A 45,194-nucleotide genomic window follows, 5' to 3' on the forward strand; every position below is an offset into this window, starting at 1 on the left:
TCCGCGCTCCCAGCAGCTCCCGACAAATCGCCGACAGCAAATGCTGTCCACTATGCTGCTGCATATGATCAAATCTGCGCTCCCAATCCAACGTACAAGCTACCTTCTCAGCCTCTGGCAAACGTTCGACCTGATGCCAAATATCGCCCTCTTCCAGAAAAACATCCACCACCGGAACGCCCTGAATCGTTCCCGTATCACATGGCTGACCCCCTCCATGCGGATAAAAAGCCGTTTCCTCCAGCATAACAAAATATCCGCCGTCTCTTTCCATGCTGCGTGTAATATGAGTCTCCCACTCCGTAAGGGTCGGAGAAGAGTAGTATAGTTTTGTCGTCATTCAAGGTTCCTCACTTTGGATTTCAATTTTTAAAAAACGTCTCCATTTTTTGAATAAAGGCTTTTGCGGCTGGACTTACATATTTATCTACACGATAAAACATTTCCAAATGTCGGGTAGGTGCATGCTTGATCGGAATTGCGCGAATCCCCAGTGACCCGAAGCTTTCAATCAGTTGGCTCGGCTGAATCGTAGCTCCTATGCCTTCTTTCACCAGTTGAAACAGGGACGTGGCTGATCCTGTTTCCATCAAAGGATGGATCAAAATGCCTTGATCTTCACACCAACGATCCACCAGGTCACGCCCGACAAATCCTTTGGGAAACATCACTAAAGGAACTTTTGCCAAGTCTTCTGATACAATTATATCTTTGTCTGCTAAATCATGTTCTGTATTTACATACAAGCTGTGCGTTTCCGTATAAAAAGGGATGCGGTGCAAACGGTGATCCGAATGAATCCCCAAGCCTACTCCAATATCCACTTTATTATCGAGCACTTCATTGTAAATATCAATCGAGGGAATGACCTGAACCTTCGTATGAGGAAACTCCTTGTGAAAGCTGATCAGTATAGGAGTCAGTCGATAATCCAGGTCAGAGGGCAGAACCGCAACACGCAAATGACCGGTATGGAGATGGGTCAGATCAGATATGGCGTTTTTTGCATTTTCCAATTGCTGAATGACTTGTGAAGCGTAGTGCTCCAGAAGCTCGCCTGCTTCCGTCTTTACGGTTTTCTTGCCAATACGGTCGAACAAAGGGACTCCCACCTCATCCTCTAATACCCGTATTTGCTGACTCAGCGTAGGTTGCGAAATCCCCAGCTTGTAGGCAGCCTCGGAAAAATGCAGCTCTTTGCACAATCGGAGAAAATATTGCAATTGCCGAATTTCCATGGAATCTCGCCTCCGAATCATAGTATATAACTATTGTTTATATAGAATAAATAGTATTGATCTATTATAGAGCGAAATCTACAATGAGTTCAACGTTAAAGAAAAGAGGTGTTTCGTATGCGTTTGGTTTATCTCATCCTGATTATATTTTTTATCTCCTTAAATTTAAGACCCTCTATTACTTCCGTCGGGCCTTTACTGGATATCATTCAAGCTCATTTGGGATTAAGCGGGGTGACCGCCAGTTTAATCACGGCGCTGCCTATTTTTTGTATGGGCCTCTTCTCTCTGTCATCTATCTGGCTCCAGCATCGCTTAGGCGTTGAAAGATCTTTGCTTGCAGCCATGCTGTTGATCCTCATAGCCACGTTCCTGCGCATGTTCGTTCATCATACTTCCTTCCTGCTCGCCACCGCTATATTCTCTGGAATAGGTATCGGAATCGCAGGCCCCTTGGTTGCGGGGTTTATCAAAAAATATTTTCCCGAGAAACCAGGGTTAACCGGGCTTTATTCCGTTTCCATGGTAATCGGAGCAGCCGTTGCATCCAGCTTTTCTGTCCCACTTTTCCGGCAAATGGACTCTTGGCAGCACGCTCTAAGCTTCTGGAGCATTTTAGCGGTTCCCGCTGTGTTACTCCTTCTCCCCCTGCTCCAAAAAAGAGAAGCTTCAACAAAAAACCTGCGGTTTTCATCTTTCTCGATCAGGAATAAACGGGTATATTTATTTACTTTATTTTTTGGCTGTATGGCGGGTATTTTTTACGCTGTGACTGCTTGGTTGGCCTCCATCGCGCAAGCTGCGGGTGTAGACCATGCTCAAGCCGGTATGGTGCTTACCCTATTTACCTTGATTCAAATCCCGGTAAGCTTCTTCATCCCTCTTCTTGCCGGTAAATCAGGAAACAGAACAACATGGCTGCTTCTATGTGGCTTATCTGAATTGATCGGCATTGTCCTGCTGATGATACACTCTTCTCCTTGGGTAGCTGCTATTTTCCTGGGCATTGGAGCTGGTGGACTGTTTCCTTTAGCGCTACTTATTCCAATCGAAGAAGCAGCGCATACAGAAGAAGCTACCTCATGGTCTGCCCTGATGCAATTTGGAGGATATTTGCTAGGCTCTCTGGGACCTGCCTTGATCGGACTGAGCTTCGACCTGTTTCAAACGTTTGTGCCAACCTTGTTCATACTGGCTATGATCATATGTACGATGATTTTGGTAGGCTTAAAAATAGGGGACAAAGATAAACTTTCGCTTTCCGATAAGAATTTATAAACTCCGTAAACAAAGAACCTCATCAAAATTTAGCTTGTAATTTAAATATTATTATATTATGATTAGCCAGCTAACAAAATTTCGAATTGTAATAAATTCCAGTCGAAAGGAGAACCCTATGGATTTTGATTTACGGGATTTGCCCACTCGTGAAGCACTTCAAGAATTTTCTATGCGTATTCCTGAGATTGATATCAGAGCCACAGAAGCCATGCTTTTCTTTATGCGCGTATCCTCCAGTACTTTTAAAGTCAGTTTTGAGGGCTTTGAGAAATTCGGTATTTCACACGGGAAGTTTTCAGTATTGATTCTCTTGTACCGAAACACAAATACAGGACTGATGGCTACAGAGCTTGCAGAGAAAGTGGGAATAAGCAAACCTACCGTTACCGGACTCATTGACCGCCTAGAGCGCGATGGTTTTGTCATTAGACAAAGTCACCCTTCTGACCGCCGTATGAGTATCGTCAAACTGACTGACCAAGGGACAGAATTGATGGAGCGGCTACTGCCTGTACATTTTACAAGTACCTCCAGGCTGATGAGCCACCTATCCAACGATGAAAAAGAGTTATTGCTGACGTTGCTGCAAAAAATAGAACTCGGCATTCCCCAAGCACAAGAAATATATAAAAAAGCGAAACTGAATCCATTTCATAAATGATTAAGCCAACGAAATGTATACTACATATAGACAAACTAAACCATTTTGATCTATATGTACTCTTCATTAAAGCTACTGAGGGTATTATGAAATGGATTCAACCATAATAACTTTAAAATTTGAATTTTAGTTAGCCGGGTTACTTTTTAATTTTAAAATAAATAATATCTACATACCCTATTATTTATTCTATGTCAGGCACTTTGCATCATTCGATTCCAACGCTCGAAAGTACAATATATAGACGAACTAAACCGTTTCGATCTATATATTGCTGATTTGAAATCGCTCTTGGGATTGTTGCAAAATGCTCATTTCCATGCCAAGCCAATTGATTAACTTAAAGGAGCGTATTTACTCAATGAATCGCACACAAGTCACCAGTCTCATCATTCCTCTAATTTCTATTGCCTGTCTTATTGGCGGAGGTTTTCTCCTTCAAACCAACGGACAAGACCAAGTCAATGCTTCACGATCTGTTAAAGGTACAACCCTGAACTCGGACAGCATTCATGTATCCTTTGAACAAGTAGGCGGAAAAGTCCTCAGCATTCCAGTAAAAGAGGAGACTCCCGTAAAAAAAGGTACTATCCTTATGACGCTGGACGCCAAAGATGTTGATTTGCAAATTGAACAACTACGAACGCAAATTGCCCAGTTCAATACACAGATCAGCCAACAGCAAAAATCAATTGACTTAGGTTATGCACGAGCTGCAACTCAGGAAAAGCAGGCACAGCTCGATATTGCACAATCTCAAGTAACTCAAAGCAAGAGTCAGGCAGCATTACAGCGGGCAGAAGCCGCTGAGCGTCAAGCCACGGCAGCGGAAAAGCACGTCAATGATGGTGCTCGACATGAGGACATTCAGCAACAGCGAATTGCAGTAGCCTCCGCAACCAAAAGCGTTCAGACGGACCAAACCAACTATAATCGTAACAAAGCACTATATGATGCAGGAAGTGTATCCAAAGCTGCATTGGATGATGCCGATTCATCATTGACTTTAGCTAAAAATCAGTTGAGTCAGCAACAAGAGTCTCTGCAAAAGCTGCTCAATGGCGCAACCGCGGAAGAACGAATGCAAGCCAAAGAGCAAACGACACAAGCATCTGTTGCTGTAAAACAAGCAGCGGAAGAAATTCGTGGTGCCCAATTGTCCGTGGATCGTTCCAAAACACAACTGGAAACCATTCAGCAAAGTCGTCAACAGCTAGCAGATCAGAAGCTGGCCGTTGATCTGCTACAGCAACAAAAGGAAACCCAAGAAGTCCAGCTTAAAACGCTATTACTCAAAAAAGAACGTCTGGTGTTGAAAGCACCGCAGGATGGCAAGATCACTGCTATCAGTACCAAAGTGGGCGAAAATGTGGGACAAGGGTCTCCCGTTATTACTTTAGAAACCAACGAGTTATATTACGATCTCTACGTGAACGAAGATCAAGTGGGGAAATTTAAAGCCAATAAAGAAGTTAAAACCCACATCTCGGCTCTAAATAAGGATTTGCAAGGTACTGTACGCTATGTTACATCTGCACCACAATTCGCTAATGTAAAAATGTCTCGTGAAAAAGGTGAGGCGGATACCGCTACATTCCAAGTACGTGTATATGTACCAAAAGAGTCTACTTTGCTACCGGGTATGACAGTTGAGGTGAATACTGATGAAATCTCTTCGTGATGAATGGACGTACCTGGTTCATTCCAAGTATCCGATCATAGCTATCATTTTCCCGCTGATTGCAGTGCTGGGATATTCACTGCTACTCCCAAGCAGCCAAATTAACGAAGCTAGCGTAGTCGTGGTGGATCAGGATAACACAGCCTATAGCCGTGAGTTCATCCAGAAAATAGATGCCTCCCCTAATATGAACGTGGCTGAGGTTGTTTCATACACTGACAACCCTGAACAATATTTTTATCACGAGAAATATTTGGCTGTTATTTCTCTGCCGAAGGGTTTGGAGGCCAATCACAATCGCTCCCTTTCCAGTCGTGTGGGGCTGATTCTGGATAACACCAATGTCCAATCTATTACTTTGATCCGCACGGCCATGCAGGAAATTAGCGTATCCGAGAATATGGAACTGTCCGTTCCAGCTATCATGAAAACCGGAATGAACGCGGAACAGGCCCAGGGAGCCCTTAATGGTATTGCTCTGGAAGTACGTTCTCTCTTTAATCCAACCAATGATTATCAGAATACATCAGTGCTTGCATTTACCTGTATGTTCTCTTTTATGATGCTTAATATTAACAGCTTGCCTCTGATCGCCAGACTAAGGGTTTCCCGAAGGCTGGCTGCAGAACTTCAAAATCCGTTCAATATATTGCTGCGTATTCTTCCTTACACGCTGTTTTCGACGGCAGGTTTAATCTTCTCTCTCGGAGTACTTAAAATGTTTGGGGGCAGTCGTTTCGAGGCCAATCCGGTTCTCTTTATCATTCCGGTTGTTCTGTATGTATTCGGTACAGTTTGTCTCAATATTCTGGTAGCATGGGGGGCCGCACATCCGGGAGTAGCCATCGGCAGAATGGTTATTGTACTCATGCCTGCTTTTGTGCTCTCGGGAGCCGTTCTTTCAAGATCGTTATTTCCGTCTTTAGCGATCCAAATCGGTGATTTCTTTCCATTTGCATGGCTGTACAAATTCGTGCGCTCGATGGGACTGCGTGGTGCGCCTTTACAAGAAATGCTTCCCGAACTTGGATCACTGTTACTATATGTCGGTGTACTCTCCATGCTGGTTATAGCCAGAGCGCTGTGGGAAAAGCAAAAGCTGGCCAAAAATGCTACAGGCGATGCTCCTGGAATGGGGGCAGCTCATTCCGCTGGTCCAACTAGCACGCCTGGCGGCGGGATCTCTGTTCAAGGAGGAGCTACAGTGCCTATACACGAGCCAATAAAAGGGTAGCTATCCCCAGTTCATACTTAAATAAAAAGCACCTTTGAAATCACTATAAAAGTGGTTTTGAAGGTGCTTTGGGATAGCTCTTTCAAGTTTACTTATATGCTCGACCTAATTGATAGGCGTGCTCCAGCAGACCTTCAATGTATTCTTTCGATTCGGACAAGGTATCGTAGAAGAACTCAACTCTGGACTCTCTTACTCTCGCGTAAACAGCAATCACTTTGTTCAAATAATTAGTAACTATATCGTGGTATTCATACTTGATCAAATGTTCTTTCGTTCCTCCCGCCAAGCACAGCCACAAGACCTGTTTTGTCTTGAACTCCTCAAGTAAACCTATGTTCCACACTTTATCCAGGTACCCTTTTAGCATGGAAGGAACACTGTACCACCATAGAGGAAACACAAAGACCAGAGCATCCGCAGCAGCAATTCTGTCCATCTCTCTCCGTGTTTCAGGAGCATATTGTTTATGAGGCGTATTCCAATCCAGCTCATCTGCCGCGCTATATACCGGATTAAACCCATCCCGATACAAGTCCAAAATATCTACCTCGTGCTTATTCTCCTTCAATCCCTCTACAAAACGATTCATGGCTGCAAGGGTAAGTGAATCTTCTCTAGGATGCGTAACGACCAATAGAACTTTCATGTTATCCGTAACCTTCTTTCTCCTCGTGATTGGTGTACCCTGTCTACAGATGCTATTATGGTTGATATATATGAAAGTGTGAAGTACGCACTTCAATGTACCGTAGGTACTTTAAGGTTCCTTAGTGCTTTTTTTGCACTACAGATCCGAGGGGAGAAAAACAAATGAAAGATAACGCCAAAACATATATGCACGGTATTGAAGCGACCTTGGAGGTCATCGGCGGGAAATGGAAAGCCACCATCCTGTATCATTTAACCAACGGCAGAAAACGTACATATGAACTCCGTCAGCTCATTCCAAAAATCACCCAAAAAGTGCTTACCCAACAGCTTAGAGAGCTGGAAAAGGACGAGATCATCCACCGCATTATCTATAACCAGGTTCCACCCAAAGTAGAGTATGAGCTTAGTGAATACGGATGGGATTTTAAAGATCTGCTTGATCGTTTTTGCTTATGGGGGGAAGAACACTTAGACAGGGTTTATGGTGATAAAACAACGGTGCTGGAGGAATTTTCTGTGGAAGAGCCTTGTGTAGAAAAAAAGTAAAGCAGACTGAACAGCCTTTTCGCCATCGCTTCATCTGCTGTCCGCAAAAATACAAAACAGTCCTAATGAAGATTTTCTTCCATTGGACTGTTTGTGTTACTTGTATGGAGTCAAATATCTACAAGAATCGAAACTGCACTATACACTAATAACAAAGCCATTATTATATTAAACTGACTTCTATATTTTGATAAGAACTTTTGAAAAACGGAGCCAAACACACTCCAACAGAATGTACTCATAAAACCAACAAAAGCTAGAAATAACGAATACAATATCAAGCTGAAATTTGAATGGTGATATGGAAGGATGAAGGTTGATATAGCAGTGATACCATATAAAATTCCTTTCGGATTGATAAATTGTAAAAGCATACCTGTTAGAAAACTGTTATTCTTGCCCTCATCATTATCTTTACCACTATCTTTACTCATAATTATTTTTACAGCCAGATATAGCATATAGGCTGCACCCAGGATCGTCATCACAAATTGAATTTTGGGAATGAAATTTTCAAGTAAAAGATTAAAATAACTACTCAATAACATGATTACAAAGAAACCTGCACCTACTCCTGAACAAAATCGAATTGTCTTTTTAAGCCCGAATTTATTAGCAAAGAGCATAGCCATAATGTTATTGGGGCCTGGCGTAAAGCTGGTAACAAAAACATATAACAAAAACGATAATAAAGGCACTTTGGAACCCCCTCTTTAATGTATGCTATAATGTCCAAAAAGAACAATATAACGTTTTACGTTTTATTGTACAATACAGACGTTATATTGTACACGGGTATAGGAGGTATTTATGGAGACGATCAATCTGATCATTGCCAAAAACTTAAAAGCCTTTAGAGAGAATAAGAAATTAAGTCTTGAAAGGGTCGCAGAACTCACGGGAGTAAGTAAAACGATGATCGGTCAAATTGAAAGAGGCGAATCCAGTCCTACGATTACAACGATTTGGAAAATAGCGAATGGATTAAAAATTTCTTTTTCTTCATTAATAAACAATCCGCAGCCAGATACAAAAGTGATTTTAGGAAGTGAAATTCAAATATTAACGGAAGACAACGGAAAATATCGAGTCTATCCCCACTTCCCCTTCGAAGATAATAGACGCTTTGAAGTTTATTCAATCGAGATAGAACAAAAGGGCTTCCTAAGTGCTGATTCTCACGGAGAGGGAACGGAGGAGTTCTTGACTGTTTTTGATGGAGAATTAACTGTCCGTGTAAATGACATCGAATATACAGTAAGTAGTGGGGATTCCATCCGATTCAAAGCGGACAGACCCCATACCTATCATAATTCAGGTGAAACATTAACTCGGTTAAGTATGGTCATATACTATCCAATTTAAAAAGCTCCGTTCTATAAGAACCGGGCTTTGCCTCTCGGTTTTTGCAACTTCAGACCAGTGTTCCCGTATCGCTTTGGAACAAGTATAATGAACATACTGATATATATACCAAATACTATTAATGTAAAATAATGGTTTATTTTTTACTAAATCTGAAGGAGTGTAAAATGGGTATGATAATGCGTATTAAAAATCTTTTCGTTATCCCTAACTACCCGCTATTCATGACCTGTATGTTATTGCAAGGTATGGCCATATCGATCAGCGCACCTTTTTTAGCTGTATATTTTACAACTACACTTGGCGTATCTGTTGGAACCTTTGGTGTTTTTACAGCTGTGACCTTGATTTGTGGTATATGGATAAGCTCTCTGATTGCCAAGCGTTCTGATACTGGATTGGATCGTAAACAAATTTTGGTTATTTGTATGTTATTTAATGCCGTAGCATTTGCAGGATATCTTGTCATTCAAAATTTTTATGTACTTTTTGTATATATGACTATCTTCACAGCAGTGGGAGCACCTGGAATGCCGCAGTTATTTGCTAGTGCACGTGAAGCGGTAGATCGCAGTAAATCAGCTGATCATGCCTTTGCCAATTCAACACTTCGTTCTATGTTTTCTCTTGGGTTTATCACTGGGCCTCTATTGGGCTCCTTCTTGATTGCACATACGGGTTTTCAAGGTATCTTTATGGGTACGACCTCCATTTTTGTACTTATCGCAGTTATACTATTCTGTTTTATTAAGCAGCCCCCTGCTCAACTCAAAAGTAAGGCTCAACTTTCACTTCATAACATTACATTGCATAAAAATATTGAGATTCTAATACCGTTCTCAGTTCTCACTTTGCTCTATGTGGCACACTGGATGAACAGTTTAAATATTTCCTTGTTTATCATTCACAACTTAAAAGGGGACACGAATGACGTTGCTTTAGTATCCAGCATTTGTGCAATATTGGAAATACCTTTAATGATCATGTTAGGTGTATTTGCCGCTAAATATTCCAACCGCCTGCTTGTATTTCTGGGTTCTTTAACAGGGGTTGCCTATTACCTTCTCGTCATTATGTCTACAGAAATGTGGCAGTTATTAGTGGGGCAGCTTCTTCTGGCCTTCTTTGTTGCAGTGATATCGGCCATTGGCATCAGTTACATGCAGGATTTGTTGCCTTCTCTTCCTGGTTATGCATCGACGCTGTATTCCAATGCGACAACCATCGGAAGACTGGTAGGCAGCTTAGCGGGTGGATTAACCGCTCAATGGATTGGCTATCGGAACTCCTATTGGGTATGTTTGTTCCTGATCCTCTGCTCCATCTGCCTTCTAGCGATATCAAAAAAATTAGATATTGCAAAAACGGTTGCTTTAAAACAAAAGGAACACAGTCTATAGAACCGTTTCATTGAAAAGTAGTAGACTGGACCTCATTAAAAGAAGCAGCGGCAACCTTGGACGAAAAAATAAAGCCCAAACTGCCGCTGTTTTATGGAGCGATCTGTGCCCCACTAGCTTAATGGATGATTCGCTATAGTCTCCCCTGAATAAAAATGATTTCTTTACTGTCATATTATTTTTCTATTGTGGAGAAATGGCTCATAATTGTATCTGCCGCATGTCTATACCTGCCAGCCTGACGTAATGATTCGCCAATCACATGGGCCTGCTGTTTATAGGTTGAATGATTCAAAACCTCTAATAAGGCAGCTTTTAAACTCGCGGGTGAAAGCTCATTTTTATTCACAGCAATACCCGCTCCCAGCTCTTGCACCCGATTGGCCACGATAGGCTGGTCTGATGTCATGGGAACCATAACCAGAGGTACATTGTAATACAAGGCTTCGCTTGTGCTGTTCATCCCCGCATGTGTAATAAATGCGTCTACATGCTGCAGCATTTCCAGTTGTGGAATATAGGGCTTGACAATAAAATTGTCAGGGATACAATCGGCCAATAGCTCCATATCTGTATATTTGCCTGATGAAAGTACAAACTGCACAGGTAAATCGTGAAATGCTGCAAAGCAAAGCTTATAAAACTCCAGGTCTTTATTCAAAATGGTTCCCATTGAGATGTAAACCGTCTGTGGATGCAGAGCACGAAGTTGTTCGAACGGGAAAGAGGGCGCATCTTTACGTGGTACAATAGAAGGACCTGTAAAAATATAACTGTTATCCAACTTTTCAGCTTGCGGTTGAAAATAACGGCTTGTATAAACAATTTTCAAGCGCCCGGCATGTGGAGCGATCTCATCCATAGCCGGGATGGCAACCTGAAGCTCATTAGCTAATTGATGCGTTACTTTCATCGTGGCCGTATACAGCTTTTTTACCTCTGGATCATTTTCATCCATGCCTTGGCCAGACCCCAAAGGTTCTACGAAAGCAAAAGAAGCAATAGAGCATATTGCAGGTATTCCCAGCTTCTCTGCTATAATCTTACCTCCCCAGCCCATCAAAGAGTCATAGATTAAATAATCATAGGTCCTGTTCTCTATAACTCTCAAAACCTCTGGAATAATTGGCTGAATCATACCTTTAACCATCATGTACACAAATTGATAATGATGTTTGTACTCCGCTGGCTTTAAATCAGCGTCTTTGGAAAAAGCATCATCAACAAAAGGATAGGTTATCAGTTTTGCTCCCGTTGGCTGAATTCTCGTACGAAATTCCTCCGTACATACATAATCCACTTCCTCACCACTGTCGACCAGCTGCTTAACTAATCCTAATGACGGATTAACATGGCCTTCAGCAGGCGTGATCACTACCAACACACGTGCCATCCCTACACCTCCGACATAATAAATTTATTAGAAATAAATGGGTGTATTTTCATGATGAACTACAAACAACATACAAGATGTAGTTTTTTTCTATTAAAAAATACATCTCACACTTAATATATCGAATATTTTCCATAAAAACAAATGTATTCAATTTTAAAGTTATGTATTTTCCGAATTCAAAATTGCTTGCAAACCACATCAATAGGCGAGGTAAACGCTTGAAGCGCATACCCCGCTTTTCTATTGAACTTCACCTTTGAAGAAGCTGATTTATTTATTCAACTGTGGATTCCAATGATCTGCCCCGCCCAGAACGGCTTTAACAGTGTACTGACTGGCTTCGTCAGCAGTAAGCTGCTTGGCCCAAGGTACACGTCCGGCACTCGCTGCACCTGGTCCATCATTATCAAACTCTACGAATCTTGCGGTCTGCTCATTGGATACCTTTCCCCAATTGTTCCAGCCGCCCGGCTTGATATGGTTATCCATGTAAGATTTTAGATAAGCAACATGGGCGTAAGGGCGCCATGGCCGTCCAAGATCTACCTTGCCTGTCAACCCATTTTCGGCTGTCAGACGACATTGAATAAATACCAAGCCCGGCATATTCTCTTCAGTTGAAGCTGCTGTTACATATCCGGCACGCAAGCTGTGTATCACCGAATTTTCAAATACGGCAGGTGAATTACCAAAAATAAAATCAACGCTGCCGCTGATATAGCTGTCCTTAAAATACTGTCTGCCACGATTCACAAGCAATGTATCCTGTAGTCCTGTAATTTTGACATTGCGATACTGTCCACGATCACCTTCCGCATATAACGCCACGGCCTGCACCTGCCCGGTCCCTTCTGTATTCGCAACCGTCACATTCTCCAGTATAAAATCTGGACTTTGCACACGCATTGTATAGCTGTTGCTTGTTCCTAATTCTTTTCCGTCCACCACAGTTTTGGCCGTATCGTTAAAGGAGATAATCGTTTTCTCCCTATCCTCTCCAATAATGCTCAGATTTTTTTTGGAGGAATTCACTTTTATTTTTTCACGATAGGTACCATTTTTGAGGCGAATAACTGTCCTGGTGTTGCTGTTGTCAGGGACTGCATCAATAGCTGCCTGTAGAGATGTAAAGCTGGCAGGGCCATAGGTCGCTACAACAACGCTATTCACCTCCCGGGCAGCAGCATATGGTTCTGTTTTAGCGGGAGCTGCTGCTGTTTCTGCCAGCTTGCGGATCGTAACATTGCTGAATTCCGACGTATTGTAATTCCATACATCGTTTTGTTGTTTGGATGCATCGGTAGCTAGCCCGAACAATAGCGGTTGATTATCCGGCAAATCCATAACCGTTTCACCAACTTTCTCCCAGTTCGTCACACCATCTACGGATATCCATCCGGTTAGCTTTTGCCCTTGTCGCACAAGACGGACCGAATATGGCGTTGTAATAAATGTCTTCATGGACGCTTGATTTGTGTTACCATCCGTTTGATTACGACTGATGAGAATACCCTGTTTACCATATTTAACAAATGCTAAAGCCATATAAGCCATTTTCGATCCAGGCTTCAGGGATTCACGAATCATGACCCCCGCTTCGGCATGATCATCCACCGGGGTAATCTTCTCCACGCGGGCTGTAATCTCGGTGTCTCCCTCCCATTTCTGATAAGCATAATGGAAAAAATCAGCCTTGCCGTCAACGTCTCCCGCCGCTTTCAGTCGTATACTGCTGCCGCTCTCGTCATCCTTTAATACTTGAGTATGCCCTTTGATATAACCGCTGAGGCCCTCAGAGCCAATGTCTTCACTCAGCCAGCTTCCCGACGGTGCAGTCGTGTTGACATGAATGGCAACAGGATTGGAAAATGTAGCAGTCCACTTGCGGTCGGTCACCCGTGAAACAATATAATGGGTACCGTCCGTTACCTGGTTCCAATCCAGACGATACGGCGCGGTTTCTACCTTACCAGCAAGTTCACCGTCAATGATAAATTCAACATGCGCAATACCATCTTTGTCCTTGGCCGTAGCTATTAATCTGGCATTACGGCCTGCCTCCAAAATATCGTTATGCTTCAATGAACGGCCGCTTTCGTCAGACACCTGAACGACGGCCTCCGGATTATCTACCTCATTTCCATCGGACAGCTTCACGATCAGATCATTTAAATAGACCTCCAGATTCGTGTAGCCCTTGGCAAAATGAGCATACACCCCTGAGCCGGCAAGCGTCTGACCGTTACGGTCGTCCGCATTATAGGGGTCCAGCCCGTTGGCACTTTCCCATTCATCGGGCATTCCATCGTGATCGCTGTCGACAAGCTTCGTCGTGATTACGTTATGATCATCGTAAATCCATCCTGCCTCACGCGAGGAGTTGATAAACGCACCCGTTCCATTCTTCACGTCATTCATAATACGGGCGTCCACTGCATCTCTTCTTGGCAGCGTGGCTCCCGAGCCTGCAAGCACCTCTGCATATGCTGTCTGTGCATCTGTCGCTTGGTAGGGACCATACGCATCGGGGGAAATTCCATTGTCGTACTCCCCTCTTACTTCAATCGGCTCCGCCAGCCGGGTGGAAGGGTCAATAATCGACCCAATGGATGTTCCAAGCTGCCAGTTATCTTGGGTAACCGATTCGTTGCCGTACATGTAGTTACCGCCAATGAACATGCGTGTTTTATATTTTTTACTACCCACGTCTACAAAGATTTGACTGCGAACATCCCGATAGGTGTTGGGACCATACTTATAATAGTTATTCAGCACATTATACGATCCTTCACCACCGCCGTATGAAGAGAAAAATCCCCAGTTATAAATTACATTATTGGTCATTTCCACTGCGTCAATTTCTCTTTTATCCGTTGGAAAACGCGGATTACGGCTTGCATTGTGAGCCAACAAATTATGATGATAGGTGGCGTTGCGTCCGCCCCAAATGCCGCCGTAGCCATGGCGCCCCTTTTGATGTGTAGTCATAAGCATACTCTCGGAGGCAATGGACCACTGTACGGTCGTATTTACGTTGTCATACAGGCTCAGCACCTCATCCACCGACCAGCTAAAGGAACAGTGATCAATCATAATGTTTTTATGGTATCTGGCTCCTAACGCGTCATCCTCACTGGGGTACCGGTCAGTCAATCGGAAACGCAGGTAACGAAGAATCACATTATCCGCATCAATCCCGGTCGTGTAATCGCTTACAGTAATTCCGTCGCCAGGGGCTGTCTGACCAGCAATCGTCAGGTTACTCCCCTTGATTTTGAGCGACTCCTTGAGATGAATAGTTCCACCAACCCGAAAAACGACCGTCCGGTTACCGGAACTGACCGCTGCACGAAGCGAACCAGGTATGGTCTGTTCATCTTTGCCGTAGTCCGCCAGCGTGGTAACCTCGTATACTTCCCCTCCACGCCCGCCAGTAACATATTTACCGCCACCCTCAGCACCCGGGAACGCCGGAATATCCGTCGCGACTTTTGCCACCTTTGCCATCTCTGTCCCAACCACCGCCTGACTCCCCACACCAGCTTCCGCTTGGATCAGTGGCGGACATAAGGTCAACAGCAATGAACCCACAACCACATTACATAACACCTTTTTCCATGTACGCTGCTTGTTCAAATCTATTTCCTCCCCTCAAATTTTCTTTCAAACCAGCCAGCAGTGTTTTTCACCTCCTTTCCTTGGCGAACAGACGAATTCTCCAACTTTCTTGTTGTAATAAACTGTTCACATTTCTACTCGCAACTGCTTGGTTCATCCATCTTTTCTGCTTTTACCGTTGGCAGGTGTCATATATACTGTTGATATATGAATGCGCTTACTTATCTTAACTTGTAAAGGAAGAAGCACATGACGGAAACGAACGACGACAAATATGTCATTGGGGAACAACAATTCTCCATTCATCACATCTACCGTACCGGATTCACAGTTATGCCAAAACCTCATGTCCACGATAGCTACGAGCTGTACTATTTACTACGAGGCGAACGCATCTACTTTATGAACGGTAAAGTATACATCGCCCGCAAGGGTGATCTGATATTTATCCTCCCTCATGATTTGCACTCTACCGCCAGTTCACAATTGGAGGAAACGGAGCGCATTTTGATTCATTTTTCACCGACTTTCCTTCCACAGCAGGATCGTGACATTCTTAACCTGCCGCCGTATCAGCAATCTGCACTACTGCGCCTACCGGTTAGAGAGCAGATCGATGTTGAACGCTTGTTCCTGCAAATGAATACCGAATGCCGAAATCAGCAACCCCTGCATGACCGTTGCGTACAGCATTTACTGCTGGAATTGCTCATCCTGGTGCACCGATCGGAAGCGGTTGAACGAAGTGAGCCTGTTTCCTCTCATCCGATGCATCAGAAAATAACGGAAATTTCCTCTTTTATTCAGGACCATTACCCTGAACCATTAACCCTTGAACAGGTGGCTGCCTACTACTTCATTAGTCCAGCCTACCTAAGCCGCATCTTTCCAAAATTGACCGGCTTTCATTTCAGCGAATACATCCGCGTGGTGAGGGTCAGGGCAGCCCAAACGAGACTGCGAACCACCAAAGACAAAATTCAGCATATTGCAGAGGATGTCGGATTCGGCCATGCTTCCCATTTTAATAAAATCTTCAAAAAAATAACCGGGCTCTCCCCTCTTCAGTACCGCAAGCAGATTCGTTAGATATTCAGTGTAAAGAATCTGCAGTAAATTTTATACAACTGCTCTTGTCTTGTTTTTCCATTTTTATATCCGCTTGCTCTTTCATGGAACTGAAGACAAACCGCTTTGGATTAAGTAAAATACACAACAAAAAAACCATACTTCGCTGCAATACATGCAACGAAGTATGGCCTATTACATAGTCATTCTACATCTTTAGGATTCTATGAACTGATTTTCACATTTAATTTACTGCAATGCTTTGATATCCTGAATCAGCATTTCAACATTGTCTTTCTTCGTAGCCCAACTGGTACAAAATCGAACGGCACTATGTGCAGCATCAACTTTTTCCCAAAAGGAAAAAGTATATTTTTCGTTCAATGCTTTTAAGATACGATCTGGTAAAATCGGGAACTGTTGATTCGTTGTAGAATGATATAGAAATTGAACTCCTTGTTTCGTTAACGAAGTTTGAATCAACATGGCCATATCTACAGCGTGCTTGGAAATCTCATAGTATAAACCATTTTCAAATAAAGCTTCAAACTGTATACCCAACATTCGTCCCTTCGCCAGCAGCCCCCCTTTTTGCTTGATCATGTATCGAAAATCTTTTTTCAAAGCATCATTGATAATGACTACTGCTTCTCCCATCAGCGCTCCAATTTTTGTACCGCCGATATAAAATACATCACACAGCTTTGCTATATCTGCTAAAGATGCATCGTTGTCCACTGCAACCAGGCCATACCCTAAGCGAGCGCCGTCGATAAACAAGGGTAAGCCACATTCCCGGCAGACTTGACTTAACGCTTCCAGCTCGGATTTAGTATAAAGCGTACCATTCTCGGTAGGCTGAGAAATATAAACCATACCAGGCTGTACCATATGCTCAAAAGTGCCATCATTCCAGTGAGCGTCATGCAGCTCTTTTACCTGTTCGGCCCGGATTTTCCCATCATCACTTGGCAAAGGAAGTACTTTATGTCCAGTAGCTTCAATCGCACCGGTCTCATGTACAGCAATATGTCCAGAATTTGCAGCAATAACACCTTGATGCGGACGCAAAATAGAAGAGATCACCGTTGTATTGGTCTGTGTACCTCCAACTAAAAAGTGTACGTCCGCATTTTCGGAGTCACATGCTTTTTTAATATAAGCTCTGGCTTTTTCACAGTGCTCGTCCACACCATAGCCTGGGGTTTGTTCATCATTCGTCTCCAATAGTCGCTTTAATATACGCTCATGGGCACCTTCGGTATAGTCGCATTCAAATCTAATCATTTTGTATTCTCTCCAATTTCTCTAGTTTGTTCTGAATGAACACCATAGAAGTATGTAATTCTTTAATCTCTTCTTCTGATAGACCTTGAACTAATTTTATGACTTGTTCGTCAGATCTTTCATCCAGTTGGTGATAAAACGCTTTTCCTTTAGGCGTCAAACGAATCAGATTTGTTCTATTATCCACCGAAGAATTTTCCTTAACAAGGAAGCCCTCTTTGCAAAGTTTAGCAATGATTCTACTCATATAACTGCGATCAATTTTAAGAGAATCGACTAACGTATTGGCTATACATGGCTCGATCATACCGATCTCTACAATGACCCGTGCCTCGGTAAAGGAATACCCGCTATCCAGCACATGTCTATCTAATAATCCAAGTATATTGGTATAAAATCGATTGAAATGTCTCATATCTGCGATGACCTTAGCATCTATATTGATTTATAACTCCCCCTATTTAGTGGACTTATGCAACAATTATATTAATGATTTTCGTGGACTCTGTCAACGAAATATGATGCAATTCAGTTTATTAATTAGCCCATAAAATAAAAAACAGTCCCGATCAAAAATGCTCATCAGGACTGTTGGGCGTAGCTATGGTAACTGATCTTCCCATTAAAAGCTATCATCATTTCGATATAAAAGCTTAATACTTACGGGCTTCTGCACACTGCCTACTTCATTTTCTTCCTTCATCACCTGCCACTGCCTGCCAATCAGCCCTTGCAAGGTATCAATTTCGATAGGATCAAGGTGCAGACCCTTCAACATGATTCCATCCTGCTCATAATCCTGATCTATGGTTCGATCAAAACGAAAATAAAGCAGCCTTTTCAGCCCATTGATGTGTAAAAACTTAAATTCATAACCGCTGCGGATCGCTTCTTCCCACTCGTCCCCTATGTCTTCTGCCGTTTGACAACGTTCATTGAAATCCATTGTTTTTTCTTTAACTTTGCCGAGCAAAGGAGAAAATTCCTGTTTTTTGATACACTCAATGATGACGTCTTTCGGTTCACCACTTGTACGTAAGTTCTCGATCAGAAAGGCCACTGGCATCGACAATTGCACTTTACTCATCGGAGTCAACTCCTTTACTCAAGTAGGAATTAAACCAGGACACCACTTGCTCAAAGTTATCTACACGAAGAGATGGTTTACCGCTCTTCAGCAAAGAATGATTGGACCCGGGATAGCGAATGAGGCGTGTTGTTTTGCCCAGCCGCTTCAGTGCTGTATATAACTCATCCCCTTGTCCAACCGGGCAACGCAGGTCTTCCTCGCCGTGTAAAATCAGCAGCGGAGTTTCGATGTTATTTACATGTGCCAGTGGGGACTTGGACCAGAGCAGCTCAGGATCTTCCCACGGGTTAGTCCCAACGATACCCTCCGTGTAGGAAATACCGATATCACTCAAACCATAGAAGGATAGCCAATTGGAGATGCATCGCTGCGTAACGGCGGCGCGGAATCGGTTCGTGTGAGAAATGATCCAGTTGGTCATCAAGCCTCCATAGCTGCCGCCAGCCACGCCGAGCCGGGTTTCGTCTATATAATCAAACTGGTTCAGCGCAAAGTCCAAGGCGTTCAGTACATCCTGATAATCTCCTCCTCCAAAGTCTCCCCGACAGGCTTGTGCAAAATCCTGTCCATAACCGAAGCTGCCGCGTGGATTGGTCATCAGCACGGCATACCCCTGTGCAAGGAGCGTCTGTATCTCATGGCTATATGTGCTGGTATACATCGCATGGGGTCCCCCATGAATTTGTAAAATCAAAGGAACCCGTTCTCCAGGGCCCAGTCCAGTCGGTTTGAAGATCCATCCTTGTACCTTGAATCCATCCGAAGCCTCGAACCAAAAAGACTCCGGTACACTCACCTGCAAGGAGGCCATGTAATCGTCGTTATGGCGTGTGAGCCGCTTCTCTTCCCCTGTCTCCAGATTCATTTGATACAGCTCTCCAGGCCGGTCCGCATCAAGTGCAGCGAAAACCAGATAGCGACCATCAGCAGATAGCGTGTACTGATAGATATCTCTATCACTTCCGGCAGTTACTGCTTGAACACTGCCGTCCATTGTGAATCGGTATATGTGAACAGCACCCTGCAGCGTCCCGATCACATACATTTCTGGCTTCATCCTCGCAGGAGCATATACCGGAGATGGAGACGGACCAAAGGATTTCATATCACTTAAGGCGAAGTTGCCGATTTGCATATCCAATTCAGGAAATAATAGCTGCGGGGCTCCCCCCATAACAGGCACGGTATACAGTCGATTCTGGCTACCACTGCCATAAATGCGATCGCTGGCGATCAGAGTCAATGATTTACCGTCCGGGGCATACGAAAATTGGCTAATCGCCAAGCTGGAATCCGTAACTTTCACCAGATGACTGCCGTCGCAATCGATCGTATACACATCCGAAAACGAAAGCAGGTCTGCATCCAGCTTGTCGTCTTCTACACGTTTGGACAAAAATGAAATTCGCTTGCTATCTATGGACCATACAGGGTAAGCAGCATTCCAAGGCCCGGAGGTGACTGGAGTTACCCGGCCGTTTTCAAGCTCCAGAACAAATAAATGACTAAATAGACCGTTCCACCAGCCCGATCCCTCAGCTTTGGGAGTGGTGCGATCCACGATACGCCCCCGCTCACCAGACTGCTTGCTATATTCCTCAAGCGCCAAGACTTCCCGCTCGGCGTTTATACTAACCATACTTGTAAATACAATATACTTCCCGTCCGGCGACCAGACGAATGTACCCACTCCACGTTTCACCTCGGTCAGTCGCTGTCCCTCTCTACCATCCGCTGGAACCATCCATAGCTGCTTGCTTCCATTCACCATACGTAAAAAGACAAGCTGTGATCCATCGGGTGACCAAGCAGGAGCTGAATCCTTATTGCCATCGGTCAACGGCTTATCGTCAGCCCCAAGAAGCGATACGACACGGATGTGCGTATGGTAGTCATTCTTTGAACGATCTATGCTTTTGTGGACGTAGGCAATCGTTCCATCGGAACTTACTGCCGGATCACTGATCCACTGATATCCGTATAAATCCTCCGGTACAATTGATCGTTTATTCATGAGTAGCCCCCTTGTCCGGTTAACTCCTACTTCCAAAGCTTATCTATTCGTGAGCCATCTGCTTATGCAGGGGAAAATGGCAGGCCACAATATGCCCTAGAGTATGCTCTTCGAGCAATGGTCCCTGTTGGCGGCATATTTCTTGTGCGTATGGGCAACGCGTGTGAAAAGCACAGCCCGAGGGCGGATTGGCAGGATTGGGGATTTCACCCGACAATGTTATCCGTTCTTTACGTAACCTCGGATCTGGAACAGGCACTGCATCAAGCAATGCTTTGGTATACGGATGCTGTGGCTGTGCAAACAACTCATCACGATCTGCAAGCTCCACGATTTTTCCCAAGTACATCACCGCGATGCGATCGCTAATATGCTTGACGGAGGGCAGACCGTGAGCGATAAAAATGTAGGTAAGTTGGAACTGCTGCTGAAGCTCTTTTAACAAATTCAAAATCTGAGCCTGAATCGACACATCCAGCGCAGATACAGGTTCATCGCAAACAATGAGCTTCGGTTTCATGGCAAGCGCTCTCGCTATGCCGATCCGCTGCCGCTGTCCACCACTGAATTCATGGGGATGCCGATCTGCTAAATGAGCACCTAATCCTACCGTCTGCAACAGTCGAAAAACTTCAGCTTTAAGCTCTTTCCCTTTAGCAATCCCGTGTACCCGAAGCGGTTCGGCGACGATATCAAAGACCTTCATCCTCGGATTTAAAGAAGAGTACGGATCTTGAAATACAAACTGTAAATCTCGTCTGACTTTGCGGACTTCTTCGTCGGTTAAATCAGACAGGCTTTGCCCTTGAAAACGAATTTCGCCTGCCGTGGGTTCCAGCAGTTGTGTAATCATTTGTCCCGTTGTTGATTTGCCGCAACCCGATTCACCTACAATACCTAAGGTTTCGCCAGGCATCACCTTAAAACTCAATCCATCAACCGCCCGTACATAACCGCTTTTTTGGGAAAACCAACCCTTTTTCATAGGATAATATTTTTTAAGCCCATTCACTTCGAGAAGCGGTATTCCCTGTGCTGTCTCATTCATACTGACACCTCCTCCATCCGCAAACATCTGACATAGTGTCCTTGATCCTTGGCTTGTATTTCAGGATGAATCTTGGTGCACTGTTCCTGGGCATAAGGACAGCGGGGATGAAATGGACAGCCGCTCGGCATCTGCATCATATTAGGAACGGTACCGGGAATGGAATCCAGCCATTCTCTCTGTTCAGTAAGCTTGGGGAGTGATCCTAGCAAACCAATCGTATAAGGATGACCAGGCTTTTCAAACAAATCAAATACGTCCGCTTCCTCGACCACTTCCCCGGCATACATCACGACCACCCGATCGGCCATTTCCGCGACGACACCTAAATCGTGGGTAATGAGAATGATGCCTGTGTTCTCTTCCTTGCTTAGCTTGTGGATTAAATTCAAAATTTGAGCCTGAATCGTAACGTCCAGTGCCGTCGTCGGTTCATCAGCGATCAGCAGTTTAGGCTGACAGGCCAAGGCCATGGCGATCATCACCCGCTGACGCATTCCTCCAGACAGCTGATGCGGAAAGTAACTTACCACTTTCGATGCACCAGGTATGCCTACCCTCTCCAGCATCTCAATACTTTTCTGCCGTGCCTCCGATTTGCTCAGCTTCTGGTGCTGCCGGATGACCTCACTGATTTGGTTACCAATCGTAAATACCGGATTCAGCGAACTCATCGGCTCCTGAAAAATCATGGATACCTCGTTCCCCCGATATTTTCGCATTTCCCCCTTGGACAGTTTGAGTAAGTCTCGGCCTTCAAGCAGAATCTCCCCACCCACGACTTTACCCGGCGCAGCCACTAGACCCATAATAGACAAGGAGGTTACACTTTTACCGGAACCGGACTCGCCAACAATAGCTACCGTTTCGCCTGGATTCACAGTGAAGCTGACACCGTTGACCGAAGGAACGATGCCATCCTCCGTTTTAAAGTAGGTTTTCAAATGGTTCACTTCAAGCAATTTCGTGGTCATCTTTTCCGATCCCCCGCTTTCTGTTATTCTTTCGCTTTCATATGGGGATCTAACACGTCTCGAAGCCAGTCACCGAGGAAAATGACGCCCAGGACCGTGATGGTAATCGCCAGACCGGGAAACGTTGCCACCCACCAGCTCGTGGCTACATACTGTCTCCCATCGCTCAGCATGCCACCCCAGGACACTGCTGGCGGTGTGATCCCTAATCCGAGAAAACTAAGAGAAGCTTCCATAATAATCGTTGTCGCCACGCTCATACCGGAAATTACAATGAACGAAGACAAGACGTTGGGTAAAATGTGCTTCAACAGAATCCTGCTATTTTTTGAACCAATCGCTTTGGCTGCTTTAACGAAGTCCCGTTCCTTGATACTCAATACCTCGCCCCGGACCACCCTTGTATAAGAAACCCAATTCGTAACGCCAATAACAAAAATAAGTGTAGTCATGCCAGGCCCTACCACGGCCAGGACGACCAGCATCAGCAGAATAGCCGGAATGGCCAAAAAGGCATCGGCAACTCTCATAATGATGGCATCCACCCATTTACCATAAAACCCGGCGAGGAGTCCGAGAATCGCGCCAATAGTGCCTGAGACCAGAACTGCACCGACACCGACGATAAGCGAAACTCTCGCCCCGTATACGATCCGGCTCCACATATCCCGTCCCAGGTTATCTGTACCCAGCCAATGCTCCGGCAATCCACCTGCCAGCCACATGGGTGGCTTCAGACGATTAAGCGGGTCAATATCCGCAGGATTGTGACTGGCCAGCAGAGGGGCACATAGTGCCGTTAAGCAAACGAGCAGTATGATTATTGCACCGACCGTTCCGGTTTTACTTCGTAACAGCTGCTTCCATATACGCCTGATACTAGACGGTTGTGCTTGCTTTTTGCCATCCAGGTCTGGGTCTGGACCAAGGGCTTGTACATCATGAATACCTGCCACACTTCCTCCTCCCCTCTCTAGTTGTATTTAATTCTTGGATCAAGCAGTCGGTAAACGACATCGGTTAAAATATTGCTGATGACCACAATAAAGGCAATCACAAATACAGCAGCCTGAACGATAGCCATGTCGTGTGTATTCACAGCGACGACAAGTAGCTGCCCCAAACCCGGCCAAGCAAATACTGTCTCTGTAATCAGTGTACCGCCGATCAAGCTCGTAAATTGCAAGCTCATAATCGTGACGACCGGAATCAATCCATTGCGAAAAGCGTGTTTTCCGATCACCACGATTTCGAGAATCCCTTTACTTCGGGCTGTTCGTATATAGTCCTGATTCAAAATGTCCAGCATACTGGAGCGAATGAGTCGAGTCATCTGTGCAGAAAGACCGACACCCAGTGTAAAGGCCGGAAGTATCAAATGCTCCATCCCGCCCCGACCGGACACCGGAAGCATCCCCAGCATGACGGAGAATAACAATATGAGCATAATCCCCATCCAAAAGTTAGGCATGGCCTTTCCGACTACGGATAAACTGGAAATGATTAAATCGGTAAAGGTATTACGTTTAACTGCTGAGATGACGCCCAACGGCACTGCGATGATAACCGCAAAAAACATGGCGGCTACTGCTAATTCAAAACTGGCAGGCAGCCGTTCCAGCACTAATGGCAAAGCCGATTCACCATAGCGAAACGAGGTGCCAAAATCGCCTTGTAAGGCACTGCCAATAAATTTAATGTATTGTGCATATAATGGCTGATCCAGCCCAAGCGCCTGTGTCAGTACTGCACGGTCCTCGGCTGTAGCGGTCTCCGGCAGCATCAGCGCTACAGGGTCCCCGGTTACCCTCACCAGGATGAATACAATCAGAGAGACAATCAGCAGTACAGGAATCACCTGCAGCAGCGATTTGGCGATATAAGTTTTCAATCCGTCACCTCCATAACCAGCAGGCTTTTTTTAAAAGGACGGGCAGGAACCTGCATTGAGGTCCCCGCCCGTTCACTTCTCTTTTTATTTTGCAGGTGTAATATCCTCTGCATAGAACATCTCATCACTTCTCGGTTGGAAATTCACACCGTTACCAGTGCCATAGATCCCTTCCATTTGGAAAAGATAGACGGCCGGACGATCTTCCGCCAATATCTGCTGCACTTGCTGGTACTCTTTTTCACGCGAAGCTGTATCCAGATTCGTCAGGGCATGCTGCAACAGCTTCTCTACCTTCGGATTGTTATAATCCGTTTCGCCTTTAGCCTCTTCTAGCAGGTAGCGATTATAGTTATTGGAAGCATCAAACAGGGAATTACCAATGCCGATCATAAACATTTCTTTGAAGGATTTGGAGCTGTAACGCTCACTGAAAGCACTTGGCTCCAGCACGTCCAATTTAATTTTGAAGCCTTCTTTATTTAACATGGCGGCTACGACCTCAGCATACTCCTTGTATATTGAGGATACTGAAAGAGTTAATGCTGGGCCTTCACCAGTGTAACCGGCCTGCTTCAGCAGTTCTTTGGCTTTAGTCGGATCATATAATGTTTTCTCATACAAGGAAGGATCGGCACCAAAGTTGCCTGGTGTAACGGAAGTACGAGTTACAATCCCTGCACCGCCTGCGATGCTGTCCACGATTCCCTTTTTATCAATCGCAAGATCTATCGCCTCTCTCACTTTAGAATCAGCCGTAACACTGCCCTGACTTTGACGTAAAATCAATTGCAGAACACGCTGAATCGGAGCCTTGACAATTTTTTTGCCGTCTTCGCCTTGAATACGTTCTATATCGGTGGAAGGGATTCCGGAAGCAATGTCAATCGAGCCTGCGAGCAGTTCAGATACACGCGTAGAGGCTTCCGGGATGGAGCGAAAAACAACTTGATCCCATTTCGGCTGACCTTCATAGTACTTATCGTTTTTAACCAGTACTACACGATCATCCTTAATCCATTGACTAAACTTATAAGGGCCTGTACCGATTGGATTTTTAAGGAATGCCTCTATCCCATTTTTCTCAATATACTTGGAAGGTAAGATCCCAGCTCCCATTTTGGATAAACGATTGAGCAGCAGCGGATCTGGCCCGTCGGTTATGATGTCTGCTGTATGTTCATCCACCACTTTCACTTCTTTAATATTTTTAAAGTAGGAATTTTGTTTGAGCGTGTTATCCTTTGCAACTCTTTCTATCGTATACTTCACATCTTCCGCCGTGAATGGATCACCGTTATGGAAGGTAACCCCTTCGCGCAAGTGAAAACGCCACGTTGTATCATTTACCTTTTCCCAAGAAGTTGCGAGTCCAGGGACTTTCTTCTGCTGACTATCATTTTTCAACAAGTAGTCAAATACGTTAACCAGAACGGCTTCACTCGCAGTGTTGTTATTGTTATGAGGATCAAAGCTCTCAATATCCGTAGCATTCGCTATCGTCAGTACTTTACTGCCGGTCGATGTCGATGTTGCGGTGTCTTTACTACCGCCTGTGGATGGGGCACCGCAGCCTGCCAGGATCATCACAGCAATCAGTAACGTAATCCCGCTTGTAAACCACTTATGTCTATTCATCTTGTCCACTCCAGTCCATTGAGGTTGTATATTGCCACACAGCTGCTTCTGAGCGTCTCAAACCCGATTTTTATTTTGTCTTCAAAAAATTCAGCGCTATGGCCGACATCATGGCTACTCCATAAGGCAGTACCGATTCATCCAAATCAAACTTGGGATGATGCAATGGATAGCTTGTATCTTCATCTCCTCTCCCCGAGCCCAACCGGAAGAAAACACCGGGTACCTGCTCACAATAAAAAGCGAAATCTTCCCCGCCTGTTGACGGTTTGATGTAGTTCCACTCCTTGGAGCCAAACAGCTGCTCACTGGTTTCGGTCATTAAATCAACCATATCCGGGTCGTTCTGAACAACCGGGTAGCCAAGCTGGTAATTCAACTCATATCCGGCTCCGAACGATTCACACGCTCCACGGACTACCTGTTCGATCAGTTCAGGCATCCGACTGCGCAATTCTGCCGACAAAGTTCGCACGGTGCCAATCATCTCGACTTCCGGTGCAATGGCTGCCCCCATGTAGCCACCACTAATTTTTCCGATCGTAATGACAATGGTCTCAAGCGGATCAACCAGACGGCTTGGTATATTTTGCAGGGCAGAAATAACCTGTGCGGACACGGCAATCGCGTCTATTCCTTCATGCGGACGGGCAGCATGACCGCCTTTGCCTATAATCTTAATCGTTAAGCTATCTGCGGAGGCAAAAGCTACCCCTTTGCTGACCCCAAGCGTTCCTGTCTTTAGACCCGGGAACATATGTAGTCCTGCCATCGCATCTACTTTTGGATTTTCCAACACACCATCATCAATCATAGCCTTGGCCCCGGCCAAACCTTCTTCTGCTGGTTGAAAGACAAATTTGATATTTCCTCTTTCAGGCCGTTCCAGCTTCGTAAGTAACTGCGCGGCTCCCATCAGTATTGCGGTATGGGCATCATGCCCACATAAATGTGCCTTTCCCTGAATCTGTGACCGATAGGGAACCGTTTTTTCATCCTGAATCGGTAAAGCATCCATATCTGCCCTTAGACCGATTGTAGGACCCGGGCTTTTTCCTCGTAACAGACCTACAACCCCGGTTTTACCTACATTTGTTATCACTTCCAGCCCAAGTTCACGTAAGTGTTCAGCCACAATTCCCGATGTACGAACCTCTTCATAACCCGTTTCAGGATGGCGATGAAAGTCTCTGCGCCAAGCAATCAGCTGATCTTGAAGCGGTCTGGATAATGCTAAAAGTTCATTTATATTCATTTTTATCATCCCCGCTCGAATCATCTTATTTTTTCTGTATAGTACCGACTAGCCTTTTGCAACCAGTCTTGCATAAATGGCATCTGCGGAATGTCCGATATGGTGCCTCATCACTTCCCGCGACTTCTCAGCATCCCGTGCCCGAAGTGCACTCAGAATTTCCGTATGGACGTCGTAGTTCACCGTCCGAATCTGATCGTCATAGGGCATGAGATCTAGCGATGGGTTAATTTTGGTCCGAATCTGCCTCACAGCGGCTTCACAAAATGGGTTGCCCGATGCCTTGGCAATGGCTAAATGAAACTTTACATCCAAGGCCCGAAACCATTCTCGAGTACAGTCTGCTTCAATGCTTTGATCCAGATAATGCTGAAGCAAGTCCAGTTCATCTGTGGTGATCCGCGCAGCCGCTAAAAAAGCACCCTCAGGTTCCACAATCATCCGATATTCAAAGACCTTCAACATATGCTCCCAATCTTTTGCGATTTCTGCTCGGGTACGTTTATGAGAGTTTGCTGTCACGGGAAGAACAAAGGTCCCTCCCTTGGCACCTACTCTCTTCTCAATGAGTCCCTTGGACTCCAATTGGGATAGCGCCTCACGGACTGTAATTCTGCTGGCATTAAATATCTCTGCGAGTTCCCGTTCTGTTGGTAGCTGCTCCTCACTAAGCAACTCTTTTAGAATAATAGCCTCTTCCAACTGCTCTCTAATAAAATCACTCACTTTTTTAGCTGATACTTTCTCAAAGCGCAGAGGAGATTGGATTATCATACGAACACTCCGATCCATAAATCTTTAAGGTCTAAACCTTATACCTTTTTCGAGAACAAAAAAATAATCTGTTGTTATCATAATGCCTAGTAAACCTATATGCAATACTTTTTTTCTAATATTAATGAATGATTTTGTAATAAATATAAAGAAGCAGCCCCTTTATAGAGCTGCTTCTTTAAAGTTTTACATTTTTGCGGGATGACAAAGGCTAAAAATTCTACTCCCAATCTTTGACCGGTTATCTACAATCAAAATCTAAAGGTTCTAGTTGTCAACCGAGCTATACCTCTGAGTATTGAAGTCACGCTGACGCTTTTCAATATCCTCTCTTAAATACGTGCTGGCATCGTCTGCTGAAATATTCAAAACATACTTTAGCTCGCTTTCCAGCATCTCTCGTGCCAAGCTTAAAATAGACCTGTCATGAGAATTCAGTTTGAGATTGTAGCCTTTGGCACAAATCATATCCCTGATTATGCCAAAATGGTCATGAAGACACCCCGACTCGATCCTGGCTTGCAGAACGATACGACGTTCAGACGTGTTAAAGGGCAGTCGAGCATATTCTCCAAAAAATAGAGCCCTTGAACTCAGTATGGAATCTACATTGGACAACGGACGAATGCCCTTTTGTTGTGCTCTCTGTTTGGGAATTAACATGTGCAGTTCTTGTTTTGGAAAATACAAGCTATAACAACTCAATAGATCTTGTAAGTCACTTTTCTCCTCCCCAGTCTCCATGGAGCAGACGCCATACATTGGATAAAAAAGAAGTTTTCCAGACGGTACCATACAAAAACCTCCATTCACTTCAAAGCTTAGTGTCCATCAAAATGTACACCTTCATATTCCTGATCCTTGTATTGATACACTATATACCTCCAGCATTAGTAGATGTTTGAACTTTTTTTTAATATACCACATGCCTGTCAAGTACCTGCCTAAAATCGAACAAAAGTCAAGACTCTTTTTTATAAATTACTTGAACACGTCATCCCCTACTCAACCAGTGGTCCTTTTCCAAAAAAAATGATATGGCTCTCCTTTCTTTTTTCTTCCTCTTTACATTTTGATTACATAAAACTATCTCTCCCTTCATATACGAATACTAATATTATCTATGTGTTAGCCGATTATCATCGGTAATCTACGAATAAATAATAGGGGGTACTTTATGTTAGGCCATTTTTTCAAAAAAATATTACCTATCGTTATGGTGTCATCAATCACAGTTACTGGCATTGTGTCAGGAGGAGCTTCTACGCAAGCAGCTTCAGACACAAAAAAAATTAAAAATGTAATTTTTTTAATTGGTGATGGCATGGGTCCATCATATATTTCTGCCTATCGGTATATGAAAGATAACCCGGCAACCCCTTTGATGGAAAAAACAGAGTTTGATCAGTATCTTGTAGGTGCTCAAACGACGTATCCGGAAGATGAGGCTCAAAATATAACAGACTCCGCTTCAGCTGCCACAGCAATGTCTGCCGGTGTTAAAACATATAATGCTGCAATTGCCGTAGATAACGATAAAACTGATGTCAAAACGGTATTAGAGCAAGCGAAGGAAAACGGGAAATCTACCGGCTTAGTTGCAACATCTGAGATCACTCATGCTACTCCTGCAGCATTTGGCGCACATGATGTTAGCCGTAAAAACATGAACGCTATTGCTGATGATTACTTTGATGAAAAAATTAATGGAAAGCACAAGGTGGATGTCCTGCTTGGTGGTGGACTAAGCAATTTTGTACGTAAAGACCGAAACTTAACTGAAGAGTTCAAGAAAGCCGGTTTCGGTTATGTCACTGATCGCGAAGGATTGCTGAACAATAAAAACGATCAAATTCTCGGTCTATTTGCCCAAGGTGGACTAGATAAAGCAATCGATCGTGCCAAAGAAACACCTTCTTTAGAAGATATGACTAATGCTGCAATCAGCCGATTAAATAAAAATGATAATGGTTTCTTCCTGATGATTGAAGGGAGCCAAATCGACTGGGCAGGTCATGACAACGACGTGGTTGCTTCCATGAGTGAAATGGCGGATTTTGAAAAAGCATTTAAAGCAGCGATCGACTTTGCCAAGAAAGACGGCAATACATTAGTAGTTGCAACTGCTGATCATTCTACTGGCGGATTTTCGGTCGGTGCAAATGGAGAATATAACTTTAATGTAGCACCAATTAAAGCAGCAACGCGCACACCAGATTTTATGGCTAAAGAAATTGTTGATGGCGCAAGTGTTGAAGATACACTTAAGAAATATATCTCCTTAGATCTTACAGAAAGTGAAGTTCAATCGGTCAAAACTGCTTCTGCTACAAAGGACGAAGTTAAAATCGATAATGCCATTGAAGCCATCTTCAACACTCGTTCATTTGCTGGCTGGACAACAGGTGGCCATACTGGAGAAGATGTACCGGTCTATGCTTACGGGCCAGGGAAAGAATTGTTTACGGGACTTATCGACAATACAGATAATGCAAAGATCATTTTTGATATTCTGAAAAAAAACAAATAAATTAACAAAAGAAAAAAGGGGTTTTGGGATTCATGGTCAAGCCCCTATTTTATAGACACTGAAAAAAGATCCTATATAGATTGAATTCGCCGGCCTATTGTAGACATAATGCCTCCCCTAAGCTAGAAAGATCCCGATATATCATCGGGATCTTTCTTGATGTTTGTAAAGCTATAATACTGACTGGTTCCATACATTTTTATCATCAGACAAGCTGTCTATATACAATAAAGTTGAGTTCTGGGACTACAAAATCATGAATTCCATCGCTGAGCGTATACCTTCTTTGATTCAACTTCTATAGCACGATGATGAAGCGCGGCGGAATCATGGTGCTGCTCTGTGCATGCATACATGATGAATAGCGCAGCGCCAGCGTAGCGGCCCAGCGGTGCATTTTTAAACCACAACTTGATAAAATTTAGGTTTTTTTAAATTATATTTCGAGCGTTAAGTTTGCTATAGTGTACGCCTCAATTTCAGACTACAATGAAGATACCAAATATGGAAGCGTTTTATATTTGTCCGGAAGATGGCCAATAATTGAAATAATGTATCATTGTCAGCCATTTCTTTCATGTTTGGTCAATCTTTTATGGAGGTGTAAAATGAAGAAGAAATCTTGGTTTACTTTACTGGCAGCTGGAATTGTCTCTTTGTTGTTTACGGTAAACGCTTCTGCGGGGTATGTTTTTTGGGAACCACTTAATTACTTTAATTCAGGTGCATGGGAAAAGGCGGATGGATATTCAAATGGGAACATGTTTAATTGCACTTGGCGTTCCAATAATGTCAATTTTACTAACGATGGCAAAATGAAGCTTGGCTTAACGAGTTCTGCATACAATAAATTTGACTGTGGAGAGTATCGATCGACGAACACTTACGGATACGGCTTATACGAGGTCAGCATGAAGCCTACTAAAAATACAGGAATCGTATCTTCCTTTTTCACGTATACGGGACCTGCTCATGGCACGCAATGGGATGAAATAGATATTGAATTTTTAGGCAAAGACACGACAAAAGTGCAATTCAACTATTATACAAACGGGGTCGGTGGTCATGAGAAGATTATCGATCTGGGCTTTGATGCATCAAGAGGCTTTCACACCTATGCATTCGATTGGCAGCCAGGATACATTAAGTGGTATGTTGACGGGGTTTTAAAGCATACAGCAACTACGAACATACCGAGCACGCCAGGCAAGATTATGATGAATTTATGGAATGGCACTGGTGTTGACGACTGGCTAGGTCCGTATAACGGAGCGAATCCGCTATACGCCGAATACGATTGGGTAAAATACACGAGCAATTAGCCCGTAGTACAAAAGCAGCCCTGTAGTGGCTGCTTTTTTGATGATGCATTGATTCAGCCATGTTCCGGCCATGAAGAAAATCGCTGGAAGTCTATTCAAAGCTGGCGATCACCGATGCGCAGCTTGAATATAATCAGGTATTTAATAAATCCCCAGTTTAACCCATACGTTTGCGGGTGGTGTCAGCGACGCTGGTACTACCCCGTATAATCCAGAAACAATTGTTGTTCCACTTTTATTTTCTCATGATATGCATATCGGGTAGCACCTATTTTGTACATCAAATGAAGATATTCTTTGCTCATAGGTAGGCTGATTTTTAAACTGTTCGGAGTCTGCATAGAGCGATCCAGATTGAGGTGTTGAAGCACATCGTTAAGCGCCATAGCGGTAAATACTCGAATTTTGACCTGTCTTGATGTGTTTCGGTAAACGACGCTATTTTCAATGAGTAATTGGTTCATTTGAATTTCTTTCCTCATCGCTTCACATATATCTGATTTCGCAAGTTCCATTATAGCTCCGTCCAATTTTTTCTCTCCCGTCCTCATTCAAGTACAATTGCGTTTCGCTTACCCATTTTCAAATATTATAAAAGAATATCCTAACTTTAATAAAAACCCGATGAAACTTACTCATCGGGTTTTTATTGACAAATAATCACTTAATTGATTGAAACATAATATTTTACTATTTTTTTTAAAATTGCCTAATTTTAATACATTCGTACAACAATAAATAAGTTGAAAATTTAGAACTCAACTTTATTGTATCTGATCACAAGCCTTTGTATCAATATACTGCCCTTACTCAACCGTTACACTTTTCGCCAGGTTACGTGGTTTATCCACATCATGACCCAAAGCGAGGGAAGCATAGTAAGCCAACAACTGGAGAGATACAACCGAAATCGCAGCAGACAGGATTGGAAGTGTCTTCGGAATTGCAAATACCTGATCCACGGACTTCAACAACTCAACAGCGTGCTCTTCGTACGTAATCGCAAGAACGTCTGCGCCACGTGCTTTCACTTCCTTGATATTGCTCACGGTTTTCTCCAACACGGATTCCTGTGTTACCAAAGCGATAACCGGAATACCATCTTCGATCAATGCCAGCGTACCATGCTTCAGTTCACCCGCCGCATAAGCCTCGGAATGAATGTAGGAGATTTCCTTGAGTTTCAGGGAGCCTTCCTGTACTACAGCATAGTCCTGACCGCGACCAATAAAGAACAGGTGCTTGTGGCTCGCGATTTGCTCAGCATAGGCTTTGATCGCATCTGCTTTACCCAGCATTTCTTCCACTTGCTCTGGCAGTGATTCCATAGCAGCCAACACTTGAGCTACTTGCTCATCCGTTTGTGTGCCACGTACTTGAGCCAGATACAGACCAAACAGGTAAAACGCAACCAACTGCGAAGAATATGCCTTGGTGGAAGCTACGGCAATTTCAGGTCCTGCCAGTGTAACCAACACATCATCTGCATCGCGGGCAATGGAGCTGCCAACTACGTTTGTAATCGCCAGTACATGAGCGCCGTTCGCTTGTGCTTCACGCAGTGCTGCCAACGTATCGGCAGTTTCACCGGATTGACTCACTACGATTACCAATGTCTCTGGTGTTACGATTGGCGAACGATAACGATACTCGGAAGCCACGTCGTTTTCCACCGGAATACGAGCCAAGCTTTCAATAACCGTACGACCAATCAAACCAGCATTGTAGGCTGTACCACAAGCAACGATTTGAATATTGCGAATATTTTTAATTTGTTCTTCTGTAAGCTTCAACTCAGGAAGAACAACTCTTTTAGTTTCATTGTCGATTCGGCCCAACATTGTGTCACGGTAAGCCTTAGGCTGTTCGTGGATTTCTTTCAACATGAAATGCTCATAGCCGCCTTTTTCCGCTGTTACAGCATCCCATTCGACATGAATCATTTCCCGAGAAATAAATTGGCCTTCGATTGTCATTAATTCGACGGCATCACTGGTCAAAACAGCCATTTCGCCATCGTTCAAAATAAATACATTGCGTGTATATTTCAGAATAGCCGGAATATCGGAACCGATAAAGTTCTCGCCTTCTCCCACACCGATAACCAGCGGGCTAGCTTGGCGAACAGCTACCAGCTTATTAGGCTCGTGCTCTGTCAGCACACCCAGTGCAAAGGCACCGCGCATAAAGGTAATTGCTTTTTGTACCGCTTTGACGATATCTCCTTTATATTCACGCGCAATCAGATGAGAAATAACTTCCGTATCCGTTTCGGAAATAAAGGTATGACCTTCGCTGATCAGTTGTTCTTTCAGCTCCAGATAGTTCTCGATAATCCCGTTATGAACCACGGAGAACTTTTGGCTCTCATCCAAATGCGGATGGGAGTTTTCATCTGAAGGCTTACCGTGTGTTGCCCAACGTGTATGCCCGATACCTGCATGGCCTACCAGCGGCGCACCATCCAGCTTCGCTTCCAAATTCGCCAGACGACCTTTAGCCTTGGCTACTTGCAGTCCTGAATCTGTAAACACGGCAATACCCGCAGAGTCATAACCGCGGTACTCCAGCTTTTTCAATCCGTCAATCAATACCTCTTGCGTATTCTGATCACCAATATATCCTACAATGCCACACATATTCGTTATCCTCCCGATCATCATTTCACAGGACGACTCATCACAGGACTAACGTGTGCGGTAGATTGCGGAATAAAGTTCATTCATCTATGAAGTTGTCAATGATAACTATAGAAATTACAGGCATCTCTTCACGAATGTAACGAAATTCCCAAACCGCGCACGCCAATGATGATGGCCGCACATTCATGAAATGAATCTTATAATTTAGGTTATAAAATAAAAGCATCTATCGGTGCGTTGTGTAAACAGTTGCCTGCTTATTTTTCCGCTGCCGATTTACGGGTCGATGCCTCACCGGAAGGTCCCCGCCGAATGTTTCGAACACCTTCACCTCGTCAGCTCGCTTTGCCGTGAACCCATCTGTGAGCAACATCATCCAAATTGAATGATCTGCCTCACCAACAAGTTCCCCCGCGCAAAATCAAGCTCTGGCGCTTGTATTACATTACCTTACAACCCTCACTTTCTCTTTCTGAGTCACAACATCCCTATATTATATTCAGCTCAGCATCATTTGGCAATGACACTTTATTCATATTTGCAAGTTCTGGTAAGTATTCAATTAAAAATAATATCTGCAAACGCGGTCGCCTGCTTACTTTGAACAGGCAACCGACGTTTACAAAATTTTAAACCAATTCTTTTTTTACAACATCTACGATCTGTCCTACAAATTGCTCCAGCTCATCCTTATCCGGACCTTCAGCCATAACACGAATAAGCGATTCTGTACCGGAAGCACGAACCAATACGCGTCCATTATCACCCAATTGCTGTTCCACCTGCTCAATCGCTTCTGCAATGGCAGGATTGCCCTCGTAATTGCGTTTGTCCTGTACACGCACATTAACCAGCACTTGCGGATACTGCTTCATGAGCGATTTCAGCTCACTCATCTTTTTACCGGAAGCTTTCAGGGTATCCACCAGTTGAATTCCAGTCAACATACCGTCGCCCGTCGTATTGTAATCGAGGAAAATAACGTGACCAGACTGTTCACCGCCCAGATTAAAGCCGCCCCGACGCATTTCTTCCATTACATAACGGTCACCAACCGCAGTTTTTGCAGTCTTGAGCGCCAGCTTTTCCGTTGCTTTGTAAAAACCAATATTACTCATCACAGTCGATACAATAGTGCTGTCTTTGAGCTTTCCAGCGCGGTTCAGCGCATCCCCACAGATACAAAGGATATAGTCGCCGTCTACCTCTTCCCCGTTCTCATCAATCGCGATCAGACGGTCTGCATCGCCGTCAAAGGCCAGACCAATGTCAGCTTTCAAGCGACGCACTTCCTCTTTCAGCTTCTCAGGATGGGTTGAGCCACAATGATCGTTGATATTCAGCCCGTTTGGCTCCGCACCGATGGTGTGAACTTCGGCTCCCAATTCCGCAAAAAGCTTCGGCGCCAGCTCATAAGCCGCTCCGTTCGCACAATCCAGTACGATTTTTAGTCCTTCAAAAGAATGGCTAATCGTTGTTTTTAAAAACTCCAGATAATCGTAGCGAGAATGCTCGTCTACAACAACCGTACCTAATCCGCCGCCAATTGGACGAGGCAATTGATCTTCTTTCGCATCCATCAGCTCTTCGATTCTTAGTTCCGTTTCATCTGTCAATTTAAACCCGTCGCCGCCAAAAAACTTAATGCCGTTGTCTTCCACCGGATTGTGGGAAGCCGAGATCATTACACCAGCGTCCGCTTTTAATTGACGTGTAAGATAAGCGACTCCCGGCGTTGAAACGATACCCAGACGAACCACATTAGCCCCGATAGACAGCAAACCGGCTACAAGCGCCGATTCCAGCATCAGACCGGACACCCGTGTATCCATACCAATAACAACTGTCGGTTTTTCTACATTCCCTGCTAAAACATATCCGCCGCAGCGGCCAATGCTATATGCCAGTTCTGCTGTAAGTTCCTGATTAGCAATGCCTCGAACACCATCTGTACCAAAATATTTCCCCATGTATAATGACTCCCTTTTTTGTCTAATGAACCTTAAATATTTACTACAGATAAATCATGTTATGGCTGACTGCTCTCCGGAGTTCCATTGGCAGAAGAATCTGCGCCGTTATGAGGATTTGTTTTGTCCTCCGCAGCTGCACTGTCCCCGGAGCTTGCATCAGAGGAGCCGCCTTGACCGCTCTGGCCCCCCTGTGGCCTCTCCTGCCCCTTATTACCACTACCGGAAGGGGTTGATTCATTCCCACTGCCCGGATTCGTTACAGCCGGCGTTGAAGGGCTCTCAATGTTTACCGTTGCCGTTAACTGGCTGGCGTTTCCGGATTGCGTAATGTATTTGGGCAGGCCTACCTTCAACGTAACCTCATGCTGACCAGCCCCCAGACCACTTACGTCTGCGACCAAACTAATATCATCGTTGGTTAAATTGCTTATCATATCCTGCGGCCCCTTCACGGTAACATCCATCGTCTTGTCCGCGGGCGTTGTAATAGTCGCAGTCGTCCCATCTCCTGCCCCTTGCACAACAATCGGAATGCCTGACAATGTCCGCTCCGCATCGGTCACCTGATTAGAAGGCGCAACTGTCACCTGAATTTGTATTGAGCCAGGCTCGATTTTATCAGAACCGGCGGGCGCTGCCAAATTAGCTTGAACTGTTTGGGTCCCTGCTTCCGTTAATTGGCTCAGATCGAGTGTAGCCGTAACATAGGAGCTAAGGCTACTCAAAACATTCTGCGAAGCGTAAACGACCGCTTCTTTTACATTTGCATTAACTTTGGAAAGCGCCAAACCGTTCGGCAGCTCCCCGGAATAGACAATCTTCACAGGCACGGACTTCGTTTGCTGGGTTACCGGGATTTCAACAGACACTGTGGAAGGCTCAATAACCGCTCCTGTAAGTTCCTGTCCCTTTTTGTTGTAAGCCTTCAGCTTCACCCGCTTCTGCTCAAATTTCTCCGAGATTCCCTCCGTATCCACAGCCCCCTGCACCGCAGCCACTGTACTCAACTGGCTTTTAGGCAAGGTGACCTTCACCGTTTGAGGGGCGACCACAGGCACTCCAAGCTGCAAGCCGGTATCCGGTTTACCCTTGGAAACAATAGAAACATCAAATGATTTCGTTGCCTTTTCCTCAATCGTGACCGTAACACGATTAGGAGTCATAGACACCAATTCCAAGCCATTCGGCAGATTCGCTACAAGCGGTAAGGTTTTAGTACCTGCTCCTAATCCACTCAAATCCAATTGAGCCTGGTAATTATCTGCGAAAAAAGAAGTCAGCACGGAGCGCTGTCCTCTAACCTCCATCTTCACATGGTCAGTATCCATTGTAGATAATACATATTTTGACTCATCCAAACCACTGGTCTGAATGCCTACATTATCAATCACTTTATTATCATAAGAAACGGTCAGCGTGGACGAAGGCGTGCCTGTGTCCAGATGAACCAATCCCCACAGCAAGACGGCAACCGCGAGTGCCAATATTTTAGAAATCGTATTGTTGTTAATCCATTTGTCCATCATGAATTTCCACGGCCTCCCCTCCGATTCCAGAATGAGCCGCGTTTTTCCTTCAAAGATGGTGTCGGCCGCAGCTCCTCATACAGCTTGGATATTAAGGATTCTTCCTTAATATCGCGCACGACCTGTCCATTGATAGCCAAAGAAATTTGCCCTGTCTCCTCTGATACCACCACAGTTACGGCATCCGTTACCTCACTCACCCCAATCGCTGCCCGGTGACGAGTTCCCAGCTCCTTGCTGATAAATGGATTTTCCGACAGTGGTAAGTAGCAGGCCGCAGAAGCAATCTGATTATTTTGAATAATGACCGCACCATCATGCAGGGGCGTATTTGGAATAAAAATATTGATCAGCAACTCGGAACTGACCACTGCCTGTGTCTTGATACCGGACTCCGTGTATTCGTTTAGCCCCGTTTCGCGTTCAAATACGACCAAAGCCCCTATTTTTCTAAGTGATAAATAATTCAGCGCCTTAATCATTTCTCCGATTAACTTGTTTATCTCCTCATCATCCGCAGACGAACGCCCAAACAGCTTGCCTCGCCCCAGTTGTTCCAGGGCACGACGCAATTCAGGCTGAAAAATAATGAAAATAGCTACCACACCAAAGGTAAACATCTGGTTCATCAGCCACTTGAGCGTATACAAATCAAACCACGTACTAACGGCCCAAATGAGCACCAGGAACAGAATTCCTTTTAGCAATTGAACTGCACGCGTTCCACGAACAAGTAAAATAAGTTGATACATAATATAGGTTACGATCAGAATGTCGATAATATCTTTAATGGACTCTTTCCAAGTCAGGTCCGCGAAATAATCCAACATGCGCATGCCCCCGCAATTTTCTGTAGTGAGTAAGTGTAATATGTACACAGTATGCTCTCTCTATCTAGGTTATAACGATAAGGCCCGCGTTGCAAGCCGCACGACAAAAGAACCACTAAAAACAGTAAAATAAAGTACAAATCGCCAGCTTTATATACAAAAAAAGCGCCTTTTCCAGCGGAAGAGGCGCTCGATATCATTCTTGCCAGTTCAAGCTTCTTTTATGGAGAGGACGTACCCCCGAACAAATCAGTAACTTTATACCAAATCCAGTCCAAGGTTTGATCAATACTTTTGACCTGTCCTGCAATGTGTGCTGTGGACGCTTGATAGTAGGAACCGTCGATCACAGTTACATTCCCTTCCACATCGCCATATACCCGAGCCTTGCCATTTTGCACGGTCAAATCTCCAGCAATGGATTTACCTTCAGGCACGATCACAGTATCCCCTTGAATAACAACCTGATCCAGATGGCTTCCCTTGACTACCAATTGATGGTCTGTGGTTGAAAAGCTTGCCATACTTGAGCATATAATAACAAGAAAGAAAGCAGCGGCCGTAACAGCCGGGTGCCTTTTCACCCAAGTCAGCATAGGCACCATTGGCGCTCTTCTATGCGGCGGCAAAGCATTCATAATGCGAAGTGTCAGCTCATCCGATACACACGGCACTTGATGCCGTGTACCATAAAGCATCGCATCCGTCCGCTCCAGCTCTTTAAAACGCATGCGGCATTCCGGGCAGGTGAACAAGTGATGCTCTAACTCCTGTTTGTCCTGCTCGGACAGGTCGCCATCCAGATAGTCATGCATAAAAGAGACGGCTTGTTTGCAATCCATATGAGCCAATCCTTTCTAATATTCTTCCGTGTTCCTCTATATAACATGCTCCGGCTTAGAAACTTTGCTCACTTTACATACGCTACAACGAGCAATATGTTTCACAAAAAACATCTGTGCGCGCACTTTCCAAGATCCTGAACACATAATTTACAGCTTGTGCTCCAATTTTTTGCGTAGAAAATCCCGGCCCCGGTGAACCCTCGTCTTAATGGTAGTGACCGGAAGATTAAGCACATCGCTAATTTCCTGCAAGGAAAGCTCCTGCAAGTAACGCAAAACCATAATCGTCCTGTATTTGTCTGGAAGGCTGTCAATGGCATCATGAATCAAGGATTGTGTCTCGGACAACAGCGTACGCCCTTCGGGTGTAAGCTCTTCGCTAGCGAGCATCGCATACCCATCCACACCTTCCTGCTCATTCATCTCAGCATCCAGTGAGTATGTAGGCTTTCTCCTTCGCAGACGGTCAATGCACAGATTCGTCGCAATCCGGTAAATCCATGTGGAGAACTTCTGCCCATGGTCATATTTCTCCAAATTACGATATACACGCAAAAAAGTTTCCTGCACCAGATCCTCCGCCTCATGGCGATTCCCAAGCATCCGGTAGGAAAGATGAAAAATCCGATCTTTATATAACTCGACTAGCTCCGCAAAAGCTCGCTGATCACCTTTCTGCACCAGCCTAACCAAGCGGCTTTCCATATTATCCACTCTATACTCCCCCAGACTTGCTGATGGGTTACTCATTACATTGTTATGATAATTCATCGTAGTTCAATTTAATCGGAAAATCAACTGTAGCGTTGACACCAATTGGACTCCTGCTCCGTCATATGCATGCAAACAACACAATCGGGCACCCATAAGCGCCCGATTGCCTGTGTTCATGCGGTCAAGCTGTATCAGCCCGTGTTTCTCAGTCCTGCGGCAATTCCGTTAATGGTTAACAGCACCTCACGTAGCAGCTCCGCATCGTCCCCGTTCTGGTCACGTAGTTCGCGTAGCTCACTAAGCAACTGAACCTGCAAGTAGCTTAACGGATCGACATAAGGATTACGCAATCGGATGGACTCTTGAATTACCGGCACATCGTCCAGAATTTCCGATTGTCCTGTTATTTTCAAAATCAGATCGGATGTCAGCTTGAATTCCGCTGAAATTTGTCCGAAAATGCGCTGGCGAGCCTCTTCATTATCGGACATCCCTGCATATTCCTCTGCAATCAGCAAATCCGCCTTCGCAATCGCCATTTGCAGTGTATCAATAAGGGAGCGGAAGAAAGCTGATTCCTTGAACATCGTTTGCAGCACCTTGAGGTTATCCTCATTGTTCTGATAGAAGCTTTGCAGCCCTGTTCCAGCCGCGTACCAAGCAGGCAGCAAGTAACGACTTTGCGTCCATGCAAAAACCCATGGAATAGCGCGCAAGTCCTCAAAACGTTCACTATTCTTACGTTTGGATGGACGAGAGCCGATATTCAGTTCGCCCACCTCAGGCAATGGCGTTGATTCCTTGAAGAAAGCGAAGAAATCCGGGTCGCGGAAAATCAAATCCTGATACTTCTCCAGCGATACCTCGGAAATACGGGCAATGATCTCCTCCCAGTTCTCCTCGAACACTTCCTTCTTACCGGAACGGTTAAACGCAACCGCGGTAATCAGAGCTGACGTTGCCTGCTCCAAGCTTCGATAAGCGATGCCCTTGAGCGAGTATCTGGATGAGAGTACCTCACCCTGCTCCGTAATCTTGATTCCGCCTCCGATCGTATGAGGAGGTTGGGCCAAAATGCTACGGTTAAGCGGCATTCCTCCGCGTCCCAGTGCTCCTCCGCGTCCATGGAAGAACTTCACTTTTACTCCGAACTCATTAACCACTTCCGTAATGCTGTTCATCGCAACCCGAAGCTCCCAGTTCGCAGTAACCACACCACCGTCCTTGTTACTATCTGAATATCCCAGCATGATCTCTTGGAGCTGATCCATTGCTGCCACGGATTGGCGATATACAGGCAAGTTCAGCAGCCTTTTCATAATACTAGGGGCAGCATGCAGATCGTCTATCGTTTCAAACAGAGGAACGGATTGTAATGTACATACGACTGTGCCATCTTTCTCGATACGGAACAGACCCACTTCTTTAGACAGCACCATAACTTCCAGTAAGTCGCTTGCTCCCTGAGTCATACTGATCAAGTAGCTTGTAATGGATTGCTTTCCAAATTCCTCCTGAGCCAGATAAATCGTACGATATACATCAAGACATTCCTGAGTGCTGTCACTATATTTCAAATACGGCGACGTAATCGGACGAGGCTCGTTCAGCAGCTTTTCCAGCAGGTCTATTTTCTCTTCCTCAGGCAGCTTGCCATAATCCGCAACAATATTCATTTTAGAGAGGATTTCAGTCATTGCATTTTCATGCTCCTGACTATGCTGACGTACATCCAGCGTAGCCGTATGGAAGCCGAACAGTTCTACCTGACGAATCATCTTCTGAATATAAGTATCTGCCACATAATCCGCAAAATGATGACGCAAGCTGTCATCAATAACGTTCAGATCCGCAATAAGCTCTTCAGCAGAACTATAACGTTCCTTCGTGCCCTGCTTGCTTTCATCCAGGATATTATTCACCTTGGCTATCATATAGGCCAGCTTGATGCGGTAAGGCTCTTTCTCGTTATGCCACACTTCCATCTTTTTAAGCGTAATATGGGTCCGGTCTTCCTCAATAGAAGCCAGCAAATCATCAGAGACACGTATAATGCTAGTGCTAAAGCTCAGATAACCCATAAATTCCTTCAGCGTGTGCTGATATTCTCTCAAAGCCAGCTTACGCTGCATACGTAACGTTTCCCAAGTAACATGAGCCGTAACAGACGGGTTGCCGTCCCGGTCTCCACCGATCCAGGAGCCAAATCTCAAATAGGTCGGAATATGCCATCTCTGCTCAGGATAATATTTACCTAAACATCGTTCCAATTCTTGGTATACGTCCGGCAGCACATGAAACAAAGTCTCATGAAAATAATACATCCCGTTTCTAACTTCATCTAACACAGTTGGTTTGCGATCACGCAGTTCGTCTGTCTGCCATAGCGTAATCACTTCATTCAGCAGATTTTCCCGCACCTGTTCCCGCTCCCTCAAGGTAAGCATAGGATTATCCAACAGCATGACGTCCTCGGAAATGCGCTTGTGAATGTCCAAAATCACCCGTCTCGTGGCTTCTGTAGGATGTGCAGTCATAACCAGCTCCAGAGAAAGCTCTTCTAGCAGATTGCTAACGTCCTCAGCAGAAAATCCACCCTGCTTAAGCTCCTGAACAGAACTTTCAATTGAACCACGTTGAACATCTTCACCAGCAGAATGCTCATAGTCCCGTTTGCGGCGGATACGATGATTTTGCTCGGCAATGTTCACTAACTGAAAATAAATCGCAAACGCGCGAATAACCTGGTGACGAATATCCGTATCCAGTCCGCTAACTATTTGTTTGAAATTCTCATACAACTCCGGCTGATACCCGGCACGTAACGATTTACTTGTCTCACGTATCTTTTCCACGATATCCAAAAGTTCGTTGCCACCCTGATGAACCAAAACCTCACCAAGAATATTCCCTAGAAAACGAACGTCCCGCCGTAGCAGATTGTTGGATTGGTTTTTGTTAGCGGTTAACGTAAGCTCAGTCATGCTTTTCCCCCCATCTAATCTGTTCACACCAAATACAGCTTTGTTGCAAAGGTACGTATACACACGAAATTTGACACTTTCTTAACATCATACAATAAAAACGAGTGAAAAGCTGCAAAATTTACAGTAAAAAGTCACGCTTTTAAAATACTTTTTTTGAGAATATATTGTTTTTTTATGCACAAAAATGAAATTTAATAAAAGAAATTTCTTTATGGCCTAGAGAATCATCGAAACTTTATGCACAGGTGTTATAAACAGCATGATTTCCTAAACAAAAAAACATGCATCATTATGTGCATATGTTTATTATTTGTTGACAAAGTGAAACGCATTAAGCTTCTATCCACAAAGATATACACAAATCAGCCATAATTTCAATGTTTCCGAGCTGTTTTTCCTTCCAGACTCAGATATACCCACATAAAAGGAAGCCATTGTGTACAACTAAATACAGCAGCCTTGGAGTTATCACCATGAATCCGGATCGTTAATGGTCATAGGATTCCTATATTGAAGGAATTTGATCACAAAATTAGCCTTACTACAGGAGAAAGGGATACGTAAAAGGGGGAATACGGGATCTGGGTGTTAAAGTAACGAGCGCCTATGTACAATATGCACAAGTCATCCCCAACTGTGCATGACAGGAGATTTTCGCAATAACCTATACACAGAGAAAGTTCATGTAATGTGGACAAAATAAAAAGAAGCCTCTCGGCTTCTAGGTAATCAGTAAGCGGGTGATGGGAATCGAACCCACGCTATCAGCTTGGAAGGCTGAAGTTCTACCATTGAACTACACCCGCAAATTAGTATCGGGATGACACGATTTGAACATGCGACCCCCTGGTCCCAAACCAGGTGCTCTACCAAGCTGAGCTACATCCCGACATATAATTTCAAAAATGGCGCGCCCTGAGAGATTCGAACTCCCGGCCTTTTGATTCGTAGTCAAACGCTCTATCCAGCTGAGCTAAGGGCGCAAATATGGAGCGGACGACGGGAATCGAACCCGCGACCCTCGCCTTGGCAAGGCGATGCTCTACCGCTGAGCCACGTCCGCAAAAACAAGATGCGCGTGGAGGGACTTGAACCCCCACGTCAAAGACGCTAGATCCTAAGTCTAGTGCGTCTGCCAATTCCGCCACACGCGCATGTAATAAAATGGTGAGCCATGAAGGATTCGAACCTTCGACACCCTGATTAAAAGTCAGGTGCTCTACCAGCTGAGCTAATGGCTCTTAATGGCTGGGGATATAGGATTTGAACCTATGCATGACGGAGTCAAAGTCCGTTGCCTTACCGCTTGGCTAATCCCCAATATGCATATGATTCACAATTCCCCAACATTTCAACCAGGTAAGAGGATGAAATATGGTGGAGGCTGAGGGGCTCGAACCCCCGACCCTCTGCTTGTAAGGCAGATGCTCTCCCAGCTGAGCTAAGCCTCCATACTATCCTATGACCCGTAGGGGAATCGAACCCCTGTTACCTCCGTGAAAGGGAGGTGTCTTAACCGCTTGACCAACGGGCCCTAACACAAGCTCTCAACCGGGTTCGAACCGGTGACCTCATCCTTACCATGGATGCACTCTACCTGCTGAGCTATGAGAGCAAAGGCTCCCCGAACAGGACTCGAACCTGTGACAACTCGATTAACAGTCGAGTGCTCTACCAACTGAGCTATCAGGGAATAGTAATCATAAGGATTC

Annotated in this window: 36 protein-coding genes and 11 tRNA genes (1 of these 47 running past the window's edge); 10 read left to right on the forward strand and 37 right to left on the reverse strand. The window is 44.6% G+C overall.

All coding sequences use genetic code 11. The features are described 5' to 3' along the window. Positions 1–340, reverse strand: partial view of an alanyl-tRNA editing protein gene (locus QD47_RS02135; RefSeq protein WP_044644572.1) — the start only. It extends 836 nt beyond the left edge of the window; the window shows 340 of its 1,176 coding nt (coding positions 1–340); the start codon lies at positions 338–340; the stop codon falls past the left edge of the window. A 22-nt stretch (positions 341–362) separates the two neighbouring features. After that, the gene (locus QD47_RS02140) at positions 363–1,238 is read right to left on the reverse strand and encodes a LysR substrate-binding domain-containing protein (RefSeq protein ID WP_044644573.1); all 876 of its coding nucleotides are present in this window, start codon (positions 1,236–1,238) and stop codon (positions 363–365) included. A 117-nt stretch (positions 1,239–1,355) separates the two neighbouring features. Between QD47_RS02140 and QD47_RS02145 the strand changes: the two genes are divergently transcribed. From QD47_RS02145 to QD47_RS02160, 4 genes are all read left to right on the forward strand, one after another. Then, entirely contained in the window at positions 1,356–2,516 is a 1,161-nt protein-coding gene (locus QD47_RS02145) for an MFS transporter (RefSeq protein ID WP_044644574.1), read from the forward strand. 118 nt (positions 2,517–2,634) lie between these two features. Beyond that, on the forward strand, positions 2,635–3,180 hold the full coding sequence (locus QD47_RS02150; RefSeq protein WP_044644575.1) for a MarR family winged helix-turn-helix transcriptional regulator: 546 nt from the start codon (positions 2,635–2,637) through the stop codon (positions 3,178–3,180). Positions 3,181–3,541: 361 nt separating this feature from the next. Next, positions 3,542–4,861 carry an HlyD family secretion protein gene (locus QD47_RS02155; protein WP_044644576.1) on the forward strand — a complete coding sequence of 440 codons (1,320 nt, stop codon included), beginning with the start codon at positions 3,542–3,544 and terminating at the stop codon, positions 4,859–4,861. After that, positions 4,845–6,095: an ABC transporter permease gene (locus QD47_RS02160; protein ID WP_044644577.1), complete on the forward strand. Its 1,251-nt coding sequence runs from the start codon at positions 4,845–4,847 to the stop codon at positions 6,093–6,095. Before QD47_RS02155 ends, QD47_RS02160 begins: the two co-directional genes overlap by 17 nt. 88 nt (positions 6,096–6,183) lie before the next feature. Here the strand turns inward: QD47_RS02160 and QD47_RS02165 are convergent, their stop codons facing one another. Then, a complete protein-coding gene (locus QD47_RS02165; protein ID WP_044644578.1) occupies positions 6,184–6,744 on the reverse strand; it encodes an NAD(P)H oxidoreductase in 561 nt (186 codons plus the stop codon). Positions 6,745–6,908: 164 nt separating this feature from the next. Between QD47_RS02165 and QD47_RS02170 the strand changes: the two genes are divergently transcribed. Beyond that, positions 6,909–7,295, forward strand: coding sequence for a winged helix-turn-helix transcriptional regulator (locus tag QD47_RS02170; protein ID WP_044644579.1), 387 nt, complete (start codon positions 6,909–6,911; stop codon positions 7,293–7,295). 110 nt (positions 7,296–7,405) lie between these two features. Here QD47_RS02170 and QD47_RS02175 read toward each other — a convergent pair whose 3' ends face one another. Next, complete coding sequence (locus QD47_RS02175) at positions 7,406–7,993, reverse strand: LysE family transporter (protein ID WP_044644580.1); 588 nt, start codon at positions 7,991–7,993, stop codon at positions 7,406–7,408. A gap of 112 nt (positions 7,994–8,105) precedes the next feature. Between QD47_RS02175 and QD47_RS02180 the strand changes: the two genes are divergently transcribed. Both QD47_RS02180 and QD47_RS02185 read left to right on the forward strand, forming a co-directional pair. Then, a complete protein-coding gene (locus QD47_RS02180) occupies positions 8,106–8,660 on the forward strand; it encodes a helix-turn-helix domain-containing protein (protein WP_044644581.1) in 555 nt (184 codons plus the stop codon). Positions 8,661–8,833: 173 nt separating this feature from the next. Then, a complete protein-coding gene (locus QD47_RS02185) occupies positions 8,834–10,060 on the forward strand; it encodes a sugar efflux transporter (RefSeq protein WP_044644614.1) in 1,227 nt (408 codons plus the stop codon). A gap of 175 nt (positions 10,061–10,235) precedes the next feature. Here QD47_RS02185 and QD47_RS02190 read toward each other — a convergent pair whose 3' ends face one another. Next, positions 10,236–11,453, reverse strand: coding sequence for a macrolide family glycosyltransferase (locus QD47_RS02190; protein ID WP_044644582.1), 1,218 nt, complete (start codon positions 11,451–11,453; stop codon positions 10,236–10,238). Positions 11,454–11,726: 273 nt separating this feature from the next. Next, positions 11,727–15,092, reverse strand: a complete 3,366-nt coding sequence (locus QD47_RS02195) for a pectinesterase family protein (RefSeq protein ID WP_044644583.1) — start codon at positions 15,090–15,092, stop codon at positions 11,727–11,729. Positions 15,093–15,323: 231 nt separating this feature from the next. Here QD47_RS02195 and QD47_RS02200 point away from each other — a divergent pair, with 231 nt between their 5' ends. After that, the gene (locus tag QD47_RS02200) at positions 15,324–16,163 is read left to right on the forward strand and encodes a helix-turn-helix domain-containing protein (RefSeq protein WP_044644584.1); all 840 of its coding nucleotides are present in this window, start codon (positions 15,324–15,326) and stop codon (positions 16,161–16,163) included. 228 nt (positions 16,164–16,391) lie between these two features. On the opposite strand, the gene QD47_RS02205 is transcribed toward QD47_RS02200, so the two are convergent. The 12 genes from QD47_RS02205 to QD47_RS02260 form a co-directional block, all read right to left on the reverse strand. Beyond that, positions 16,392–17,429, reverse strand: a complete 1,038-nt coding sequence (locus QD47_RS02205; protein WP_044644585.1) for a threonine aldolase family protein — start codon at positions 17,427–17,429, stop codon at positions 16,392–16,394. Then, the gene (locus QD47_RS02210) at positions 17,422–17,844 is read right to left on the reverse strand and encodes a MarR family winged helix-turn-helix transcriptional regulator (RefSeq protein ID WP_044644586.1); all 423 of its coding nucleotides are present in this window, start codon (positions 17,842–17,844) and stop codon (positions 17,422–17,424) included. Before QD47_RS02210 ends, QD47_RS02205 begins: the two co-directional genes overlap by 8 nt. Before the next feature lie 207 nt (positions 17,845–18,051). Further along, entirely contained in the window at positions 18,052–18,516 is a 465-nt protein-coding gene (locus QD47_RS02215; protein WP_044644587.1) for a hypothetical protein, read from the reverse strand. Beyond that, positions 18,509–20,533 (reverse strand): S9 family peptidase, encoded by a 2,025-nt coding sequence (locus QD47_RS02220; RefSeq protein ID WP_044644588.1) that lies wholly within the window; start codon positions 20,531–20,533, stop codon positions 18,509–18,511. The genes QD47_RS02215 and QD47_RS02220 overlap by 8 nt, the downstream gene beginning before the upstream one ends. 43 nt (positions 20,534–20,576) lie before the next feature. Beyond that, positions 20,577–21,581: an ABC transporter ATP-binding protein gene (locus QD47_RS02225; protein WP_044644589.1), complete on the reverse strand. Its 1,005-nt coding sequence runs from the start codon at positions 21,579–21,581 to the stop codon at positions 20,577–20,579. After that, complete coding sequence (locus QD47_RS02230; RefSeq protein WP_044644590.1) at positions 21,578–22,555, reverse strand: ABC transporter ATP-binding protein; 978 nt, start codon at positions 22,553–22,555, stop codon at positions 21,578–21,580. The genes QD47_RS02225 and QD47_RS02230 overlap by 4 nt, the downstream gene beginning before the upstream one ends. Positions 22,556–22,578: 23 nt before the next feature. Continuing rightward, entirely contained in the window at positions 22,579–23,511 is a 933-nt protein-coding gene (locus QD47_RS02235; RefSeq protein ID WP_044644591.1) for an ABC transporter permease, read from the reverse strand. Between the two features lie 17 nt (positions 23,512–23,528). After that, positions 23,529–24,446 carry an ABC transporter permease gene (locus QD47_RS02240; protein WP_044644592.1) on the reverse strand — a complete coding sequence of 306 codons (918 nt, stop codon included), beginning with the start codon at positions 24,444–24,446 and terminating at the stop codon, positions 23,529–23,531. A gap of 84 nt (positions 24,447–24,530) precedes the next feature. Then, the gene (locus QD47_RS02245) at positions 24,531–26,084 is read right to left on the reverse strand and encodes an ABC transporter substrate-binding protein (RefSeq protein WP_044644593.1); all 1,554 of its coding nucleotides are present in this window, start codon (positions 26,082–26,084) and stop codon (positions 24,531–24,533) included. Between the two features lie 70 nt (positions 26,085–26,154). After that, positions 26,155–27,339 carry a M20 metallopeptidase family protein gene (locus QD47_RS02250; protein WP_044644594.1) on the reverse strand — a complete coding sequence of 395 codons (1,185 nt, stop codon included), beginning with the start codon at positions 27,337–27,339 and terminating at the stop codon, positions 26,155–26,157. Positions 27,340–27,387: 48 nt separating this feature from the next. Continuing rightward, positions 27,388–28,113, reverse strand: coding sequence for a FadR/GntR family transcriptional regulator (locus tag QD47_RS02255; RefSeq protein WP_044644595.1), 726 nt, complete (start codon positions 28,111–28,113; stop codon positions 27,388–27,390). Between the two features lie 267 nt (positions 28,114–28,380). Then, on the reverse strand, positions 28,381–28,908 hold the full coding sequence (locus QD47_RS02260; RefSeq protein WP_044644596.1) for a hypothetical protein: 528 nt from the start codon (positions 28,906–28,908) through the stop codon (positions 28,381–28,383). Positions 28,909–29,290: 382 nt separating this feature from the next. On the opposite strand from QD47_RS02260, the gene QD47_RS02265 reads away from it, so the two are divergent. Then, the gene (locus QD47_RS02265; RefSeq protein ID WP_044644597.1) at positions 29,291–30,643 is read left to right on the forward strand and encodes an alkaline phosphatase; all 1,353 of its coding nucleotides are present in this window, start codon (positions 29,291–29,293) and stop codon (positions 30,641–30,643) included. 608 nt (positions 30,644–31,251) lie between these two features. After that, complete coding sequence (gene bglS, locus QD47_RS02270) at positions 31,252–31,965, forward strand: beta-glucanase (RefSeq protein ID WP_044644598.1); 714 nt, start codon at positions 31,252–31,254, stop codon at positions 31,963–31,965. A gap of 197 nt (positions 31,966–32,162) precedes the next feature. Here the strand turns inward: bglS and QD47_RS02275 are convergent, their stop codons facing one another. The 19 genes from QD47_RS02275 to QD47_RS02365 all read right to left on the reverse strand — a co-directional run bounded on the left by QD47_RS02275 (position 32,163) and on the right by QD47_RS02365 (position 45,175). After that, positions 32,163–32,495 (reverse strand): hypothetical protein, encoded by a 333-nt coding sequence (locus QD47_RS02275; protein WP_044644599.1) that lies wholly within the window; start codon positions 32,493–32,495, stop codon positions 32,163–32,165. Between the two features lie 276 nt (positions 32,496–32,771). Next, positions 32,772–34,604: a glutamine--fructose-6-phosphate transaminase (isomerizing) gene (glmS, locus tag QD47_RS02280; protein WP_044644600.1), complete on the reverse strand. Its 1,833-nt coding sequence runs from the start codon at positions 34,602–34,604 to the stop codon at positions 32,772–32,774. A gap of 632 nt (positions 34,605–35,236) precedes the next feature. Then, complete coding sequence (gene glmM / locus QD47_RS02285) at positions 35,237–36,577, reverse strand: phosphoglucosamine mutase (RefSeq protein WP_014278283.1); 1,341 nt, start codon at positions 36,575–36,577, stop codon at positions 35,237–35,239. Positions 36,578–36,636: 59 nt separating this feature from the next. Beyond that, the gene (locus tag QD47_RS02290; protein ID WP_044644601.1) at positions 36,637–38,106 is read right to left on the reverse strand and encodes a CdaR family protein; all 1,470 of its coding nucleotides are present in this window, start codon (positions 38,104–38,106) and stop codon (positions 36,637–36,639) included. Continuing rightward, positions 38,103–38,936 carry a diadenylate cyclase CdaA gene (cdaA, locus tag QD47_RS02295; protein ID WP_044644602.1) on the reverse strand — a complete coding sequence of 278 codons (834 nt, stop codon included), beginning with the start codon at positions 38,934–38,936 and terminating at the stop codon, positions 38,103–38,105. Before cdaA ends, QD47_RS02290 begins: the two co-directional genes overlap by 4 nt. A 221-nt stretch (positions 38,937–39,157) precedes the next feature. Continuing rightward, complete coding sequence (locus QD47_RS02300; RefSeq protein ID WP_044644603.1) at positions 39,158–39,778, reverse strand: anti-sigma factor; 621 nt, start codon at positions 39,776–39,778, stop codon at positions 39,158–39,160. A gap of 150 nt (positions 39,779–39,928) precedes the next feature. Beyond that, the gene (gene sigW / locus QD47_RS02305) at positions 39,929–40,495 is read right to left on the reverse strand and encodes an RNA polymerase sigma factor SigW (RefSeq protein WP_014278287.1); all 567 of its coding nucleotides are present in this window, start codon (positions 40,493–40,495) and stop codon (positions 39,929–39,931) included. Positions 40,496–40,686: 191 nt separating this feature from the next. Beyond that, positions 40,687–43,479, reverse strand: coding sequence for a phosphoenolpyruvate carboxylase (gene ppc / locus QD47_RS02310; RefSeq protein WP_044644604.1), 2,793 nt, complete (start codon positions 43,477–43,479; stop codon positions 40,687–40,689). Positions 43,480–44,217: 738 nt separating this feature from the next. Further along, positions 44,218–44,288, reverse strand: a tRNA-Gly gene (locus tag QD47_RS02315). A gap of 9 nt (positions 44,289–44,297) precedes the next feature. After that, positions 44,298–44,371, reverse strand: a tRNA-Pro gene (locus QD47_RS02320). 17 nt (positions 44,372–44,388) lie between these two features. Continuing rightward, positions 44,389–44,465: transfer RNA gene (locus QD47_RS02325), tRNA-Arg, on the reverse strand. A gap of 5 nt (positions 44,466–44,470) precedes the next feature. Further along, a tRNA-Gly gene (locus tag QD47_RS02330) sits at positions 44,471–44,545 on the reverse strand. Positions 44,546–44,555: 10 nt separating this feature from the next. Then, a tRNA-Leu gene (locus QD47_RS02335) sits at positions 44,556–44,636 on the reverse strand. Between the two features lie 11 nt (positions 44,637–44,647). After that, a tRNA-Lys gene (locus tag QD47_RS02340) sits at positions 44,648–44,723 on the reverse strand. Between the two features lie 4 nt (positions 44,724–44,727). After that, positions 44,728–44,802 (reverse strand) — tRNA-Gln (locus QD47_RS02345). A gap of 55 nt (positions 44,803–44,857) precedes the next feature. Further along, positions 44,858–44,933, reverse strand: a tRNA-Val gene (locus QD47_RS02350). A gap of 11 nt (positions 44,934–44,944) precedes the next feature. Continuing rightward, a tRNA-Glu gene (locus QD47_RS02355) sits at positions 44,945–45,016 on the reverse strand. A gap of 8 nt (positions 45,017–45,024) precedes the next feature. Then, positions 45,025–45,097: transfer RNA gene (locus QD47_RS02360), tRNA-Thr, on the reverse strand. 5 nt (positions 45,098–45,102) lie between these two features. Further along, a tRNA-Asn gene (locus tag QD47_RS02365) sits at positions 45,103–45,175 on the reverse strand. Positions 45,176–45,194: the final 19 nt, after the last annotated feature.

It is taken from the genome of Paenibacillus terrae (assembly GCF_000943545.1).
Classification (GTDB): Bacteria; Bacillota; Bacilli; order Paenibacillales; family Paenibacillaceae; genus Paenibacillus; species Paenibacillus terrae_A.

Excerpts from the sequence above, each read along its gene's own strand:
- QD47_RS02290 (WP_044644601.1), bottom strand. The coding sequence starts at position 38,106 with ATGATGGACAAATGGATTAACAACAATACGATTTCTAAAATATTGGCA.
- QD47_RS02140 (WP_044644573.1), bottom strand. The coding sequence starts at position 1,238 with ATGGAAATTCGGCAATTGCAATATTTTCTCCGATTGTGCAAAGAGCTG.
- QD47_RS02150 (WP_044644575.1), top strand. The coding sequence starts at position 2,635 with ATGGATTTTGATTTACGGGATTTGCCCACTCGTGAAGCACTTCAAGAA.
- QD47_RS02300 (WP_044644603.1), bottom strand. The coding sequence starts at position 39,778 with ATGGATTGCAAACAAGCCGTCTCTTTTATGCATGACTATCTGGATGGC.
- ppc (WP_044644604.1), bottom strand. The coding sequence starts at position 43,479 with ATGACTGAGCTTACGTTAACCGCTAACAAAAACCAATCCAACAATCTG.
- QD47_RS02260 (WP_044644596.1), bottom strand. The coding sequence starts at position 28,908 with ATGGTACCGTCTGGAAAACTTCTTTTTTATCCAATGTATGGCGTCTGC.
- QD47_RS02250 (WP_044644594.1), bottom strand. The coding sequence starts at position 27,339 with ATGAATATAAATGAACTTTTAGCATTATCCAGACCGCTTCAAGATCAG.
- QD47_RS02145 (WP_044644574.1), top strand. The coding sequence starts at position 1,356 with ATGCGTTTGGTTTATCTCATCCTGATTATATTTTTTATCTCCTTAAAT.
- glmM (WP_014278283.1), bottom strand. The coding sequence starts at position 36,577 with ATGGGGAAATATTTTGGTACAGATGGTGTTCGAGGCATTGCTAATCAG.
- QD47_RS02200 (WP_044644584.1), top strand. The coding sequence starts at position 15,324 with ATGACGGAAACGAACGACGACAAATATGTCATTGGGGAACAACAATTC.
- QD47_RS02205 (WP_044644585.1), bottom strand. The coding sequence starts at position 17,429 with ATGATTAGATTTGAATGCGACTATACCGAAGGTGCCCATGAGCGTATA.
- QD47_RS02180 (WP_044644581.1), top strand. The coding sequence starts at position 8,106 with ATGGAGACGATCAATCTGATCATTGCCAAAAACTTAAAAGCCTTTAGA.
- QD47_RS02170 (WP_044644579.1), top strand. The coding sequence starts at position 6,909 with ATGAAAGATAACGCCAAAACATATATGCACGGTATTGAAGCGACCTTG.
- QD47_RS02165 (WP_044644578.1), bottom strand. The coding sequence starts at position 6,744 with ATGAAAGTTCTATTGGTCGTTACGCATCCTAGAGAAGATTCACTTACC.
- QD47_RS02160 (WP_044644577.1), top strand. The coding sequence starts at position 4,845 with ATGAAATCTCTTCGTGATGAATGGACGTACCTGGTTCATTCCAAGTAT.
- bglS (WP_044644598.1), top strand. The coding sequence starts at position 31,252 with ATGAAGAAGAAATCTTGGTTTACTTTACTGGCAGCTGGAATTGTCTCT.
- QD47_RS02185 (WP_044644614.1), top strand. The coding sequence starts at position 8,834 with ATGATAATGCGTATTAAAAATCTTTTCGTTATCCCTAACTACCCGCTA.
- QD47_RS02225 (WP_044644589.1), bottom strand. The coding sequence starts at position 21,581 with ATGAATGAGACAGCACAGGGAATACCGCTTCTCGAAGTGAATGGGCTT.
- QD47_RS02255 (WP_044644595.1), bottom strand. The coding sequence starts at position 28,113 with ATGATAATCCAATCTCCTCTGCGCTTTGAGAAAGTATCAGCTAAAAAA.
- QD47_RS02230 (WP_044644590.1), bottom strand. The coding sequence starts at position 22,555 with ATGACCACGAAATTGCTTGAAGTGAACCATTTGAAAACCTACTTTAAA.
- QD47_RS02190 (WP_044644582.1), bottom strand. The coding sequence starts at position 11,453 with ATGGCACGTGTGTTGGTAGTGATCACGCCTGCTGAAGGCCATGTTAAT.
- cdaA (WP_044644602.1), bottom strand. The coding sequence starts at position 38,936 with ATGTTGGATTATTTCGCGGACCTGACTTGGAAAGAGTCCATTAAAGAT.
- QD47_RS02265 (WP_044644597.1), top strand. The coding sequence starts at position 29,291 with ATGTTAGGCCATTTTTTCAAAAAAATATTACCTATCGTTATGGTGTCA.
- QD47_RS02210 (WP_044644586.1), bottom strand. The coding sequence starts at position 17,844 with ATGAGACATTTCAATCGATTTTATACCAATATACTTGGATTATTAGAT.
- QD47_RS02220 (WP_044644588.1), bottom strand. The coding sequence starts at position 20,533 with ATGAATAAACGATCAATTGTACCGGAGGATTTATACGGATATCAGTGG.
- glmS (WP_044644600.1), bottom strand. The coding sequence starts at position 34,604 with ATGTGTGGCATTGTAGGATATATTGGTGATCAGAATACGCAAGAGGTA.
- QD47_RS02215 (WP_044644587.1), bottom strand. The coding sequence starts at position 18,516 with ATGAGTAAAGTGCAATTGTCGATGCCAGTGGCCTTTCTGATCGAGAAC.
- QD47_RS02155 (WP_044644576.1), top strand. The coding sequence starts at position 3,542 with ATGAATCGCACACAAGTCACCAGTCTCATCATTCCTCTAATTTCTATT.
- QD47_RS02245 (WP_044644593.1), bottom strand. The coding sequence starts at position 26,084 with ATGAATAGACATAAGTGGTTTACAAGCGGGATTACGTTACTGATTGCT.